The sequence below is a fragment of the Pseudomonas sp. WS 5410 genome (assembly GCF_012985645.1).
In the GTDB taxonomy this organism is placed as follows: Bacteria; Pseudomonadota; Gammaproteobacteria; order Pseudomonadales; family Pseudomonadaceae; genus Aquipseudomonas; species Aquipseudomonas shahriarae.
The window spans coordinates 57,672-112,150 of record NZ_JAAQWS010000011.1 but is presented as its reverse complement, the minus strand read 5'-3'; the positions used below and the strand labels follow the sequence as shown (position 1 = coordinate 112,150).

The following is a 54,479-nucleotide window of genomic DNA, read 5'->3' as shown; positions in this document are numbered from 1 at the left end:
CGGCACCGGCAACAGATCATCGAGGTAGCTGGTGCCATGTGAAGACCATGCCAGGTGTTCGGAAAGCAGGCCGGGTTCGTACCGCTCGTTCAGCGCCTTGAGACGCAGCAAATGCGCTTGGTCGAGTGGCCTGTCGGCACCGATGGACAGGCCCACGCCGTGCAACGACAGGGGATAGTGTTCTCGGATGGCCGTCAGGTAGCGATGGGGCGGGCCGCCAGCGCCCATGTAGTTTTCCGCATGAACTTCAAAGAAGCCCATATCCGGCCGCGTTTCGATGATGGTTCGGTAGTGGTCGGCCTTAAGGCCTACGCCGGCTCGCGCAGGGATTCCCCGCCCGGCGGCGTGCGCAGTTTGGTGAATGCCCATGTTGATCCTCGTTGTCACAAGCTGGCGGGCGGGGCGACAGGCCACCGCCCACCAAGGTGAATGCTCGCGTCAGGACTTGGCGCTGAGACTGCCGTGCCCGTTGGGCGTCGAGATCGTGGTGCAGGTGCCCTTGGCGACCAGCTTCCAGGCGTTCCCCTGGTAGTCGGCGGTGCTGGTACCCGCGCAACTTGTGCCGGCGCCGGCGAAGCAGTCGTTCTGCCCCTTCAGGGCAACGCCATAGCACTTGTCGAACTTGCCGGTCTTCATCATCTCCATGCTCTTGGCTTGGTTCTCCTGCATCTTCTTCTGCATGTCGGCCTGGCTCATGCCCTGCGAAAAGGCGGGGGCGGCGAAGGCTGCGACAAACGCCGTGGCGACGGCGGCGGACAACATACGGTTTGACATTGTGATCTCCTGATAGGAAAGAAGCAGCCGAGTGAGCTGCGGGTAATCGGCCAGCAATCGCCAGCCTCATTTCCTAAGAGGCGACCGCCGTGCAAAACGGTTCGGTAGAAAGCAAAAAAACCTCAATCACTGGCCTGGGCCTAGCAATTGAGGGTTATCCATGACAATGCGCAAGAAATTGCCGCCTCGCTTGGCGAGGCGGCCCGGACGAGGACTCAGCTTGGCTATTTCGTCGGTGTGCGGTGTCCGTGCCCCGAGGATGGTTCTGAACTGAGCATGTATTCGCGCACTAGCTCGCGGGCACGATGGAGCCGACTCTTGATCGCGCCGGGCTGCTCACCCAACTGAGCAGCGATCTCGGCAATGGTCAATTCCTCGAAGTCGCGCAGAAGTACCACTTCGAGGTAATGGGCAGGCAACGACTCCAGGGCATTGGCAAGATCGATTCTCAATTCATCGTCGGGACGATGAAGCAGCAGCTCCTCGGCTACTTCATCAGGCAGTGGCTCGTGCTTGAACATCATCCGCGCGAGCTTGCGGCATTCGTGCTTGATGACCGTGAACAGCCACGATGAAAAGGCCGCAGCCGCTTTTAGCCCGCTGACCTTGCGAGAAATGATGAGTAGTGATTCTTGAACCGCATCATCAACGTCGCTCGCATGGCAGTGCTTGTACGCATAGCGGCGTGCATCGGCTTGGCACACTGCCAGCAGACGGGAAAGGGCGGCCGCGTCTCCAGTCTGTGCCGCCATGATTAAATTGTTGCGGTCGCCAACAGGGGTGCCCATGCTGATCTCCTGTGCTGACTCGATGATTGGTTAATTCAGCGAGCCTTTATTTGTATTTCGCTCCGATTCTCGGGTCTTCGGCTACGATTCCTAATTTTCTGATAAACACCTGTCGCAAGCAAAGCGGGAGCTGCTACAACGCAAACCGGGCAGACAAAGCCTGCTAAAACGCTGGTGGCTGTCACATAGCTACCCAGTCCAAGGCCCAACCCGACGTAGAGCGTACTGTTATCCGGCGGAATCTCGCGTTCCGCCGTAGCCTCTGTGTCCTTCATCATTTTCGTATCCTCAATATGGCAATTTCTGCTCATTAAGAAGTTGCAGTCCGAACAGCGCACGAATTGGCATTGAGCCGACCATAGGTGTAGCCCAGCACTGCGCCCCAAATGAGGTGCATCATCAGGGTCATCATCGGCGCCATCATCCCCAGGTTCATCCCGAACAGGCCTGCGTCGGCCATTGGCATCGGACCGATCATCATCATGAGCCAAGCTAGCAAGGAAAACGACATTCCCTTGAGCAGCGCACTGCGCCCTGGCAGCCTGCCATACAGCAGTTGGAACAGGATGCCCCACACGACGGTGCCAATCATGAAGTGCGCCACCCATCCGACCATGGGCGAAGCCGGCATACCCATTTTTGCGTGCGCCATCTCCGTGAGCATGGCGATTGGATTCAATTCGGGCATCAAGCCCATGGCGCCCTTCATCAGCATCAGCAGCGACAGCGCTACAGTGGCGACAAATCCAGCCACCATCGAACGAACGTAACAAGACATGGTTACAAGCTCCTCAAGGTTGGGGATCGTTGATCCCGGATTGGATGGAGGCACCGACTGCTCCCATTTTTCCTATAAGAGGCGCCGAACTGGAAAAACGATTCGGTTGATCCGCTAAATTGTTGGGCCGAGTTGCCGTCCCCACCTCCAGGACACCTGCCCGCCGCGCACCGTTGCGGCGATTTGCTGCCCCAAGCGCTGCTCGATCACCGGCCGCCACGGCACGAGGCTAAATCCCATGCCGTCATCCAGCATCGCGTAGCGCCCGCTGGCAAGCATGACGCTGCGCCGGTAGATGCCGGCCACGCGCTGCCCGTCGGCCACGGGTCGATGCTCCAGGCCGGTGTCGGCGGCAATGTCCTTGGCGGACTGCGCCAGTTCCCGGTTGCGCAGCGTGCCCAGCAGGTTGCGCGCCAGGATCACGCGCTGCCCGCGCCGCTCGGCCAGCCCCTGTTCGGCCAGGAAGTCGGCGCGCTGCTGCATCGCCTGCTTGGCCTCACCGCCAAAGCCCAGGTCGCCCAGGCCGGAGCCGCCGCCGATCAACTGCTGGTCGAGCCAGGTGGCCCCGATCACGCGGGCCTGCCGCTCGATGGGCAGGTGCGATTTCAGCTCCACGGCTACGCCGCCCAGGCGTTGCGCGTCGTAGCGGCGGCCCTGCTCGGGCAGGTCGCCCGGCACCTTCCATAGCCCCTCGGCCACCCGCTCCACGATGCCCGCCCGGCGCAGGGCTTCCAGCCTGCGGACGTGGGCCGCCACGACCTCCTGCGGGTCGCGGCCGGGCACGGCCTGGCCCTGCGCGATGGCGAGGTGATGGTCGGTGCGGTACAGGCCATCGCTCGCCAGCGCGGCGATGTTCTTGTCGGCCGCGCGCACGTCGGCCGATCCCTTGACCTCCACCACGGCGCCGGTCGGGTAATTCGCCAGCTCGTCGTGGGCGTTGAGCGCGACGTAGTGCGCCTTGCCGTCCACGCCGTCGATGACCAGATAGCCCCGATCACGCAGTTCGTCGGCCAGTCCTTTCGCGGCCACGCGCCCGAGGATGCTGCGGCCACTTCCATCCGCGTCCTGCCCTGGCTCGAACACCGCCAGCTCGCGCGGCTCGCCGCGCATGGCCCGCTGCATGGTGCGGATGATGTCGCCGCGCTCGCCCAGGGCGCGCAGGGTCTTTTCCGCATCGGCATGCACGGCCCAGGTGCCGGGCTGCGTCTCGTCGGCCAGGCCCAGGCGCTGCAAGCGTTGCAGGCGGCCGATCAGCAGCAGGCGCTGGCGTTGCAGGCGGGGTTCGTTGAGCCGTTCGACATGCACCAGGCCATCGTCGCCGGCCTCGCGCTTCAAGGTGCGATCCAGGCTCGTCCACCGCTCTTGCTCTACCTCGTGCTGCAAGGTCTGCTGGATCTCCAGCTCGGTGCGCGGCCCCAGCCATTCGGTCGCCAGTTCGGCGGCGCGATGGCGGAAGCCATCGGCAATGTAGTCGCCCGCGATGATGAGGTCTTTGCCCGTGTCGTCGCGCCCGCGCACGACGATGTGCGTGTGCGGGTTGTCGGTGTTCCAGTGGTTGACCGCCACCCAATCGAGGTCCGTGCCCAGGTCGGCCTCCATGCGGCCCATGAGATGCCGCGTGTAGGTACGCAGGTCTTCCAGCTCCGCGCCATCCTCGGGCGAGAGGATGAAGCGGAAATGGTGCCGGTCGTCGGCGCAGCGTTCCTTGAAGGCGTCGAGGTCGGCCACGTCGGTCTGCGGCCCGTAGGCTTGGCCCGGCTCGCCGTCGCGGCCCACGCCGTCGCGCTCGATGTAGTGCAGGTGCTTGGCGAGCGACTGCGGGCTGGCCCGCTGGTGATTCACCAACAGCGTCTTGATGGTCACGCGCCGAGACATGGGCGTCAGCTTCGCCCCGGCGAAGCGCGCCGCTGTGTAGCCGCGCCCCAGTCGCGAGCCGGGCCGCTGGCCCGTGCCACCCGTCGCGCCAGGACGGCGCATCGTGGACTTGCCGCTGCTGGCCTTGCCTGCCTGCTTGAGCACCTTGGAAACGAAGCTCTGGCCTTGGCCCTTGCCCCGGTTCTTCGGGGCGCTGGGGCGCACGCGGAAATCGTCATCGCGGCGGTCAGTCATGGTCGTTCTCCCTGCAAGCTCTGGCGTGTCTGATCGTGCGAAGCACGCGGACATGCCCGTATTGGCGCGGGCCTCGCGCCACAAGCGGCACGGCGGCAAAGCCGCGCCGTGCTGCGCCAACCCCACGTGCAGACTGGCTTTCGACGCGGCCCGGTGCCGCGTCCTTTTGTCTTGCCTTCCGCCTTTGCCCCTCGCTGGCGCTCCGGGCAGCGGCGGCCCGGCGGCGCTGCTGCGCGAGCAGCCAGCACGCCGGCGAACGCGGCGACGGCCACAGGCCGGGCGCGTTCGAGGCAAGACGCCTGCACACGGGAAGGCAGCGCGAAGTGCGGCGCCCGATACGCAGGATCGGCGCTCGCACGACATGCGCGACGGCACGAAGAAAGCCACCGGATCGACATGCCCGATGGCACGATGAGATGCACGGCGACGTGCATCTCATCGGCAGCCATCATGGACGCTTCTCCAGCCAGACCGGGTGCGCGATGCCGATCACGGCGGACGTGCGCACCGGCCCGAAATACCGGCCATCGAACGATGCCGGATTGGTCACGCTCAACAGGAGCAACTCGCCCGGTTCGAGGCGGCGGCACTGCTGCCAGGATGGCAGCGGCCGGCCCCAGCGGTCGGCGCGCAGCACGGCGGCCGAAGGCACGCCGTCGATGCGGACGATGCCGCCAGCGATGCACACCTCCTGCGGCGCGATCGCGCCCACGCGCTTGAGCAGCGGCACGCCCGCCGGCAGGTAGCGGCGTTGCGCGGCCAGCGCTGCGGCATCTGGCGGCAGCGAGGCCAAGACGATGCTGCCCACGGACAAGGGACGTGGCAGCGAGCCGGGCCGATGGTTCAGCGGATCGACGCGATACCAACCCATGGGAACGCTGTCGGACGGGTTGTAGATCAGGCGCGGCAGCGGATGCACGAAGGACGCCCAGGCCAGCGCAGCGAGGCCGCAGGCGGACAAGCCCGCCAGGACGAGGCGCGCGCGAGAACGCGGCGCAGTGCCGATGGTGGAAGCGGCGGTCATGGCAGCGCCCTCCCGGCTAGCCAGGCGGCGTGCCGCTCGGCGCTGTAGTCCGGCAGCGGCAAGCGCGCAGCGAGCCGATTGCCCAGCGTGCGCCAGTACGCGGGGGAGGCGTCTGCGGGCGCGATGCCCAGCGCCTCGACGCCGTCGATGCGTTCCAGCACGGCGCGCACGTTGGCGTCGCCTTCGGCGTGTAGCAGCAGGCGCGCGCCCGGCTGCACGCCGGGGATGCGCTGCGCGCCGGCCAGCGGCGTGCAAGTCTGCATCACCATGAGTTGCCAGCGGATCGTGCCGTAGGCGTTGGCCTGCCAGCGGATGCGGCAAAGCATCGCGCCGGGCAGGAACAACGCGCATCGCCGCCAGTGGTCGAGGCGAAGGATGCGCGACGGCTCGCCGAAGCGCAGATAGAGGTCGAAACGCTGGTCGATGTAGGCGAGCGCCACGCGCGTCATCGGCGCACTGGCAGGCTGGCCGATAGGCGCAGCCAGTGCAGCCGTGGCCGCGACAGCGGCAGGCGAAACGGATGCGGTCATGGTGTGTTCTCCCTGCGGTTCTCGGGAAACTCTCGCTCTAGCAGGCCGCGCAGCAGGTCGGCCACGGTCACGCCTTGCGTGAAGGCCGATACCTTGATGCGCGCCCGCATGGCGGGCGTGATGTCGAGAGTGAGGCGAGCCGTGTAGAGGTCGCCCTTGCCCAACGCATCGGCGTCGCCCTGGCGAATCCACGCTTCAGCGTGCGGATTCGCAGGCGGACGCGCGCCGATGCCGACGCGCTTTGCCGTGCGTTTGCTGTTGGGTGGCGGCTTCGCTGTCATGTCGTCCACCGCAGCAATTCGTCCACTAGGGCGGTGATTTCGCGGGCGGCGGCGCTGCCCGGCGCCGTCTCGCGTGAAAGGCGGCCAGCGGCCACGCTGTCGGCGAACACGATGCGCTGATGCACTTCCGCGCGCAGCGCAGGAAGCGGCTGGTCGGCGAGCGCCTGGCGCGCTTCGCGCCCGATCACGGTGGTGCTGACGCGCCGGTTGATGACGAAGGCCGCGCGCAGCGCAGGCCGGAACACTTGGGCCTCACGGATCAGTGCGACCATCTCGGCACTGGCCCACAGGTCGTAGGGGCTGGGCTGCACCGGGATCAGCACGCGCTCGGCCGCGAGTAGCGCGGAGCGCGCGAGGGCGGCGATGCGCGGCGGGCCGTCGATGACGACGTGATCGGCCCGCCTGGCGAGTTCTGGCGCTTCCTGATGCAGCGTTTCGCGTGCGAGGCCCACGGCGCTGAACAGCCGAGGCAAGCCTTGCTGGCTGCGTCGTTGCGTCCAGTCCAGTGAAGAACCCTGCGGGTCGGCGTCCAGCAGCACGACATGCTGGCCGCGCATCGCCAGCTCGCCGGCGATATGGGTGGCGAGCGTGGTCTTGCCCACGCCGCCTTTCTGGTTGAGCAGCGCGACGATCATGGCCTGGCCCTCCATGCTGGAAGAGCAGGCTTTGTCTGCTGCGTTTGTGGCCGCGCAGCGGTTGTCCACCGCGACGGCGTTTCCCTACTACAAGTTAGAGAATTTAAGTTAGGTAAGTTAAGGGAGGTCGAAACCCGCGCCGTTATTGGCTTTGCGGACGATCCGTACTCCTGATAGCACGATAGTCGTACTCCCGATAGCACGATACCCCGTACTCCTGATAGCACGAGCCCGTCCACCGCTTTTCCCGAAGTTATCCCCGTGCCGTGAACGGCACGGGCCGAAACATCAGCAACTCGACTCCATCGCCCGGCATCCGCTCGATGCTCAGGACATAGCCGGGCAGCGACTGCCGCGCGACGAGCGCGCGCAGGTCGTAGGCAAAGTCCGAGAAGCGCGTGACGCTGCCCGATTTCCGGTACAGGTGCCGGAAATCGAATTGCCAGCCGCCTTCCTGCCGCCCGCCGTGCTTGCGCACCAGGCGGTACAGCCACCGTTCGATGCCGCCCGTCAGCCGGAAATACGCCGGGTCGATGGTCAGCACCAGAGCGGCATCCATCACCCCACCAAAGAACCAATCCGGCAGGATCAGCTCCAGCCCCAAGGGCGTGCCCTTGGCATCGGCCAGTTCCTTCCACTCGTTGATCCACGAAAACCGATGCAGGCGTCGCCCGGTTGTCTCGCGGATCGACGTGGCCACGGTCGTGGATTGCAGCCGATCCAACGCGGCTTTGAGGCGCTGGTAGTCGCGCAGCGACGTACCGCGCCCGATGAAGCGCAGGATCTCGTAGGGCGTGGCCTGCATCAGCCGCGACGGGCGTAAGCCTGCGTCGCGCGCCTCCACGATCTGCGAAGCAGCCCAGATCAGCACGTCCGCGTCCCAGATCGTGGCGATGCCGTGCTCCTGTGTGCCTTCCACGCGGATCGTGACGTTGCCCGCCCGGAAGTCGATGGGCGCCGTGCGCCGCGACTTCGCCAGCGAGAAGAACGGAAAGGCCATCAAGTCCTGGCTGTCGCGCGGCGCCATGTCGCCCGGCAAGGCACGGAACAGGTCGAGCTGTTCGCGTTCTTGCGAGGGCCGCTGCCGGGACGGCAGCGCGGGGCTGGGCATGGCGGTGGCCTGGCGCGTGCCAGCGATCAGCGCGCACGGCTGTCCGCCGAGTGCTGTTCGGCGTACTCAGGATCGGAAGTCGTCTCGAAGCTGCGGTCGGCGGCCCAGGCGTCGAGGTCGGCCACGGCGTACATGACGCGCCGGCCGAACTTGCGAAAGCGCGGGCCACCGCCGATCACGCGCTGCTTCTCCAGCGTGCGCGGCGACAGGCGCAGGTACTCGGCGGCTTCGTCGTTGGTGAGGTAACGCTGCGGTTGTGCGGCAGCGGTCGGGACAGTGGCGGCAGGCCGCAAGGGAGCGGGACGCATGGTGTGAACCTCCATAGCTTTCAAAGCTCCGGCCACACAGCGCAACCGGATGGAGGCAGTCTCAGAAAACGAAGCTCCGCTGCTCAGGGACGTTTTGCGTCCCCATCAAAACGTCCCTTCTCAAGCGGCGGCAGTTGTGCTAGCCGGCGATAACCGCCGCGCATCAGTGCATCGCCGCGCCGCACCAGGCGGCGCACGCGGGCGCGCAGGTCGCCGTCGGCGTGCCAGTCCGCCGCCACGGCATCGGCACCGAACAGCCCTTCGGCCACGTCGCGCAAGGACGCACCCGCCAGGGTCGCGTCGAGCGCCTGCAGGGTGTGCAACTCCAGCATCGCGGCCGGTGTAGGCCGGGGCCTGGCCGCGGCCAGCGTCGCGCTGCGCGTAGGCGCAGGTGCGGCAGCGCCGCCGCCACCTCCGCGATTGGCATAGGCGACCGCCATGCCATCTTCCAGGCCGGGCGCCAGCGCGAAGCGCGCGCAATGGCCGGGGTTGTGCGCGATCAGCGCCAGCCCTTTACCGTCGTGCAGCAGTTGCTTGTGACCGGGGATGTGCCAGAACGCGAAGGCCGCCGCATCGGGCGGCGGATCGGCATCGGGATGGAGTTGCACCACGGCATCGTGGCCGGGCAGCCAGGCCGGATGCGCGTCGCGCGCATCCAGGGCCGGGTCTTCCAGCAGACGCAAGCCCCAGCGAAGCGCCGCCTGTTGCGCCGCTTGCGGTCGGCGCTGGTGGCGCTGCCAGTCGAGCCGGTAATCGGGGTGGCGGCGCAGGTACTCCCAGGCCAGTGCGAGCGTGTCCAGGCACAAGATGTAGAGGTACGCGGCGGTCGGATACCAATGCGCGATATGGTGAGGATTGACCATGACTCAAGCTCCCGTCGAACAGCAGGAACGTCGTCACGGGCGTTCAAGAACGGAGCCACCGCATCCACATCAAAACATCATCCGAACCTGTTTAAGCTGTACATCAAGTGTCAAGACCGATTGGCTCCGGGGTATTGCGCAATGCGTCCGAATACGACGGCCGCGCAGTCCAAAAAAGTCACGCGGCACAAATCAAGGTGCCGTAACTCGCGCCAAAGATCGTGGCCGTTTCCGTCTCAAAGGCCCTGTTTTGGTGCAAGAGTGCGAATTGAGACCGGACAAATCCGAATTCCGACGGAAATAGTCTCAATACGTCCGGCTGCGCCGGAACGCGATTGGCTTAATCGACAATGCCGCCGTTCTCCTGGGCCAGCCGGACATATTCCGACAGGGGCCGCGCCGCCTGGAAATACCGATCCCGCATCACAGGCTGCTTGCGCGGCCCGACGATGGATGCCAGATCGGACAGCTTCACGGTGCCCAGCTCAGGCATCCCCAGGCCCAGGTCGATCAGGCCGTAGGCCGTATCGCCGTCGGCCGGGTCGAGCGAAGCGAGCAGCCAGGTGAGGTGTGCGTCCGGTGTGAACAGGCGCACCACGGGCAGCGGGTCGCCGGCCTGACCGTCAGCACGTGCCTGGCCGTGGGTCAGCAGGCGTTGGCGCTCGTCCTCGGTGATGAGTGAGTTCATGGCGATCTATTCCCAATTCACAAATCCGCCCAAGCGTGAAAACGCAAAGCCGCATCGGCGGATTTGGGAAAAAGCACGATTGTGATTCCGTGGCTATGCGCCTTTGTGGAAATCCGCAGAGGCACAAATGCGGATTCCCGTAAAAACGCAAAACAGTGAGGTTTCACTGAAAGAGTTAAAGATAACGTGGTTTTAATTGTGCTGCGACTTGACGCTTCTGTCTATGCAGAAGCGACCCATTCAGCGCGGCCGACCGGCCGGCGCCACCACCTACGATGCCGAGTTGGCGCAAGCCTTCGGCGCGGCGGTGCGCGCGTTGCGGACGGAGCGCGGCATTGCGCAGGAATCGCTGGCGCACCTGGCTGGCGTCGAGCGCTCGCACATGGGCAAGGTCGAGCGCGGCGAGCACATGCCCACGCTGGCGATCATCTTCAAGATCGCCGGCGCGCTCGAATGCAGCACGGCAGTGCTGATGAGCGAGGCTGAAAGCCAGCTCGCAGCGGCGGCCCATCCGTAGGCTCCGGCTGCATCGAGGGGCGCCAAGCTGTGCGCGGCGGGGATAGCTCGTAGGGCTTTCCCTCGGAGGCAAGCGAAGTGCGCAGCGCCGCAGGCGCGAAGGCGTGAGGGATTGGAGCCGGATGGCCGTGACGGCAAAGACGGCACGGGGCGTAGCCCGTAAAAGTCCGGCGGCGGGTCGCGCCGACACGCCATGCCCTGATTGCAACGGCAAGCACCGCGTCCCCGCATAGAAGTGCAGCCCACACTATGGGCCACCGCCTGCCACCAGGTTCGGTACGAACCAACACAACAGCGCAGCGCCCCGCCATGTGGCGGGGCGCTGCGGGCGGCGGTCACGCCGCCTGGGGCTTGCTGCGCGACCAGATCAAGTCGTGCGTGCCGTCTTCGCCTTCGATCAGGCGGGCGTAGACCGTGGCCGGGAACGATGGATCGTCGAGGGTCACGGAGATGTACTCCCGCCCGGCCTCGCTGGTCTTCTTCCACGCTGCGCCGATGTCGTGGCTGGCGGCCTGCAGGCGGAAGTCGGGGGCCTTCTCGTTGTCGCCCTTGTCGTTGGGCACCAGCTTGACCTTGACGTTGAGCGTCAGGGTGCGAAGCGTGCCGGTGAAGCCGTCTTTGTCTGCGGTGAAGGTGCCGATGTTGGCCATAGTGAAATCTCCGTTCGGTGGAACAAGGTTCGCGCCCATCGCGTCCTTGTTGTGATCCGGCCGGCGGGGGACGGGCTGGCTGCACCGCTTGCGGTCGAAACGCAGTGGAGAGCCGGGAGGCGAAAAGAATTTGTCCCGCGAGGAATGCACCGAACGCAGTGACAAAGCAGGGGAAATTGTTTTCGCCGGACGGTTGCAGCCATGAAGCCCGAGGCGCAGCCGCGCCACCGCCAGGATTCACAACAACACAAGGACGCCTTGGGCCGAACCGCACCGCAAGGAGATGTGGCCGGCTCGGCATCCCCGCATGAAGACTGCTCCGGCTCGCCCACTGACGCAGGCCAGGTCAACCACCCGATGACAGGCAAGAACGCCTCCGCCGCAACTTGCGGCGCCGGTCTAGTGGCGTGGCATAGAAACTCCATAGCGATGCTGGGCGGGTTGTCCGTGAACAGTCCTTCATGGACGTGATGGGCAAGAACCGCCAGCGTTGAGGACGGCACGCATTTGCACAACCCGCCGCAGCAAACGCCAGCGTGTTCGCCAGCGCCCCGTCCATCGTGGCGGAGCGCTGGCCGGGCCGATCCGGCGAAGCCGGTTCGGCGGCATCGAGGGGCGCCAAGCTGTGCGCGGCGGGGATAGCCCGCAGGGCTTTCCCCTGGAGGCAAGCGGAGCGCGCAGGTGTGGGCCGGGCGGATGCTCGGCTGCTTTAACGCCGCCACCTGAGCCACCGCGAGGGCGGCGGCGTTCTGATTCGGCAGTTGGCCTTGAACACCGGGCGCGGCCACTGCCGCGCCCGGATTTTGCTTTCACCGCGCCCAGGACGGAACGGCATGGGCGCGGTGCTGATCGGGTTATTCCTTCGTCTCGATGAGCCACCATACGGCACGCGGCAAGGCGCGGCCCGTGATGGGGTGAATGTCGGTCAGGTCGGCGCGGGCTGACCAGCCCGAGGGCGGGCGGTAGCCGCGCACGTCGCCATCGCCGTGCCAGCGGCGGGCGCGTACCGTGCCGGGGGCGTAGATCGCCGCCATGCGTGGGCGGCTGGTGGTGGTACGTGTCATGGGGTGTTCTCCTTCCAGCAAGCGCCCCGGTCGAGACCGGGGCGCTTGCTGTCGGCGCGGGTCAAGCGGCTAGCGCCACGGCGGTTTCATTCGCCATTGCCTCGGCATCCTCCGGGGCGTTGTCCTGGGCCTGCGGCGCCGCCGGCGTGGTTTCCTGCGTGCCTTCGGCCTTGAAGATGGCAGGCATCCAGCCAGTGCCATCGGCCAGCCGCTCCGCTTCGCTGGCAATGTCGGCCTTCTTCAGCTTCGCCAGCCGGGTGACGTGCGACGGGGCGAACTGCTCCACGGCTTCCAGAATCGCGGCCTTCGGCACATGCCGGAAATAACCCTCATTGGTGGGCTTCCACCATGCGGCCATGTCCAGCCCCACGGCCTGCGCCAGTTCCTCGCCCGGCTGCTGCCGCATGGTGCGGGGTGTCACCACGTCCACCGTGACGGCCACGCATACCGCCAGCAGTCGCACCAGTTCGTCTTGCGAATTCGCCAGCAACGCGGCGAACAGTTCGGCGCTGTCCTGCGGCAAGGCTTCGCCCGCCACCTGTTGCAGTTCGCGCAGCGCCACGGCAGCGGGCGATTCCGGCCAGTCCGGTGCCATGCCTTCCAGCCGGTCTTGCACTTTCAGGCTCACGCCCAGCGGCAGGTCGTGGCCGTAGTGGCTGCCGTGCAAAACGGTCTGCACCATGCCATGCACCAGCGCGGCCAGCGCCACTTGCGGATGCTGCGCCACTTCGATTTGTAGCGCGGCGGTGCGGTGGGCACTCAACCGCTGCGCCAGTCGGTCGGACATGGCGGCGGTCTTGGGCTGGTCGTCGTCCTCGCCTTCGTCGCCGTTCTCGGCATCCTCACCGCTGAAACCTTGGCGCAGGCGTTCCAGCGTGCGCAGGGCCTTGGCCTCGGCTTCGCGCATCAGGCCGTGATGGATCACGGCCTGCCCGTTGCGGTCGATGGTGACGATGGCACCGGCTGCGGCCTTCACGGTCGGGCTGTAGTCCTGCAAACCATCTTCCAACGCCTGCAACTGCTCGCCCACGGCTTCGCCTTCCTCTTGCAGCGCGTCGGCCTTGTCCTCGTCCTCGGCTTCCAGCGCACCATCGAGGGCTTCGCCAATGGCCTGCACCTTGGCTTGCAGCTTTTCGATGCGCTGCGCTTCGCGCTTGGTCGGTTCGCGCCGCTCCCTCGGCGCACGCTGGAAAGCGTGCAGGTCGGCATGGGTCACGCCCGGCGTGGCATCCACCCATGCCCAGCCTTCGGCCTTCACCTCGGCGGCGATGCCCGCCAGCCGGTCTTGCGCCAGCCTGTCCAGCAGCGCGGCATCGGTCAGATACACGCCCGCGTCACCTTCCGCGAACAGGTCACGGCGCACGCCACCGCCTGCGGCCTCGTAGGTTTCCAGCCCGACGAACCGCACCAGCGGATGCCGGTAGGCGTCGATTTCCCTTTCGGTGAGGCGGTCGCGCAGCGCGGACGGCTGGCGCTGCCACGTTGGCGCATCGTAGAAGGCGGCTTCCTGCGCGGTGTGGTCATCGGTGATGGCAAGGGCCATCAACTGGTCAAGGCTCACGGCATCGGCGCGGTAGTCGGCCATGAGGCGCGGCGAGACGTTCGCAAGCTTCAAGCGGCGCTGCACCACCAGCGGCGTGACGGAAAAATCCGCTGCGATGTCCTCGATGGGTCGGCCTTCGGCCACCAGCGCGGCGAAGGCTTCAAACTGGTCTGCCGGGTGCATGGCTTCACGCTGCACGTTCTCGGTGAGACTGGCAGTGCGGGCCGTGCCATCGGCCACTTGCAAGCAAGGCACCTCCCAATCCTTGGCGATGCGGTGCTTTTTCGCCAGCAGCTTCAGCGCAGCAAGGCGACGACCACCGGCGACCACCTCGTAATGCTCGCCATCGGCGGATGCGATCACGATCAGGTTTTGCAGCAGGCCCACGCGCTGGATGCTTGCAGCCAGTTCGGGGATGGACATGCGCGGGGTCTTGCGCACGTTGCGGCCCGTGGGGCGCAGCACCAGCCGCGACAGCGGAACCAGAATCAGGTTCTTGGTCGGGTCGGCGGCTTCCAGCGGGATAGCGGCGGCGGCATTGACGGCGCGGGCTTCGGTGGTGGTGATGGCGTTCATGGTGGTTCTCCAATCGAGTGAAACAAGGAATGGAGGGGAAACCGCCCCTCCTGCGGGGGACGGGTCAGGCTTTCAACTGGCGCAGGCCATCGGCCAGCATCCACAAGGCGCGATTGAGGCGCACATCGGAATCAATGCCCTGTATCGGACGGGTCTGCTGGCGGCGTCCGTTGGCGCTGCGACCATGCAATCCGCCTTTGGTCAGGTTCTCTTGGGTGCGGTTGAACACGCTCCACAAGTCGGGGCGGCGGTCTTCAAACCGGCGCGGCATCAGAATCTGGCTTTCGGTGATGGGCGCGGGCTTGTTCGGGTCGTCGTACTTGAGGGTCAGCGCGGCGCGGGCGAACACTTCGGCTTCGCCTTCATCGAGCGTGATAGCGCGCATGGCGTCGCGGGAATCGCGCACAAGGTCGAAACCGCGCAGCACCTCGAAAGCGCCTTCGATGACTTGGCCCGCCACGTCGCCTTTATGGGGGACGCGCACATCGGCCACGGTGTCGCCGCACACAAGGCCATTGCTGCAAACAAATCGGAACTGGCCCGCCAGCATCTGATAGCTGCTGGTGCCATCGTGCGAGTTCAGCAGGATGATTTCATTGGCTTCCGCGCCGTTGATCTGGCTGGCGTGGCGCAGGCGCAGCATGTGTTTCGTGTGCTCGCGCTTGCCTTCATCGCGCACGCGGGTTTGCGTCACCATGAAAGGCTGAAACCCTTCTTTGCGAAGCTCGGTCAAAACCGCCGCCGTAGGGATATAGGCGTATCGCTGCGAACGACTTTCATGCGGGGCATCCGCAAAGATGGACGGCGCTACACGGTGAATCTGGTCATCGGACAGCGGGTAGTCGCTGCGCAGTGCGGGGGAATGGGAAGCGAAACGGGTTGCAAGCATGTCGTTCTCCTGACTTGGCTGTTGAAGAAAGCGCACACCGGATTCCTAGATTCGGAGCCCAGCCTTTCGGCTGTTCGGTGCGGTCGGCACGAGGAACCCGGTTGGCCCTGTTGCCACCGTCTTTCCTGAGTTCATCGCCCGCGACGGTCAGGAGCGCGCGGACGGGGGCCGTCAAGGAAAAAAGCGCAGGGTTGGTGCGGCCCGCAGGCGAAGCCGAGGACACGGCCCTGCGCGCCTTGATGGCACACGGGAGCGGGCTACAGTCGCGGACAAGGTGATGGAGTCAGGGAAGACGGCTGGACATGGCAACGGGCACCTTCCACGCCGACCGCACGGCAAGCGCAAGCGCGCAGGCCCGAAGCTGGAAGCTGGGCCGGAGGCGTCAGCCGAGCGGAGCGAGGGAACGATGGAAGCCCGACAGGGGCGAGACGCCGCAGGCGGCTCGATGCGCAGCACGACAGCGCGACCGGCCATCTCCCAGGTGGCCGGGGACGCCCAGACTTCAAAACCGAATGGACAACAGGGTCAGGACGAGCACGCGCAGGGCATCGTGGATCTGCTGTGGATGCTGTCTGGCCGATCCGGCGCAGCCGGGTCGGCGATGTTCAGGGGCGCCAAGTCTGCGCGGCGGGGATAGCCCGCAGGGCTTTCCCCTGGAGGCAAGCGAAGCGCGTAGCGCGCCGCAAGGGGCGCGAAGGCATCAGGCCGAGTCGTCAGGACGCAGGCTGGATTGCGCAACCGGCACCCACGGCGAAGTCGAGTTCAGCAGATAGCGCGCTCCGCGCGCATAGTGACCACAAAGCCCGCTGGGCTGGTAGAAACCGGTGACGCGGCGACGGAACTGCACGCCGAACTGGTTGGTGTAGATCACCGCGTCGCCGATCTTGAAGCGCAGCGGCTGGCCGTTCTCCGGCGCGAAGGGCTTGAGCGCATCGTGCTGCGCCGTGATTTCGATGATGTAGTCGTGATGGCTGCTCATGGCATTGATCTCCTGAAATGATCGAGAAAGCGCAAGGAGCGCCTTGAGGCGCTCCAAGGGCGAGGTCAGACGACGATCCGCCCCGCCAGCCGCGCATCGCGCACGTAGGCGCTCAACCGCTTTTCGCCACGGAAAGACAGGTCGCGCTCGATCGGCAGGCCCAGCCCGCCGCGCACGCTCGCCAGCTCGTTCAAGCTGACCCAGCCGAGTTCCGGCATCCCCAGCCCCAGGTCACAAAGACCGAAAGCGTGGTCATGGTCGTCGGGGTCAATCTCGGTCAGCAGCCAGGTCGCGCCGCCGTCCGGCGTGAACAGCTTGACCACCGGGGCTGGGTCGAAGTCCGGGTTCTCCAGCGATGTGCTGCCGTTGGCCAGCAGCACGACGCGCTGCTCGGCAGTGATAAGTACGTTGTTCATGGTGAACTCCTGAAAGGTTGCCGGGCGGAATTGCCCGACCCTTCCGGGGCACGGCGCAGCGCAAGCAGTCAGGGGTCGTAGACGGCCGCCAGGACGCAAGCGCCATTGGCGCGCAGCCCTTGACGGCGAGAACGCCGTGGCACGATGAGGGGAACAGCAAGACCGCCTCCCTCACAACCTCCACGCACCTCCGGCTTTGGGGCAAGTGCGTAGCACGCGCAGGCCCGCGAGGGCCGGAGTTGCGCCAGCAGGCGCAGCAAAAAGGGGGCCGAAGCCCCCTCGGTCAGATCAAGCCACGTTCGGCGAAGGACGTAGTGAGGCTGCCCGCCACGATGATGTGATCCAACGTGCGAACGTCCACCAGCGCCAGCGCGCTCTTGAGTTGCAACGTCAATGCCCTGTCGGCCGCACTTGGCTCTGGATTGCCGCTCGGGTGGTTGTGCGAAACGATGACCGCTGCCGCGTTGAGCCGCAGCGCTTCCTTCACCACTTCGCGCGGATACACCGATGCGCTGTCGATGGTGCCGTGGAACATCTCGGCATACTCGATAAGGCGATGCTGCGAATCGAGGAACAGCACCGCGAACACCTCATGCTCGAAGCCGGCCAGTTTGGCGCGCAGGTACTCCTTGACTTCCGACGGTGAACTGAATGAGGCACCGCGCTGCATCTTGTGCTCGATGGCCTGGCGCGCGGCCTCCAGAATCTGGTCGGCCGTCGCCGGCAGGTAATGACCTTGGGAGTCGCGCACCATCAGCGCGGCATCGAACGAGGAAAAGGACAGTTGCGACATGATCGTGCTCCGGTTGCTCGGGCGGAATTGCCCGGAACCGTGTCCAGCACGGCGCAGCGCAAGCAGTCAGGGGTCGCAGACGGCCGCCAGGACGCAAGCGCGCAACAGCGCGCGCCGCCCTTGACGGCGAGAACGCCGTGATACGGTGAAGGGAACAGCAAGACCGCCTACACCCCGCCCACTGCACACCCTCGGCTTTTGGGGCAAGCGGAGCGCGCAGGCCCGTCAGGGCCGAAGGCGTCAGCCGAGCAAAGCGAGGGAACGATGGAAGCCCGCAAGGGGCGAGACTCGCGCAGCGAGGCTCGATGCGCAGCACGACAGCGCGACGGCGGAACGCCGGGATGCCCGACTGCTTGGGACAGGACTACTCGGTGTCCGTCTTGCGCTGCTCGATCTGCAACTGCGCCCGCTCTGCTGCCTGTTGCAGCCGTTCCACCAGCACGCCCCTCGGCGGCAAGGCAGTCAGGTACTCGGCGACGTGGATGCCTGACTTGTCCAGCTCCAGCAATTCGATCTGCTCGCGCTTCTTGCCGGTGCAAAGGATGATGCCCAGCGGCGAGGCTTCCTCCGGCTCGCGTTCGTGCTTGTCCAGCCAGCGAAGGTAAAGCTCCATCTGCCCCTTGTAGGCCGCCTTGAACTCGCCGACCTTCAACTCCACCGCCACCAGCCGCCGCAACTTGCGGTTGTAGAACAGCAGGTCGAGGTGGAAATCCTCGTCGTCAATCGGGATGCGCTTTTGCCGGGCGACGAAGGAGAAACCGGCCCCCAGCTCCAGCAGGAAGGATTCCATTTCGCGGATGATGGCCGCTTCCAAGTCGCTTTCCTGCCAGGTGTCACGCAGCCCGAGAAAGTCGAGAATGTAGGGATCGCGCATGACCAGCGCCGGCGTCATGCGCTGCGCATCGCGCATCGTCGCCAGCTCCTGCGCGATCGTCTCGCCCGGCTTCTGCGACAGCGCCGTGCGCTCGTACAGCATCGAGTCGATGCGCTCGCGCAGCGTCCGCACGCTCCAGCGTTCGGCGCTCGCCATCTGCACGTAGTATTGCCGTTGGAGCGGGTCTTTCAGCGGCAGCAGCGCCAGGAAATGCGACCAGCTCAATTGTCGTGACAGCGTCACGACAATTGGCTCGTCCGGGTAGGTGGCGGCGAACTGCACCATGCGGCGCAGGTTCTTGTCCGCGAAGCTGCGCCCGTAGTCGCGCACAAGCTGCGCCGCCAGGGTCGGCAGGATTTCCTCGCCGTACCCGGCCCGCTGGCCGGCCAGCACCTCCGTATGGATGCGCTGGCCGATACGCCAGAACAGCAGGGTCAGTTCGGCATTGACCGCCAAGACGGCGCGCTGCCGCGCCGCCTCAATCAATGCCCGAATGTCGCCCAGCAGCGCCGAAGGCGCTGCGGAGGACGCCACGGATACTTTGCGCCGGTTCATGCTGCTACTCCCTCGGCCTGCCGCGCACCCGTGATCGCCTGACGACGGCTCGCCACCAGCTCGGCCGCCTCGCGTACCGGCTTGTCCTCGGTGTGGACGTAGTGCATGAACATCGCCACGGTCTTGTGCCCGGTCAGCTTCATGCCTACCTTGGTCGGCACGCCCGAATTGGCAATGTCGGTCGTCGAACGATGGCGGATGCCGTGCGTGCCGACGTGCGGCACGCCGGCGGCCTTAAGCGCCCGGCACCATCCGCCATAGTGCTCGCCAAAGGTCAGGTGCTTGTCCGGGTCGTTGGGCGATGGCAGGACATACGGGCAGCCTTCCCGACGTGGCGCCGTCGAGAGCAGCCGATAGGCTTCCGCGCTCATGGGCTTGGACATGCCGCCCGTCTTGCTGTCGGGCCACACCACTCGCCGGTTCTCGAAGTCCAGCCAGCTCCATTCGAGCGGACAGATTTCGGAGCGACGCGCGGCGAACTCGAATTGCAGGCGGATTGCCAAGGGGATGACGTAGTTCTCCAGACCTTCCGCTTCCAGCTTGTCCAGGTGGCGGAAGATCAACGCCAGTTCGTCATCAATGATGAGCCGGGTTTCCTTCCCAGGTGGGTACATCGGGACGTGACGGCACGGGTTCGTGCCGTCGGGACGGTAGCCCCACACTTCGGCCAGGTTGAACATCTTGCGCAACACGCCGAAAGCCTTGTTCGCTTCGGTCGGCTTGTAGGCCAGCTTTTGCATCAGGCCGGCAATGTCGGGCCGCTTCACGTCCTGCACCTTCTTGCGGCCCAACAGTGGAATGATGCAGCGGTCGATGACGCCCTGATAGCCCTCCTGCGTGCTGGGCTTGTTGCGCTTCTTGGAGTATTCCTCCATGAACTTTTTGCACAGCTCCGTGACGGTGGGCGCCTTGCGCGCATCGGCCTTGGCGCCGCCAGGATCGCCGCCCCGGCGAACCTCGGCCAACCAGTCCTGAGCCATGACGCGGGCCTGTTCAACGGTCAGTTCCCCGAACAGGCCCAGGGCGGGCTTGCGTCGCTCGCCCGCGTTCGTGCGGTACTGGAGCATGAACACGCGGCGGCCCGCCGGGGTAATCTTGCACAGGAAGCCAGGCACCACGGTATCCCGTAGTTCGACGGCCTGCGGCTGGGGTTGCGCCGCCTCCACGGCGGTCTTGGTGAGCTTGATCTTGGCCATGATGACTCCTCGGAAAGACCCGTTTCCAAGAGCCACATGGGAGCCATGAGAGCGGAAGCCGGGTCAGGTTTCAGAAAGCACCGGCATATGATGGACGCGCGTAAGTTATTGATAAACCTTCTGTATCGGGTTCTAGCGCAGTCCAGCAAAGTTCGGTGCTGGAGTCATCGTGAAATAAAAAAAGGGGCGATTGAATCGCCCCTTTTTTGTGGGCGCGTGATTTACAGCGGCGCCAACCGGTAAACCCGCTCCTCCAGCCGCGTGACACCGCCCTGGGCGAACTTCGGGCTCTCGGCCAGGATATCCCGCTGCTCCAGGACGCTCAGGCGCCAGTGCACTCCCAGCAGCCCACGGACTTCATCGTCGCTCACGGCAAACGGCGGGCCTCCCTTCAGGGCCTGCTCATAGTCCAGGCTGATCAGCAGGCCACTGTCCACCTGCGGCGCAATCGCCTGCAAATGCGCGGCATAACGCTCGCGCATCAACGGCGGCAAGGCGATCAGCGCCGCCCGGTCGTAGAGGGCCGTGCAGCCCGCCACATCTTCGCGGCTCAACTCGAAGAAGTCACCGCACCACAGCTCGATAGCGCCTGCCTGATACACCTTGAAGCTACCCCGTTGGCTGACTTGCGCAACCAGGCGCTGCTCCTGGAAAAACTCTTCAATGGCCTTTTCCGCCAGCTCCACCCCCAGGACTCGATGTCCCTGGTTCGCCAGCCAGACCAGATCCAGGCTCTTGCCACATAGCGGCACCAGCACCCCGCCGGCCAACCCCAGGCCCGGCCAGTGTCGCTGCAAATAGGGATTGACCTCGGGCAGGTGAAAGCCGATCTGATTACGTGCCCAGCGGTCATGCCAAAAGGTGGAGTCCATGAATAATCCTGAAAATTCGATCAAATAGCGCTAAAACTTATATTAGATTTAGATCAATGATCTGATTGAAGATGGTCCCATCTTAACCTTGAGGACCCCACTCATGCTGCCCAGCCTGTTTATTTCCCACGGCTCGCCCATGCTTGCCCTGCAACCCGGCGCCAGCGGGCCGGCCCTTGCACGCCTGGCGGCGGACTTGCCACGCCCCACGGCAATCGTGGTGATGTCCGCACACTGGGAAAGCCGTGAACTGCTGGTCAGCGCCAGCCCCGCCCCAGAGACCTGGCACGACTTCGGCGGCTTCCCCCGCGAACTGTTTGCCGTGCAGTATCCGGCCCCGGGTGATCCGGCACTGGCCCAGCAGATCGTCGAGTTGCTCATCGCCGATGGCTTGCAAGCCCGCCTCGATCACCAGCGCCCGTTCGACCATGGCACCTGGGTGCCGCTGTCGCTGATGTACCCGGCGGCCGACATCCCTGTAGTGCAGGTCTCCCTGCCCAGCCATATGGGCCCAGCCCTGCAAACCCGCATCGGCCAGGCACTGCGCGGCTTGCGCGAACAGGGCGTGCTGTTGATCGGCTCGGGCAGCATCACCCATAACCTCGGCGAACTGGACTGGCAGGCCGGGCCGCAAAGCATCGAGCCCTGGGCACGGGAGTTCCGCGACTGGGTCGTCGACCAACTCGGCGCCGAGGATGAAGCTGCCTTGCACGACTACCGCCGCCAGGCACCCCATGCAGTGCGCAGCCATCCCAGCGATGAGCACTTGTTGCCACTGTATTTCGCGCGCGGTGCGGGCGGGCAGTTCAGTGTGGTCCACCAGGGGTTCACCCTGGGAGCCTTGGGGATGGATATCTATCGTTTTGCTTAACCACGGTTTTTTGTAGGGCCCCGGGGAAACCCAGGCAAAAAAAATCCCCGAACCAGTCGGGGATTTTTTATGTTCGATCAATCAACCCAAGGGCTGATCAATCTTCGCGATAGCGACGCAGCTTGAGCTGCTTGCCGGCAACGCGGGTGTCTTTCAGCTTGGCCAGCAACTTCTCGAGGCCATCTTCCGGCAGCTCTACCAGAGAGAAGCTGTCACGCACCTGGATGCGACCGATCGCTTCACGTGCCAGGCCACCCTCATTGAGGATAGCGCCCAGCAGGTTCTTGGCAGCGATGCCATCACGCGCACCCAGCGCGGTACGGCAGCGAGCACGGCCTTCGGCCAATGGAACCGGCGCACGACGCTCACGATCACCACGGTCCGGACGGTCGCCAGTACGCTCTGGACGATCACCGCGCGGGGCGTTGTTCGGCACCAGTGGACGTTCTTTCTCGATCGCCGCCAGGGTCAGGGCCTGACCGTTGGTAGCCTTGCGCAGCAGGGCTGCAGCCAGGGCACGTGGGGTGCAACCGATATCGGCGGTCAGGCGGTCCAGCAGGTCGCCGTGGGTCGATTCAGCGTCAGCCACCAGCGGCGACAGGCTGTTGGTCAGTTTCTTGATGCGGGCATCGAGAACGGCCTGGGCATCCGGCAGGCGGACTTCGGCAACTTTCTGACCGGTTACACGCTCGATCACTTGCAGCATGCGGCGCTCACGCGGAGTCACCAGCAGCAGTGCACGACCTTCGCGACCGGCACGGCCGGTACGGCCGATACGGTGAACGTAGGACTCTGGGTCGTACGGCATGTCAACGTTGAACACGTGGGTGATACGTGGAACGTCGAGACCACGGGCAGCTACGTCGGTCGCCACAACGATGTCCAGACGGCCATCCTTGAGGGAGTCGATGACGCGCTCACGTTGGTTCTGGGCAATGTCACCGTTCAGCGCAGCGGCTTTGTAGCCTTTGGCTTCCAGGGCACTGGCCAGGTCCAGGGTCGCTTGCTTGGTGCGCACGAACATGATCAGGGCGTCGAAATCTTCGACTTCCAGCAGGCTCAATACAGCCGAGGTCTTCTGGTCAGCGTGAACCAACAGGTGAGCCTGTTCGATCGCGGTAACGGTCTGGGTCTTGGTCTGGATCTTCACGTGTTGCGGATCGCGCAGATGGCGTTCGGCAATGGCACGGATCGACTGTGGCAGGGTAGCCGAGAACAGTACGGTCTGACGGGTCGGTGGCAGCGCCTTGAAGATGACTTCCAGGTCATCCATAAAGCCCAGCTTCAACATTTCGTCAGCTTCGTCGAGAACCAGGTGGTTCACGGTCGACAGGACTTTTTCGTCACGACGCAGGTGGTCGCACAGACGGCCCGGCGTGGCGACAACAATCTGTGCGCCATTACGGATTGCTTTCAGTTGTGGGCCCATAGGCGCGCCGCCGTAAACGGCCACAACGGTAACGCCCGGCATTTGCTTGGCGTAGGTTTCGAAAGCGGTTGCTACTTGCAGCGCCAACTCACGGGTTGGCGCCAGGATCAGGGCTTGCGGCTCGCGCTTGGCAGGATCGATGCAGTGCAGGATTGGCAGGGCGAACGCGGCGGTTTTACCGGTACCGGTTTGCGCCTGGCCAATCATGTCTTGGCCGGCCATGATGATCGGGATCGATTGCTGCTGAATAGCCGAAGGTTCTTCGTAGCCGGTCGCAATGACGGCAGCAAGAATGTTCGGGTTAAGATTAAAAGCGGCGAAGCCGCCGGTTTCCTGGGTCATGGGTCTGCCTCTAAGTGCATCCGCAAAGACCCATGCTCCAAAGCTGCGCATGCCGTGTTGAGACTCAAGAGTCGCCCTGGCTGCTTTGTCGGCGGGGATTTGCGAAAACGAATGAATGAAAAAGATTCGTCAAGGGAGAGTCCGCTGTGCGGACGTGCAGCCGAAGCTGACTTCGGGGAATTGCGCTACCTAAACGCGGCCCGGTTAAAGGCCGGCGCGCACTATACCGGAAATCCCTGAAAAAGGGAGCTTTTTTTATCGGAAAAGGCCATTCCACTGCTCTGTGTCACTGGCTTTGCGCATCTTCGCAGGAACGTCTATTTTTCAAAGGCCCGGCCCCGTTGGTCATTGCGCTTAAACGCTTCACCTTTTGCAGTGGGCCCTTCGGTCCGAAACTGCCTTTCGCGCCCGAGGATGCCCCCATGAGTCAAGCCAGTAGCAGCCGCGTCAGCCGTGAACTACAAGGGCATGTCCTGCTGCTGGGGCTCGATCGGGTAGCCAAGCGCAACGCCTTTGACCTCGATCTGCTCAACGAACTGAGCCTGGCCTATGGCGAATTCGATCGTAATGAAGAAGCGCGGGTGGCCGTGGTGTTCGGGCATGGCGAGCATTTCACCGCCGGACTGGACCTGATCAACGTCGCCCACACCATGGCCCAAGGCTGGCAGCCGCCGCTGGGCGGTTGCGACCCGTGGGGCGTGTTCGCCGGGCCCAGGGTCAGCAAGCCGGTGATCGTTGCCGCCCAGGGCTATTGCCTGACCATCGGTATCGAATTGATGCTCGCGGCAGATATCAACCTGTGTGCCAGCAATACGCGCTTTGCGCAGATGGAAGTGCAGCGCGGGATCTTTCCTTTTGGTGGTGCCACCCTGCGCCTGCACCAGATCGCCGGCTGGGGCAACGCCATGCGCTGGCTGCTGACGGGCGATGAGTTCGATGCCCATGAAGCTTTAAGACTGGGACTGGTGCAAGAGGTCATGGCCAGCGAGGACCTGCTGCCTCGAGCACTGACCCTGGCCAACCGGATTGCCAGCCAGGCACCGCTGGGCGTGCAGGCGACGTTAACATCGGCGCGCCAGGCGCGGGATGAAGGCGAGACCGCTGCGGCGGCCGGGTTGCCGGTGCTGGTCGAAAAACTGCTTAACAGCGAGGATGCCAAGGAAGGGGTGCGGGCGATGCTGGAGAAGCGGCCGGGGGTATTCAAGGGGTTGTGAGCAGGCAGTGATGGCCTCATCGTGAGTAAGTCGAATCGGCGCACCGTCCCATTTGACCGCGTACACCTGTGGGCTTGCCCGCGATGAGCATAGGTCTCTACACAACTCTTTTCTCGGTATGTGTACATAGCCATTGCTGCGGTAACGGCGGCTCACTTTCGAAAAGCGCGAAAATAACCAAAGCGCTTTTGCCACCACTCGGTGCCTCGCCTAGGCTCGGCATGAGCGCAGCAACAGATATGTACACAAACCTGAGAATCACTAAAGAGATGTGCAGAGACCTGGGCCGCAATGCGGCCAGTCCAGGCAACTAAGTCGCCGGACGAACCGCCTTGATCAAGGCCTGCAACGAATACCCCAGGCGCGGCGCCAGCGCCTCGGCCCGCGCAGACACCGCCGCCAGGTCCAGCGTCTGGTCCAGGTCCGCCGGCACGATCAGGATCACATTGCCCTCCTTCACCGGCAGCTCCCAGTAATGCCGATGATAAAGCCCACGCAACAACGCAGCGCCCAGGGGCTTGCCATCATCGGTGGCCCATTGATTGATCACCAGCCAACCACCAGGGTTGAGCTTCTTCTGGCAGTTCTCCAGGAAGGTCCAGGCCAGGTGGCCAACCCCCGGCCCCACATCGGTATACAAGTCGACGAAAATCAGGTCCGCCGGCTCCGCCGTCTCCAGCAACTCCAGCGCATCGCCCACGCGGATGTACAGCCGCGGATCATCATCCAGCCCCAGGTATTCGATGGCCAGGCGCGGTACATCCGGGCGCAGTTCAATGGCTTCGACATCTTCCAGGGGCAGGAACTTGAGGCAGGCCTGGGTCAGCGTCCCCGCCCCCAGGCCAAGGAACAGCGCACTTTCGGGATGCTCGTGGCACAAGGCGCCAATCAACATGGCACGGGTGTAGTCATACTCCAGCCAGCTTGGATCGGCAGTGAACACACAGCTCTGCTCGATGGCATCGCCAAACTCGAGAAAGCGGTAATCGGCCACTTCCAGCACACGGATCATGCCGAAGTCATCATGGACCTCAGCCAACAGGCGCTCGACGCGCTCCTCAGTCATTTCATCTCCTAATAGGCCCGGGCACGGGTTCAAGCCGCCTGGTAGCAAGCGGGAAAGGCGCGATTGTCGGCCAAGCGGCGCCAGCAGGTCACGCACTAATTGCTGATAACATGCACGTTCCCGACATTCATTCGAGTTCACGATGAGCCAACCCTGGAGCCCCGACAGCTGGCGCGCCCTGCCGATCCAGCAACAACCCCACTACCCTGACGCCGCGCACTTGCTGCAGGTCGAGCAGAGCCTGGCCAGTTACCCGCCGCTGGTGTTCGCCGGTGAAGCCCGGGAGTTGCGCCGCCAGTTTGCCGAAGTGACCCAGGGTCGCGCATTCCTGCTGCAAGGTGGCGACTGCGCCGAGAGCTTTGCCGAGTTCTCCGCTGCAAAAATCCGCGACACCTTCAAAGTGCTGCTGCAGATGGCCATTGTCATGACCTTCGCCGCCGGCTGCCCGGTGGTCAAGGTCGGGCGCATGGCCGGCCAGTTCGCCAAGCCGCGCTCGGCCAACGATGAAACCATCGACGGCATCACCCTGCCCGCCTACCGTGGCGATATCGTCAACGGTATTGGCTTCGACGAGAAAAGCCGCGTCCCGGATCCGGACCGCCTGTTGCAGTCCTACCACCAGTCCACCGCGACCCTGAACCTGCTGCGAGCCTTCGCCCAGGGCGGTTTTGCCGACCTGCACCAGGTGCACAAGTGGAACCTGGACTTTATCGCCAACTCTGCGCTGGCCGACAAGTACAGCCAACTGGCAAACCGCATCGACGAAACCCTGGCCTTCATGCGCGCCTGCGGCATGGACAGCTCGCCACAACTGCGCGAGACCAGTTTCTTCACCGCCCACGAAGCGCTGCTGCTCAACTACGAGCAAGCCTTTGTGCGTCGTGACAGCCTGACCAACGACTACTACGACTGTTCGGCCCATATGCTGTGGATCGGCGACCGTACACGCCAGCTCGATGGTGCCCACGTCGAGTTCCTGCGCGGGGTGAACAACCCGATCGGGGTCAAGGTCGGCCCGAGCATGAACCCCGAGGATCTGCTTCGCCTGATCGACATTCTCAACCCGGACAACGACCCCGGCCGCCTGAACCTGATCGCACGCATGGGCGCCAACAAGGTCGGCGACCACCTGCCCAACCTGATCCGCGCCGTGCAGCGCGAAGGCAAGCAGGTGTTGTGGAGCAGCGACCCGATGCATGGCAACACCATCAAGGCCAGCAGCGGCTACAAGACCCGGGACTTCGCGCAGATCCTCAGTGAAGTGAAGGAATTCTTCCAGGTCCATGAAGCCGAAGGCACTTATGCTGGCGGGATTCATATTGAAATGACCGGGCAGAATGTCACCGAGTGCATCGGCGGTGCGCGGCCGATTACCGAGGATGGCTTGTCGGACCGGTACCACACCCATTGCGACCCGCGGATGAATGCCGATCAGTCGCTGGAGCTGGCGTTCCTGATTGCCGAGACGTTGAAGCAGGTCAAACGCTAGGCAGGTGTGGCCTGAACCAACGCTATCGCGAGCACGCCGGGCTCCCACCACGGTCAATGTGGGAGCCGGGCTCGCCCGCGATAGCGTCCTATCTGCCAGCCTCCATTGCCAGCATTGCCACCCGCAACCGGGCTGCGCTGTGTCGCTGACAATTGATCTGCACCTGCTCCAACCCCAGCCAATCCGCCATCTGCCGCAGGCTCAACGCCAGCGCCAACATCCCCGTCTCATCCAACCCTGGCTCTTCCTCATGCACGGCATGCACTGCCAACCGCGCATTGGCACGCTCGGCGCGCAGGTCCACCCGTGCGGCGATGCGTTCGTTGTGCAGGAACGGCAGCACGTAATAGCCGTACACCCGCTTGTCCTGCGGGGTGTAGATCTCCAGCCGATAGCGAAAGTCGAACAGGCGCTCGGTACGGCTACGCTCCCAGATCAATGAATCGAAGGGCGACAGCAAGGCACTGGCTGTCACCTTGCGCGGGACCGTTGGCTCGGGCAGGCAATACGCCGGCTGTTTCCAACCCTGGACCTGGCAGACCTGCAATTGCCCATCCTCGACCAACTCGGCGAGGCGCCCACGACTCTCTGCCGGGGTCAGGCGAAAATAATCGCGCAGGTCCTTTTCCGTGGCGATACCCAGCGCCGTCGCGGCATGCAGCAACAGGCCACGCTGGGCACTGTGCTCGCTCAAGGGTGCCTGTTGCAGGATAGCTGCCGGGATAACCCGCTCCGGCAGGTCGTACAGCCGCTCGAAACCACGGCGCCCGGCCACCGTCACCAGCCCTGCGGCAAACAGCCATTCCAGGGCCTGCTTTTCATCACTCCAGTCCCACCACGGCCCGGCGCGCTCTTCACGGGTCGACAGGCTGCCCGCCCCCAACGCACCCTGCTGTTCGACGATGGCCAGCACGCGGCGGATGGTTGCCTGTTGCTCGCGCCCAAAACGCGCCATCTGCTGATAGATCCCCTGCCCCTCGGACGCCCGCTGCATGCGCCAGCGCATCAGCGGATACAGCGCCATCGGCAGCAGCGAGGCCTCATGCCCCCAATACTCGAACAGCGTACGCTTGCGCCCCTGGCTCCAGGCCGCCTGTTCCAGCAGCAACGGCGAGTAATGACCCAGGCGGGAAAACAGCGGCAGGTAGTGGGAGCGCACCACGGCATTGACCGAATCGATCTGCAACACACCCAGGCGCTCGATCAGACGATTGACCTGGGCTGCCTTGATCTGTGCGGGCGGCTGGCGCCCGGAAAAGCCTTGGGCCGCCAGTGCCAGGCGGCGTGCTTGCTTGAGGGAAAAGCGCAGTTCTGCGGGCATGTGCATCTCCTGATTACGCCCGCAGACTGTAGCGCGGTGGCCGTCATTTACCCAACGGGTCATTCCACACAGACCGGTGGCGTTCATGCTCGACATCCGCCCGGGTCAAGCCAATATCCTTGAGTGAGTCATCACTCATTTCTGCCAGGACCTGACGCTCGCGCTGCACGGCGTACCAACGGCAAACCCTTTGAAACACCCCGGCCAACGGGCGTTTCACCAACAACACATAACCTCTTTGACCCTTCATCATCTCGCCCTCCAGTGGGGATGACTAAAGTCTGGGCCTGGGGCTATGATCAATCCAACGAATGTTTTTTATGCAATACATCTCAGAGATTGATCAATTGAACAACTACCCGAGCATTGATACCGACGTGCTACGCACCTTCGTCGCCATCGCCGACCAGGGTGGTTTCACCCGCGCGGGCGAGAAGGTCAACCGCACCCAATCGGCGGTCAGTATGCAAATGAAGCGGCTGGAGGAGGACGTGTTGCAGCGCAAGTTGTTCGAGCGTGATGGCCGGCAGGTCAGGCTTACGCCCGAGGGGCAGGTGTTGCTGGGGTATGCGCGGCGCATCCTGAAGCTGCACAGCGAGGTGTTCAATACCTTGCGCGAGCCGCATATGGTCGGGCTGGTGCGCATCGGCACCCCGGACGACTACGTGATGCGCTACCTGCCCGGTATCCTCAAGCGCTTTTCCAAGGCCTACCCGCTGATCCAGATTGAGATGCACTGCGAAGGCACGCCAGTGTTGATGCAGCGACGCGACCTGGCGTTGACCGTGGTCAGCCGTGAACCGGGGAATGAAATCGGCGAACAGCTGCGCAACGAGCGCATGGTCTGGGTGGCGTCACCGTGCTTCTGCGTGGATGAACACGAGACCCTGCCCCTGGCGATCGCCGGCCTGGACAGCTTTTGCACGCAATGGGCGCGCGCCTCGCTGGAGGCCGTGGGGCGCGAGTATCGCCTGGCCTACCACAGCTCCAACGGTGCGGCGATCCAGGCCGTGGTGGGTGCGGGGCTGGCGGTGACGGTGATGATGGAAAGCCTGGTCCCCGACGATCTGCGGATACTCGGCAGTGACGAAGGTTTCGGCCCACTGCACACGGTCAACTTGCGCCTGCTGCGCAACCCGAACATGACCTCGCCCATCACCGAGTGCCTGGCCGAATACATCCTCGAAGGCTTCAGACTTTAAAGGTCAACATCACCGCGCATACCACCAGGAAGCCGCAGAACAAACCGCGCAGCAGACGCTCCGGCAACGCGTGGGCGATTTTCACCCCCCAACTGATACTCAGCAGCCCGCCGACCGCCAAGGGCACGCCGATCAGCCAATCCACTTCCTGGTGCCAGGCATAAGTCACCAGGGTGACGCCGGTGCTGGGCAAGGCCAGTGCCAGGGACAGGCCCTGTGCAACCACCTGGGTGGTGCCGAACACGCTGGTCAACACCGGTGTGGCAACCACCGCGCCGCCAACACCAAACAGGCCCCCCATGGATCCCGACGCCGCGCCCAATACCCCCAGCCACGGCCAGGAATAGCGCATCTGCGCCGAAGGTGGCGCATTGCTGGTGACCATGCGCACCAGGTTGTACGCCGACAGGGCCACCAAAAATGCGATAAAACCAATGCGCATCACGCCCGCATCAATGCCTACCGCCCAGATCGAACCCAGCCAGGCAAAGCAAAACCCCGTGATGCCAAGCGGCAAGGCATGGCGCAGCTCAATGCGGTTGCGCTGGTGATAACGCCACAGCGCCAACATCACATTGGGCACGACCATCACCAGCGCAGTGCCTTGGGCGATTTGCTGATCCAGGCCAAACAAGACGCCCAGCACCGGAATCGCGATCAGCCCGCCACCAATGCCAAACAGCCCGCCGACGGTACCCAGGGCTATGCCCAGCACCACATACATCGCCATATCCACCACAACCGTACCCCTGCACCGTCTCAAGCCCTGCATGCTACGCAGTCCACTCTGGCATGGAAACGCACAGCAACGCACAATGGCTATGCCAAATCCGCACAAGCGAATCCCCCCATGAACCCTACGACCTTGACCGATCAACTGGGCCTGTTCCTCGACGTGCTGGAGACCGGAAGCTTTTCCGCAGCGGCGCGGCGCCATCCGCTGACGCCCTCGGCCGTGGCCCGGCGGATCGACAGCCTGGAAAGCGCCCTGGGCAGCCAGCTGTTCCTGCGCAGTACCCATGCGGTGCTGCCTACCCCTGCCGGCCTGGCATTTGCCGAGCGGGCGCGGCGGATTGTCCGGGAGTTGCAACTGGCGCGAGCCGAGGCGGTATCACTCAGCCATGCGCCCGAGGGCCTGATCCGCGTGGACGCGCCCGCCGCCTTTGGCCGGCGACACCTGGCACCGGCAATCGCGGACTTTCTGACGGTCTATCCGGGCCTAGACGTGCACCTGCATCTGATCGACAGTTTTGTCGACATGCAGGGCGAGCACCTGGGCAAGGTCGACCTGGTGCTGCGGGCCGGACATATCGTCGACACACGGCTGATCGCCACGCCTTTGGCCAGCATCGTGCGAATCGCCTGCGCCAGCCCGGCCTACCTGAAAAACCGTGGCATGCCGACCCATCCCAGCCAACTCAACGAACACGACGGCCTGGACTGGGAAGGTCTGGCGCCGATGTTCGCCTGGCGTTTTGAACTGGATGGTCGCAAGAACACCTACCGCCCACAGCGCATCCGCATGAGCGCCAACAATGCCGAAGCCCTGCTATCGGGCGCTCTGGCCGGACTGGGCATCGCTCACCTGCCCACCTGGCTGACCAGTGAGTACCTGGTGCGCGGCGAACTGGTGCCGTTATTCTGCGAAAACGGCCTGCCGACCGCAGAAACCGCCGGCATCTACGCCCTGCGCCTGGAACAGCAAGCCAATGCTCGCAGCCGTCTGCTGCTGGAGTACCTCAAGAGCCGTTTCAGCCCCGTCCCGCCGTGGGATCTGGCGTTGCAGAGCGGCTGGGGCTGACTGCGCCTGCAGAATTGTCTGGCGCGTTAAAGGTTTGGCCGCTAGATTCCAGATCAAATACGCTTTAAGGCACTGCCATGACCCACGCTTGCGACGCCCTGCTCCTCGACAACCAACTGTGCTTCGCCCTGCACTCCACCTCGTTGTTGATGACCAAGGTCTACAAACCCCTGCTGCAGGCCCTTGGCCTGACCTACCCGCAGTACTTGGCCATGATGGTGTTGTGGGAACAAGATGGTTTGACCGTGGGTGAAATCAGCAATCGCCTGCTCACCGATCCGGGCTCACTGACCCCACTGCTCAAGCGCCTGGAAGCCGAAGGCCTGTTAAGCCGCACCCGCAGCCGCGCCGATGAGCGTGTGGTTGTGGTGGAGTTGACCGAGGCTGGCCGAGCACTGCGGGACAAGGCCATGGATGTTCCCCCCTGCATCCTTGGCGCCAGCGGCCTGCAGATGGAGCAACTGCAGAAGCTGCAAGCCGACTTGCTGGAGCTGCGCAGGAATCTACAGGCCAGCGTCTAGCCGCCCCCCCCAAAGGTGATGACGATCACTTCAAAATTTATATTGCGCGCTAAACATTTGCGCGATACATTCATCTCGCCACTTACTTTGCGCGCAAACCTTTAGCGCAAACACCAGCGAGGAATCCCTGATGCAAACCCTCTATACCGCAGTAGCCACCGCCACCGGCGGCCGAGATGGTCGTGCCGTTTCCAGCGACAGCATCCTCGATGTCAAGCTCTCTACCCCTAAAGAGCTGGGCGGCGCGGGCGGCCAGGCCACCAACCCGGAACAACTGTTCGCTGCTGGCTACTCGGCCTGCTTTATCGGCGCCCTGAAATTCGTCGCCAGCCAGAGCAAACGCAAAATCCCCGATGATGCTTCGATCACCGCCCACGTCGGCATCGGCCAGATTCCCGGTGGTTTTGGCCTGGACATCGACCTTCACATATCCCTGCCCGGCCTGGCGCAAGATGAAGCACAGAGCCTGGTAGACGCTGCACATCAAGTCTGCCCGTACTCCAACGCTACCCGTGGCAATGTGGATGTGCGCTTGCATGTCACGGTGTGACAGGTAAACAGGCATAAAAAAACCCGACTCTTGGTCGGGTTTTTTATTGGTAACACCAGAATTACTTCTTGGCGCGACCTTTGTACGAACCACCTTCACGGGTGTCGATTTCGATCAGGTCGTCGATTTCGATGAAATCAGCAACTTGCAGTTCGGTACCGTTAGACAGCTTGGCAGGCTTCATCACTTTGCCCGAAGTGTCGCCGCGAGCGGAACCTTCGGTGTAGGCAACCTTACGCACGATGGTGGTCGGCAGCTCTACGGAAACCAGGCGCTCTTCGAAGAAAATGGCTTCGCAGACGTCTTCCATGCCTTCTTCGATGAACGGCAGAACAGCTTCGATATCTTCAGCGTTCAGCTCGTACATGGTGTAGTCGGTAGTGTCCATGAACGTGTAGGTGTCGCCGCTGATGAACGACAGGGTCGCTTCTTTGCGGTCGAGGATCACATCATCCAGTTTGTCATCGGCGCTGTAGACGATCTCGGTCTTGTAACCGGTCAGCAGGTTCTTCAGCTTGGTCTTCATGATTGCGCTGTTACGACCAGACTTGGTGAACTCAGCTTTCTGAACCAGCCAAGGGTCGTTTTCGAGACGGATCACTGTACCGGGTTTCAGTTCTTTACCAGTTTTCATTACGAATATCCGAAATTTGGATGGGATTTACAAAAATCAAGGTCGCGTATCATATCCAATTTTCATAAAAGTGTACCAGCGCCGTCGCAAGATCGGCCTGCAAGGCCTGTTCCAGACACCATTTTTCGGCATGTGCGGTCACCTCAGGCCAATGCTCAAGGAGCATTTTCCAGTTGGCGGCCATGTCAGCGTCCGTGTTCCAGGCTTGCCAAAGGGCAATCAGTGCACCTTTGGCTGCGGGTGACAGGCCCTCGGTGTAGCGTTCAAGGAATGCATCGAGCTTGTCCAGGTGAATGTCTTCATCCTGACGGTAGATATGCCACAACAGCGGGCGCCCGGCCCATTGCGCACGGACGAAGGAATCCTCGCCGCGCACCGCATTGAAGTCGCAGCACCACAAAAGGCGGTCGTACTGCTCCTGGCGCACGAACGGCAGCACCTGCACCGTCAGCGCGCCACGCAGGTGTACCTGCCCCACGCCCAGCGCCTCGACGCCCAGCCAGCGCTGCACATCACCAAGGATGCGCCCTTCCGGCACCAGCAGATGGGTGGGCTGCCCGTCGGCCGCCAACACCTCCAGCCAACTGGCCAGGCCGGCATTTTCGTAGGCAAACAGCGAGATCAATCGTGCGCCCGCCACAGGAACAACGCCCAAGTCCTGTAGGAATTGTTGCTGAGCCTGGGAATCACGCTGAAACGCCTGACGCTGCTCGATCAACCCGGCCTCACGCAGCAAGCCCCCGGTGCCGGGACGGAATCCCGGAAAGAAGAAGTACTTTTGCACGCCCTTGAACTTGACCGACGGCAAGCCATGGCAGCCGACCACCCACTCCTCGGCGCTCAGGTAATCCAGGTTCATCCACAGCGGCGTGCGCTCGCGAGCGGCCATGGCTTCCATATAGTCCGGGGGCAACTGGCAGGCAAAGGCGGCGATCACCACGTCCGCCGCCGGTGTGGTGGGCCAGTGCGCCGGCCAGTGGCGCACGTCCACGCCCTCCTGCCACTGCTGCGCCGCCTGCACATCAACCTCAGGGCACATGCGCTCGAACGCCCGCAGGTCATCGACCCACAACCGCACCGCACAGCCCTGTTCCGCCACCAATTGCCGGGCCAGGCGCCAGGTCACGCCGATGTCGCCGTAGTTATCGACGACGCTGCAAAAAATATCCCAGCGGGCTTTCATTCCGGGCTCCATCAGTCAAAGGCTCGATTGTCCGCATAATTGCCGCCATGCAGAAGGGTTGATCGCGATTATTCTGCACGCCGGCTATGCGACAATCCCCAGCTCGCCGCAAACGCCCGCCAGGAGGCCACCATGTCCGATCGCCCGTTGTCGATGTTCAAACTCAGTATTGCCGTGGCCCTGGGCCTGTGGCTGGGCTTTGTCGCCATCGCCCTGACCGGCTGGCTGGCCTCGCGCTACCTGCTTGAACAACCCGTGGCCGCCGTCACCCAGGCCGTGCAGCAACTGGGCAAACCGCCTGCCGTGACGCCCGAGCCACCGAACCGTATGTTTGAGCAATACCAACAAAACCTGCACAAGCAGGAACAGCAGCAGGCGCTGGATCAGGCCCGGGACAACCCGCGCAACCTGTCCAACCCCAAATGCCAGTTCTGGCTCCAGCAGGACCAGAACGCCCCCAGCGACAAGAGCCGGGCCAACGTCCTGCAATTTTGTGATTGAGCCGAAAACCGCCCATGAATAAACACGCCGTCCTCCAGTTGATCCTGGAAAAACTCGTCGCCGATCTGGATGTGGCACAACGCGCCGCGCAAACTGCCTACGAAACCGCAACCCACGAAGAAAACATCGCCGAGAACAAGTACGACACCCTGGGCCTGGAAGCGTCTTACCTGGCTGCCGGGCAAGCCAAACGCGTCGAGGAGATCAAGCAATCACTGGCGCTGTGCCAGAACCTCAACCTGCGCCCCTACGATGAACAACGGGGTATCGAGGTGGGCGCCCTGCTCGGCCTGGAAGATGATGACGGCCGCCAGCAATGGCTGTTCCTGGCGCCGGACGCGGCAGGCCTGAAAGTCTATGTGGTGGGGCAGTTGGTGACCGTCATCACCCCCCGCTCGCCGCTGGGCAAAAGCCTGCTGGGCAAGTTCGAGGGAGATGAGGTGGAGATTACGGTGGCGGGCGCCCGGCAACAATTCGTGGTGACCGAGGCCCGCTAGGCCGATCAGTGAACCGGCAGTTCAACGCCGTCGAACAGCTCTTCCAGTTCCTGCTTGTTGTGGCACTGGATCGCCTTGGCCATGATTTCACGGGTCAGGTGCGGGGCGAACTTCTCGATGAAATCGCACATGAAGCCACGCAGGAACGTGCCACGACGGAAGCCGATCTTGGTCACGCTGGACTCGAACAACTCGCTGGCATCCAGTACCACCAGATCGCTGTCGAGCTTGGCATCGACGGCCATCTTGGCCACGATACCGACGCCCAGGCCCAGGCGCACGTAAGTCTTGATCACGTCGGCGTCAGCTGCGGTAAACACCACTTTGGGCGTGAGGCCGCGATGGCTGAAGGCTTCGTCGAGCTTGGAGCGGCCGGTGAACCCGAACACGTAAGTGACAATCGGGTATTCCGCCAGCGCTTCCAGGGTCAGCTTCGGCAGTTTGGCCAGCGGGTGGCCCTGGGGTACCACGACGCAGCGGTTCCAGCGATAGCACGGCATCATCACCAGGTCGCCGAACAGCTCCAGGGCTTCGGTGGCGATGGCGAAGTCGACGGTGCCGTCAGCCGCCATTTCAGCGATCTGCATCGGCGAACCCTGGTGCATGTGCAAGGCCACGTCCGGGTACTGCTTGATGAACGAGCTGATCACCGGCGGCAGCGCATAACGGGCCTGGGTGTGGGTGGTGGCGATCGACAGGGTGCCTTTTTTCTCGTTGGAGAATTCCTGGGCGATCTGCTTGATGCTTTCTACCTTGCGCAGGATTTCGCCGGCAGTGGTAATGATGCGCTCACCGGCAGGCGTGACGCGAGTCAGGTGCTTGCCGCTGCGGGCGAACACTTCGACGCCCAATTCGTCTTCAAGCAGGCGGATTTGCTTACTGATACCCGGTTGTGAGGTGTAGAGGCTTTGAGCCGTGGCGGAAACGTTGAGGTCGTGGTGCGCCACTTCCCAGATGTAGCGCAGTTGTTGAAGCTTCATATGTGTCCCTCAAAGCAGATAGACGCCACGGATATCAGCGACGGTATATAACTATATTAAAGGTTGGATTGATAAATCTAGAACTTTTTTATCGTATAAGCCCCATCACACATCATCACTGCGTCGACGTTGCAGCAAAGGCACCAGATAGACCGGCACCTGGGACAACTGCAACACCCGCGCCGCCGTACGCCCCAACGGGGTCGAGGCTCCTTCGCCCTGGCTATGACTCCCTACGATCAACAAATCCACCGAGAGTTTCTGCGCCTGGTCGAGAATCACTTGGGCGGGATCCCCCTGGATCACCCGCACCGAACGAATCGCCTGCAAGTCCTGCTCACCGTCCTGCAACTCTTCACGAAAACTGTCCAGCACCCGCTGTTCGATGTTTGCCATCACTGTATTGAGGCCCTGGCTCTGCCATTCGCTCAGGGCCTGTTCATCAAGATAGGTTTGCAGCACCGATTCTGCGAACAGCCCGATCGGCTCCACCACATGAATCACATACAGCTCCGCCTTGAATGTGCGCGCCATCGCCAGCGCATGTTGCATCACGTAAGGCGCATATACACCCAGGTCTGAGGCATACAACATCGACCGAATCATAGAACCTCCTGGACTGCCAGGATGGCGGGGATTGTTTCAGCTTAGCAGCGCCTCCGCGACTGCGATGAACTTAGCTCTCGACCTGGACTTTCGGCTCATTGCTCACGCCATGGGGCACATGCCCGGTGGCCACCACCTCCCTGGCTTTCTCGCAATGGCCGGCCTGGTCGTCAAAAAACACGTCGGCGGCAAACGCTTCAAGGAACGCCGATTTTTCCAGGCCGCCGAGAAACAGCGACTCGTCCAGGCGGATATCCCACTCACGCAAGGTGCGGATCACTCGCTCATGGGACGGTGCCGAACGCGCCGTCACCAGCGCGGTGCGGATCGGGCAAGACTCATCGGGGAACTCGCGCTGCAGCAGATTGAGGGCCGCCAGGAAGCCCTTGAATGGCCCACCGCGCAACGGCTCGCGGGCCGCTTGCCGCTCGCTGGCCTGGAACGCTTCCAGGCCGCCGCTTTGGTAGACGCGCTCTGACTCGTCGGAAAACAGCACCGCGTCACCGTCGAAGGCAATCCGCAACTCAGCGCTGGAAGCCCGACGGGCGCCGCCGGACAAAATGGTCGCCGCCGCAAAACCGGCATCCAGCGCGCTGCGCACATCTTCGGCGTGGGTCGAGAGGAACAGGTGGCTGCCAAACGCCGCCAGATAAGGGTGGGGGTTACGCCCACCGACAAAGGCGGCGCGGGAAATATCCAGGCCGTAATGCTGGATCGAATTGAACACACGCAACCCGGTGTCGGCGCTGTTGCGCGACACCAGCACCACCTCGACCCGTGCGCGGCCGAGGCTGGCATTCAGGGTCAGGAGTTTCTTGACCAAGGGGAAGGCATCCCCCGGCTCGAGGATTTCTTCCTCGTGGTCGATCTGATATTTGCGGTAGGCCTCGACGCCCTGGGCCAGATAAACCTTATGGCTTTCACCCAGGTCGAACAGGGCGCGCGAGGAAATCGCCAGCACCAGTTTGTCGCTCATCCCTTTGGCCATGTGTGTTCCTCAGTCGTTGCGTCGATCAATAAAACTCAAGGCCTGGTACAACGCCTGCATCCGCGGCAACTCGCAGCCCGCGGCCCTGGCAGCAGCCAGCGGGCGAGCGTAGATCGCGGCCAGTTCCAGGGGGCGCCGGTGCAGATGATCGTGATACATGCTGGGCCAGTAATCCGTCAAACGCTCGGTCATGCTGAACATCTGCTCGGGGTAGCCGGGCGCGATCTCATGGCCGCACGCCTGGGCGCCCTGCACTACTTCGGCCATCAGGCCCTGGATCAATTCCCGGCTGGATTCGTCGGCCATCAACTGCGAGGTATTGGCACCGAGCAGCACCGACAGGCCGTTGTACGGCACATTCCACACCAACTTATGCCAGCGTGCCTGATCCAGGTCGGGCATGGCCTGGGCGTCGATCCCGGCGTGGCGGAACAGCCCGGCGCCCTCTTCGACAATCGCCTGGCGGCGTGCAGCATCAGCGATGGCAGTGCCGCTGTGATAGCCAAGACTGACCCGGCCCATGGCCTGGTGCTCGACGATCCCCGGCCCGGAACGGTGCACGCAGATATAACAAAGCCCGCCAAGCAGGTGCAGGGACTCGGGCAGATGCTCGCGCAGGCCGTCCTCGACGGCGAGGCCGTTTTGCAGCAATACAACCTTGGCATCGGGCGCCGCGACCTGGGCAATGGTGGGCGCCAGTTCAACGTTACCAGTGGTCTTGGTGCCCACCAGCAGCCAATCGCAAGGCGGCATGTCGGCCGCGCTGGCATAGGCCTTGACCGGGTGCAGGCGCAAGGCGCCATGCACCGCACTGTTGAGCTGCAAGCCACGCTCACTGACCGCCGCAAATTCACTGCGCAGCAGGAAATGCACATCGAAACCGGCGCGCGCCAGCATCAACCCGTAAAAACCACCAATGGCACCGGTACCGATAATCCCAATGCGTGGCCCTGGCTCAACTGCACTCGTCATGGCAACTCCTCTGGTTCTCGTTTGAGCGCTTCTTCTATAGCCTCACGTAGGTCGCCGGCATTCAGACCCGTCTGCAATGCGCCGTGGAACTGACCCTCGCACACTACAAACAGCGCCGGCAAATGAAAGATCCCGTAGCGCTGCACCGCGCCGCCATTGTGCCCGGCGTCGATCCAGCAGATGCGCGCAACCGGCAGCTCCCAGCCGGGCAACTGCTGGCGCGCCCAGCGGCAACTGGAACAGCCGACACTGGTAAACACCAGCAGCGAAGCACCCGGCAACGCCAGCAACTGCTGGTCGATATCCAAATCCGTCAATTCAAACGCTTTCACTCGATCTGCACCACACCCTTTAACCAGGCAACACACTATCAGGCCGCACGACACCGCGCGCAATTGCCCATTGTCGAGCCGGCTTGTACGCGCTAAGGTTCGGCTCCCCGCTGCATTTAAATCATGCTGTGCTCCGCCGCACGGGGTTCGCTGGCGGCCGGCACCCGTGACCCTGACGAGTAACACGATGGCTGATTTACCGATCAACGACCTAAACGTCGAATCCAACGAGACCCTGATCACGCCCGATCAGCTCAAGCGCGAAATCCCTCTGAGCGACGCTGCATTGCAGACCGTCACCAAGGGCCGCGAAGTCATTCGTGACATCCTCGACGGCACTGACCACCGCCTGTTCGTGGTGATCGGGCCCTGCTCGATCCACGACCTCAAGGCTGCCCACGAGTACGCCGAACGCCTCAAAGTGCTGGCTGCGGAAGTATCCGACACCCTGTACCTGGTGATGCGCGTGTACTTCGAGAAGCCGCGCACTACCGTGGGCTGGAAAGGTCTGATCAACGATCCGTACCTGGACGACTCGTTCAAGATCCAGGATGGTTTGCATATCGGCCGCAAGCTGCTGCTGGACCTGGCTGAAATGGGCCTGCCAACGGCCACCGAAGCCCTGGACCCGATTTCCCCGCAATACCTGCAGGACCTGATCAGTTGGTCGGCGATCGGCGCGCGCACTACCGAATCGCAAACCCACCGCGAAATGGCCTCCGGCCTGTCCTCGGCCGTGGGTTTCAAGAACGGTACCGATGGCGGCCTGACCGTGGCGATCAACGCCCTGCAGTCGGTTTCCAGCCCACACCGTTTCCTGGGGATCAACCAGGAAGGTGGCGTGTCCATCGTCACCACCAAGGGCAACGCCTATGGCCACGTGGTCCTGCGTGGCGGCAATGGCAAGCCCAACTATGATTCGGTCAGCGTGGCCCTGTGCGAACAGGCACTGACCAAGGCGAAGATCAAGCCGAACATCATGGTCGATTGCAGTCACGCCAACTCCAACAAGGATCCGGCCCTGCAACCGCTGGTGATGGAGAACGTGGCCAACCAGATCCTGGAAGGCAACCAGTCGATTATCGGCCTGATGGTCGAAAGCCACCTGAACTGGGGCTGCCAGGCGATTCCAAAGGATCTGGCCGACCTGCAATACGGTGTGTCGATCACCGACGCCTGCATCGACTGGTCCGCCACCGAGACCACCCTGCGCAGCATGCACGCCAAGCTCAAGGACGTATTGCCCAAGCGCAAACGTACCTGACGCACACAAAAACGCCGGGCTAAGCCCGGCGTTTTTTTATGCCTGCCTGTTTGCTTTCACAGCTTCGCGGCATGGCGCTGGTGGCGCTCCATGTAGCGCTCGACGTAGGAGCAGGACGGAATCACCGTGTAGCCCATGCTCTCGGCGTATTGCAGCGCTTCTTCGGTCAGCGCAGCGGCAATGCCGCGCCCACGCAGGGCATTGGGCACGAACGTGCGGTAAATATCCAGGGTCTGCTTCCCCAGGTCCATGTAGGTCAGATAGGCACGATGACCGTCCACATTGGTCTCGAACTGATGACCAGCCTGGTCATGGTGGATGGACAACGCCTCGCTCATCACTACTCCTCGCGGGTCTTGGTTTCTGACCCCTACCTTACCGATGTTTTTCCGGCGAAGGAACATCTACGCCACCCCGTGCCGGTTTCGACAACGAGAAAAGCCCTACAGCACTCACGCCCCGCACGCAGGAATAGTAGGCACCAATCCTGTCATTGCTCAAGGGACACTCGTCATCCATTTGGCTCGCGAACATAGAAAGGGCTGATCGAACATCCTGTGGTCGATAGCCTGAACATTGCCGGCAGTTGAAGCGTGAGACGAACCCGCGCTTTTAAAGTCACCTCTACATGCGCGAAAGATGCCCGGCAACCCCGGGACAATCTGAACAATAGTATGGGGGCAGATATATAAATTGACATCGGCTTACAACGTTTAACACTTGCCAGGCGGCGCTTTCAGCCTGGATCCAATCTTTGACCAAGCGTCAAAAACTGGATATTTTTTATACAGACCCTCTAAAGATTAGCCAAAACAGATTCAGCACAAGAATTTTTTTTGCTTCTTGCGCTACGTCAGTTTACTTACTACAAGTAATGGGTAGTATGTACGCCGGCTATTAGCTCACTCTGAGAAATTAGCCATTAATTAGAAAGTCCTTGAAGGGGAACACGATGAACAACGTTCTGAAATTCTCTGCTCTGGCTCTGGCCGCAGTTCTGGCTACCGGTTGCAGCAGCGTCTCCAAAGAAACCGAAGCTCGTCTGACTGCAACTGAAGACGCAGCAGCTCGCTCCCAGGCTCGTGCAGACGAAGCCTACCGTAAAGCTGATGAAGCTCTGGCTGCTGCTCAAAAAGCACAACAGACTGCTGACGAAGCTAACGAGCGCGCTCTGCGCATGCTTGAAAAAGCTAGCCGCAAGTAATAATCCTTCGGGGTTGTTATCTAGCCGATCCATTTTGGATCGGCTTTTTATTGCCTGGGATTCGGCTACGGATCCCAGGCAATAAAAAACCCGCCAGGGGCAATCCGTGGCGGGCTTCGATGGGAGACAGGCGTTACTGCTGCAGATCGACCGGCATGCTGCTGACCATCGGCGCCGCGCCCGGTTCGCCAATTTGCGCCGGCAAACCATCTTCGGCCGCCACCACATCACGCACTTGATCCCAATCGACCCGCAGGTTATTGGCCAGGTCTTCGCGCTTGAGCATCGCATTGATGACTGCCGTGTGCTTGTCGACCACCGACGGCGTGCCATCGTCGTTCAACGGCGCATGCGCCTCCAGATAGACCTTGCCGCCGCTGATGCCGAATTTGTAGGCGTCATTGATGATCCGCACCGACGTGCCCACCGGAACCATCTTGGCCATCTCCAGCACGTTGTTGTTGAACATGCGGAAGCAACCATGACTGGTACGGGTACCGATACCGAACTTCTTGTTGGAGCCATGAATCAGGTAGCCCGGCGTGCCCAGGGTAAACTTGAATGGCCCCAGGGGGTTGTCCGGACCTGCCGGCACCACGTTGGGCAGCGGGTCACCGTCTGCTGCGTGTTCGGCCTTGATCGACGCAGGAGGAGTCCAGGTCGGGTTGGGTGTCTTGGCAATGATGCTGGTGTGGGCAATCGGCGAACCCCAACCCTCGCGACCGATCCCCAGCGGGAAGGTGTACACCACGTCCTGGCCCTTGGGGTAGTAGTACAGACGGTACTCGGCGAGGTTGATCACGATGCCTTCGCGGGGCCCCGGCGGCAGGATGAAACGGGTCGGCAGCACAATCTCCGCGCCGGTGCCCGGTAGCCAGGCATCCACGCCGGGGTTGGCCGCGACCATCTCCGAATAGCCCAGGTCGTAAGTCACGCCCAGGTCGGCAAAGGTGTCTTCGTACTTGGCCTTGATCACCTGGACCTCGCCGACAATGTCTTCACCCGGCGGTGGCAGGGGCAGTTGCAGAGCCGCAACAGGACCGGCTGCACATAAGGCAGCGAGAGACAGGCAACGGGTGACGACAGGCAGACGCGACAACATCCGGAAAATCCTTCGCAGATCGACGGGGGTAAATGGCGATTGTAGCGTGTAGCAGCCCTTAAAGCTCGAAGCGCAGTTCAGGCCAGATAGGCGGTGTGCCACGCTTTTGCGATTCGAGAATCGCCCGGCACAGGGGGCACAGGCGCTGGTCCTGGAAGATCGAGCGATCCACCGAAGACCAGCGTGGCTGGGCCGGCAGCAATGTGCCGCAGAGCGTACGGTCGATCGTGCCGCCCAGCTCCAGCTGACGTGTTACCAGGTGCACCTTCACTTCCTGGCAGGCGAACAGATCCAGCTGCTCGTCAGGCTCGATCAGTTGGTAGGCAAATAGGGACCAGGCAGGACGCGACGACATCGGGGGCTCCAAATCGGGGGCGCCACCTTAGCCGAAAGACCGCTGCTAGAAAAGCGTCATAACAGCGGTTTTAGCGTCGGCCAGACATTTTCCAGCAACTTCGCCTGGGCGCCGACTGCCGGGTGCAGTTGATCCGCCTGCATCATCTCCGGATGCCCCCCCACCCCTTCAAGAAAAAACGGTACCAGGGGAACGTTTTTTTCCTTGGCCAGCACGCCATAGACTTCGGCAAATGCCGTGGTGTAGCGCGGGCCATAATTGGGTGGCAACTGCATCCCCAGCAGCAACACCTTGGCGCCACCGGCCTTGGACTGGTCGATCATCGACGCAAGATTTTGTTGCAATTGTGCCGGGGGCTGTCCACGCAAGCCGTCGTTGCCGCCCAACTCGATCACCACCACGTCCGGCTTATGCTCTGCAAGCGCCGCCGGCAGCCGCGCCAAGCCTCCGGCACTGGTGTCGCCGCTGATGGAGGCGTTGACCACTTTATCGTCGAAACCCTCCTGCTTGAGCCGTTGCTCCAGCAGTGCCACCCACCCTTTGCTGGTATCCAGGCCGAAACCGGCACTGATACTATCGCCAACGATCAGGACAGTACCCGCCGCTGCGTTCTGGGCCATGCACATCAGGGCCAGGCCAGCACTCAAAAACCATATTCGCATCGGATTCTCCATGGGCGCATGCATTCTCACCGCGCAGAACCTTAGCAAAGTGGTTCCCAGCGCGGAAGGTGAACTGACCATCCTGCACGAACTGAGCCTGGAACTGAACAAGGGCGATAGCCTGGCTATCGTCGGCAGCTCCGGCTCGGGAAAATCCACGCTCCTTGGCCTGCTGGCCGGGCTCGACCTGCCCAGCAGCGGTGAAGTCACCCTCGCCGGCCAGGCCCTGAGTGTCCTGGACGAAGATCAACGGGCACGCATCCGCGCCGAACACGTCGGCTTTGTGTTCCAGTCTTTCCAATTGCTCGACAGCCTCAATGCCCTGGAAAACGTCATGCTGCCCCTGGAGCTGGACGGTCGCAAAGACGCCCGCGAACGCGCCCGGCACTTGCTCGAACGGGTCGGCCTGGGCCAGCGCCTGACTCACTCGCCCCGCCAGCTCTCCGGTGGCGAGCAACAACGAGTGGCCATTGCCCGTGCATTCGCCGCCGAGCCGGACGTACTGTTTGCCGATGAACCCACCGGCAACCTCGACAGCCACACCGGCGAGCGCATCAGCGACCTGCTGTTCGAGCTCAACAAAGAGAACGGCACCACCCTGGTGCTGGTGACCCACGACGAGCGGCTAGCCCATCGCTGCCGACGCCTGATCCGCCTTGAAGCCGGCCAGATGGTCGAGCCCCTGGAGCCTTGATGGCACGTTTGCCGCTGTTGCGCCTGTTCAGCCTTGCCCTGCGCCAATTGCTGCGCGATGCCCGCGCCGGTGAATTGCGCGTCCTATTCTTCGCCCTGCTGGTGGCCGTAGCCGCCAGCACGGCCATCGGCTACTTCGGCGCACGACTCAACGGCGCGATGCTGTTGCGCGCCACCGAGTTCCTTGGCGCCGACCTGGTGCTGGAGGGCAGTTCCCCGGCCCGGCCCGAGCAGATAACCAGTGGCACGCAACTGGGCTTGGCACATGCCAGGGTGGTGGAGTTTTCCAGCGTCATCGCCACCGACAACGGTATTCAGTTATCGAGCATCAAGGCGGTCAACGAGCAGTACCCGCTGCGCGGCCAGTTGAAAAGCGCGGCCGAACCGTTCGCCGAAGACACCCCGGGCGGCGGGCCGAAATCCGGCGAAGCCTGGGTCGAGGCCCGCCTGCTGACCGCACTGGACCTGAAAGTCGGCGACAGTATCGACGTCGGCATGAAGACCCTGCGCCTGGCCCGCGTACTCACCTATGAGCCGGATCGGGCCGGCAACCTCTACAGCCTCACCCCGCGAGTGATGATCAACCTGGCCGACCTTGAGGCCACCGGCGTGGTGCAGCCGGGAAGCCGGGTCAGCTACCGCGAGTTGTGGCGTGCGCCGCCAGCCAGTGTCGCGCTGCAAACCTACCGCGACCAGATCACCCCGGGACTGGCCGCCAACCAGCGCCTGCAGGATGCGCGGGACGGCAACCAGCAGATCGGTGGTGCCCTGGGCAAGGCCGAGCGCTACCTGAACATGGCCAGTCTGGTCGCCGTGTTGCTCTCCGGCGTGGCCGTGGCCCTGTCGGCCAACCGCTTTGCCAGCCGCCGCTTCGACGCCAGTGCGCTGCTGCGCTGCCTGGGTCTGTCGCGACGGGAAACCATGCTGCTGTTCAGCCTGCAACTGACCGTCCTGGGCTTGCTGGCCAGCCTCGCCGGCGCAGCTCTGGGCTGGTTCGCCCAACTGGGCCTGTTTTACCTGTTGAACGACCTGTTGCCGGCAGACGTGCCACCCGGCGGATTGCTGCCGGCCGTCGCCGGCATCGGTACCGGCCTGGTGGCCCTGGCCGGCTTTGCCCTGCCCCCTCTTGCAGCCCTGGGCCGAGTGCCGCCGTTGCGGGTGCTGCGACGCGACTTGCTGCCGATCCCCTCCAGCACCTGGATGGTGTATGGCGCGGCGCTGTTTGCCCTGGGCCTGATCATGTGGCGCCTGAGCCTGGATCTGGTGCTGACCTTCGCCCTGCTGGGCGGCGGGGTGATCGCCGCGCTGCTCCTCGGTGGCCTGCTGCTGTTGCTCTTGCAAAGCCTGCGCCGCCTGCTGGCGCGTGCTGCCCTGCCCTGGCGCCTGGGGTTGGGCCAACTGTTGCGCCACCCGCTGGCGGCGGCGGGCCAGTCCCTGGCGTTCGGCCTGATCCTGCTGTCGATGGGTTTGATCGCCCTGCTGCGTGGCGAGTTGCTGGACACCTGGCAGAACCAACTGCCCAAGGATGCCCCCAACTATTTCGCGCTTAACATCCTGCCGGCCGACAAGGACGCCTTCGGTGCCCGCCTGCTTGCACTGCAGGCACAGGCCGCGCCCTTGTATCCGGTGGTGCCGGGACGCCTGATCAGCATCAACGGCGAACCGGTGCAGGAAATTGTCAGCAAGGACTCCAGTGGCGATCGGGCGATACAGCGAGACCTGAGCCTGACCTGGGCGGCCAACCTGCCCCCTGGCAATACCCTGACATCGGGCACCTGGTGGGCGGATCAGCCGAGCGATGAAATACCGGGGGTCTCGGTCGAAGCCAAGGTCGCCGAAAGCCTCAAGCTCAAGCTCAACGACCACCTGATCTTTACCGTTGGCGGGGAAAACCGTGAAGCCCGGGTCACCAGCCTGCGGGAGATCAACTGGGACAATTTCCAACCCAACTTCTTCATGATCTTCCAGCCTGGCACCCTGAAGGACCTGCCGGCCACGTACCTGACCAGCTTCTATCTGGCCGCCGGCCATGACCAGCAGATCGTCGACCTGTCCCGGGCCTTCCCGGCCGTGACCATCCTGCAGGTCGAGGCGCTGCTGGCCCAACTGCGCAGCATCCTGGCCCAGGTCACGCTGGCCGTGGAATACGTGCTGCTGTTTGTCCTCGCGGCAGGCATGGCGGTGCTGTTCTCCGGCCTGCAGGCCACCCTGGACGAACGCATCCGCCAGGGCGCCTTGTTGCGCGCCCTGGGCGCGGAGCGCAAGTTGCTGGTCAAGGCCCGTCGTATCGAGTTCGGGCTGCTGGGCGCGGTCAGCGGGTTGCTGGCGGCACTGGGTACCGAGCTGGTGACCCTGGTGCTGTATCGCTACGCATTCGACCTGGTCTGGCACCCTCACCCATGGCTGCTGGTGCTGCCAGTGATCGGTGCAGTGCTGATCGGTGGTGCCGGGGTGTTCGGTACACGCCGCGCGCTGAACGCCAGCCCACTGGCGGTACTGCGCGAAGGCTGAAACAAAAATGGCCCGCTTCCTCCTTGAGGAGCGGGCCACTCACAGTTACTTGATGTATTCGATACCTGTGATCCACCAGCACATTTCGCCATTTGGCGTCTGCACAATGGCCTCATCGTCCACTTCTTTGCGCAGCAAGGCCCTGGCCATGGGGGAGTCGATGGAGATGTAGTCCATGCGCTCATAAATCTCGTCATAACCCACGATGCGAAAACGCTTGGTCTCGCCCTGCTCGTTCTCGATATCCACCCAGGCGCCGAAAAATACCTTGCCCTCCTGCTCGGGCATGTACTCCACCACCCGCATATCTTCCAGGCGCTTGCGCAGGTAACGCACCCGGCGATCAATTTCACGCAGCAGCTTCTTGTTGTACTGGTAGTCGGCGTTCTCGCTGCGGTCTCCCAGCGAAGCAGCCCACGTCACCTTGCGCGTTGTATCAGGACGTTTTTCTCGCCACAGGTAATCGAGCTCTTTTTTCAGTGCCTCATGACCTTCTTTGGTAATCAGCTTGGTACTCAAAAGCGTCACATCCCCAGGAAATATCCATTGGTTCAAACCCCCTCTGCATCAGCCAAGGATGCATTGGCTGCCTGACGGCAATCGGCCGGGTCTGATGATAAATGAACGCCAGAAAGTAGCCAGGCCTGATTCCCCGGTCAATCGGCACCAAGCAATTTACTGGATTGCTGCTCAACATTTTCCACAGGAAACAGGGTGCCATCCAGGCGATAAAGCAGTGCCTTCAAGTCGCCCCTGAAGCCCGACAACTGCCCCAGCCCGGTCGCCAGTTGCTCAGCCTGTTGCTGGGATGCCCGGTCCTGCGCCTGTAGCCTGAACGACTCGTCTTCCATCTGTTGAGCCCAGCCCTCCAGGCGGCGTTGTTCTGCCTGCTGCAACTGCGCATCCCGGGCCAGGTGCTCCTCACGGCTATTCAACGCTTCGGCTCGCTGCTGCAAAGCAAGCTCCTGCGCGGCCAACTGTTGATTGGCCTGCTCCAATGTGGCCTTTTCCCGTAGTAGCTGGTCCCTTTGCAGTTCAAGCGCCTCCTGCTGCTGGAGCACTGCGCGTTTCTGTTGCGTCAACTCATGCGCCACACGGGCAAGATTGGTCAGCGTGGTGTCTACTTCATGCAGGGACGACTGATCCGCCGCCACGACTGGCGGGACGACTGCGGGCGGTGCAACAGGCTGCGGCTCCGGGGCCTGCGGTGCAGGTACCTCCTGTGCCTCCGGTTCCTTCGGCGGCGGAGGCAATGGCTCAGGCAAGACGACCACTGGCTCCTCATGGAGCTCCTGCGTCACATCCTCGCGATTTGCCGTACCGGGTGGCGATACCATTTTTGACGAGAAGCGAATAGACGGCACAATCAACTCGGTGCTCTCTATCGCGGGCAGACCAATGACTGAAGTGCCCAGGGTGATCACCTTCATCACCAATGCCTTCTTGATCATCAGCGAGTGGTGATCCTCCGGTCGGGCCGTCGGTAGCTTGCTGCCCTTCAGGTCAATGAAATGATAAGGCACCTGGGGCCCGGCGGCATTGCCCCCAGATGCCGTGGCAAGGGTGATGATCTGCTTGAGGACGCTCATTGCCAGTTGCAGGCTCTCCTTGGACTCGATGCTTCCAAGAAAATACCGCTCGGACTTTTTGCGCAACGCGGCGATGTAGACCCGAGAGCTTCCGGGCTCAACCTCCTCGTCCAGACTGTAGACAAGAAAGTTCGAAGCAATTTGCGGTATCGCAAAACAACAGAGCAACGCACCGTTAACGGGGGAATCATGACCAGAGTGTTCAAGAACAAGAGTACGTAGAAGCATCATGAGTGTCGGACTCCATTACCGTAGTACTTCATATACACGCCATTTTTCAAATCAAAATCAACAATCCTGCAAAAACAACGCAATTGTTTCAGCGAGTGATTGAGGCACATGTAGGACTTACCTTATTCAAGCGCTTTAGCGTTTCCAAGCGCCCCTATTGAACGTACCATTTTTTAACAAAGCCGCACCTGAAACACTTGATCAATACTTTTCATTTTCCACCCTCGGCAATTCTCAACCTGAACACACAGGCTTATTGAGCCCCCTGCATATTCAGCATGCCCCGGCAAACAACCAAGCAGAAAAGCCTAATGATCGAAATAACCAATCTAACAAAAAAAACGGGACGAGCGATTGCCATCGACAATATGACATTCAGTGTCCGCCCAGGGGAATGCCTGGGGTTGTTCGGACACGATGGCGCTGGCAAAAGCACACTACTGAAATTGCTCTCAGGCGCAACTCCCGCAACTTCCGGCAATATAAAAATACATGACATAGATATCGCGACCCATCCGATAAGGGCAAAAAAAATAATAGGCTACCAGCCTGAATTCGCCCTCAGCCACGGCAATATGAAGGTAAAAAGCTTTCTGGGTTTCATGGCCGAAGTTCGCGGACTTCGTGGCCTGGAAAAGCGCAAGATGGTTGACCGCGCCATCACCCGCCTGGAACTTTGGCGAGTACTTGACTCACCTGTCGCAGCCCTTCCCCCAGGGCACCGGCGCAAAGTCGCGCTGGCCCAGGCCATCCTGCATGACCCCAAGCTGCTGCTGCTCGATGAACCCACAGAGGGCCTGGACACCCTGCAAAAACAGAAGGTCGGCACCCTCATCCAGTCGTTGACCGAAGACATGACGGTCATTGTCGCCTCGCGCAACCCCGAGGAATTCTCCTGCATCTGCCAACGGGCGCTGGTCCTGGCCGAGGGCCGGTTGCTCGCCGACGCCCCTGTCACCGAGCTGCAGCGTAGCTCGCGCCATTACCAGGCAATCACCCTGGCCGCCGATACCCCCCTGGACCTATTGGCGCTGGCCGTGCTTCCGGGGGTGGCTGGCATCGAAGAAGACCGGCACGCCTACGGCAGCGTGACGGTACTCGCGATGCCAGGGCAGGTCATCTATCCCCACATCAATGCCCTGGTCGCCAACCGTCGCTGGAAGATCAATACCTTGAGCCTTGAGCCGGGACGCCTGAGCGACGTCATCCACCACTTGAGCCAGGAGGCACCCAATTGAAACGTCTACCCGTGATATTCAAACGGCAACTCAACAACTACTTGTCGAGCCCGGCCACCTATTTTGGCGTCGCTATGTTTCTGATTACTAACACCACACTAGGCTTTTATGTAGGAAACTTCTTAAACGGAAATCCGACAGACCTTCACGCCTTCTTCCAGTTTCACCCCTGGCTTTATCTTTTTTTCATTCCATTTATTTCCACACTGCTCTGGTCGGATGAGCACAACGAAAATGCACGCTCCTTTACAAATACCTTGCCGGTCTCGGCCCTCGAACTGACATTGGGCAAGTTCCTGGCCGCTTGGACCGTTTGCGCACTCACACTCGCCTTGGACTTCCCACTGGTCATCATCATTAACTATCTGGCCATGGCGGACAACTCAACCATCCTCGGCCAATTCATAGGGAGTTGGTTACTGGCAGGCGCTTATCTCTCATTCTCCTGCCTTGTCTGTGTAGTGGCCTATAATCGCCTGATTATTTTCGGCATCACACTCGCGTTATTATTGCTCACCAGCACTTTATCGTCAGTGCTGGACATGCTGACCCATCAGGCCCCTATCTGGGTGATCGACAGCTTGATTTCACTCAACCCGCGGGTACGTTTCAGCGCGATAGACAGTGGCCTCCTGACCCTGCATGACACGTCGTACTTCATAAGCATGATCATCGCTTTCCTCACCGCAACCACCCTAACTTTAAACTTCAGAAAAGGCTGAGAAAGGAAATCCCCATGAGGAACCTTATAAACTTCGGCGTGACGTTGAGCGTCATCGCCCTGCTTTTTCTCGCCTTCAATCTGGTATGGGTACTGAAACTGCCCAACTATCGACTGGACCTTTCAGAGAAAAAAATCCACACCCTGTCACCTTCGACCGACGCCCTGCTCGCGGCACTTGAAACCCCCATGGATTTGTATTTTTTCAATGGGAGCCATCCCCGCAAAAGTGACGCCCTGAACAACCATGGCGAGTACATTGCCCTTCTGCTCAAAGCCTATGAAAGTGCGTCGAAAGGCAACGTTACGCTGCACCTGATTGATCCAGCCCCCTTTTCAGAGGACGAGTACAAGGCTGAGTTACTGGGCCTGGATAGCCAGCAAGGACTGTTTGGACTCATCGGCACCCGTGCCAACCATGAGCCGCAAAAAATCGAACGATTCGACCCCGCCCAGGCGAGTTTCCTGGAATATGAGATCAGTCGCCTGATCCACAACGTCGCCCGCGAGGAGCAACCCACCATCGGCCTGATCTACGGATTAGCCATGGACGGCAACCTGAATGGACGCACCCAGGAAGCCACGCCGCCGTGGCAGTTATTCAAGGAAATACGCAGCCAGTTCAATCTGATGACCCTGGGCAGCGACACCTCGCGCATCCCCGCTCACATCAAGACCCTAATGGTGGTCCAGCCCTCTCGGCTGCCGGAACAGACACTTTTTGCCATTGACCAATTTGTCCTGGCAGGGGGAAAGCTGATGATGTTTGTCGACCCCTTGAACGATCAGGACTCAACCGCCGACACCACCGGCCTGCAAACACTGCTCGCCGCCTGGGGCGTGCAGATGCCGGCGAATAAGGTATTGGCGGACAACCTCTATGCAACCCCGGTGGTCGTGACCAGCGACCAGCCGCCCGTACGTCATCCCGGGGCGCTCACCCTGCCCCGAGAAGCGATGGCACAACCGGACGTCAGCACCTGGGGCGTTGACAGCGTGACACTGTTGAATCCAGGTACTCTCGTGCCGCTGAAAAAAAGCCGCACCACATTCACCCCGCTGCTCCAGAGTTCCGGGCAGGCCAGTACGTTCGATGGGGTACGCTTCACTCAACCGGACGAATTCGCCTCCATGATTGGCGAGGCCGTGAGTCGTGGCCGGCCGAATGTGATCGCAGCCCGTATCGAAGGGCCCGCCTACTCCGCATTCCCTGACGGCAGCAACGGCCAGAAGGCCACACTGCAAAAGGCGACCAATATCCATGTGGTGGTGGTCGCCGACATTGACATGCTCAGCGACCGCGTCTGGCTGGCCGCACGCAATGCCAACGGACAGAAAGCGCGGCGCCCGGGCAATGCCCGGTTTGTCTTGAATACATTGGATAACCTGTCAGCACCCGACACCCTGAGTGCTATCAGCCCTCGTGCAAGCGACCGGCAACAGCCCGGGTTGCTGGACAGGCTGCGCCACGAGGCTGCGCAATCCTACCGAAAAAAGGCTGCCCTGATGGAACAACGGCTGGCCCAGACGGAAAAGGAATGGCGGTTGCTGAACACGCCGTCCTCCATGCTGGAGACTCAGGCCATCTCTTCAAATACGCTGTTGCAAGCGCTAAACAAAGAACGCCTGCGATTACGCATGGAGCTTCACACCCTGGAAAAAGAAGCCTACAAGAGCGTCCGCCGGTTGGAACTCGCTGTGGTGGTGCTCACGACGATCACCGTGCCACTGATAGTGAGCCTGCTGGGCCTGGGGATGTTTATCTCGCGTCGCCGTCGCCAACATCCACCTGCTGCAGCGTTCTACTGAACGTGGTTCTCTCAGCCTCGATTAACGCCGGGTAATCAAACCCTGACGCGCCACGCGGGTCAGGTGGTGAATAAACTCGTTGGCATCCTCAGCGTTCGGCGCCTGGATTACCGCCAGGTCAAAGCTGTTTGTGGCAAAGCGCGCCAGGGACTCGCCATCTTCGACAAACTGGATCAGGAACGCCGAAGGTCGGCCAGTCCGCCGGGGCCAGCCATCCAGGTAACGCAGCAACGTCGGCTGGTGCTTGCCGCCAAGGAGAATTTTCGGATTGCGTTGAGTCAGGCCCGCAGTGATCGGGGCCAGGCGTACAAGAGGTCGTAGTGCATTCATCGTGTCGTGTCTCTGCCTCAAAAGTCTGCGGGCAGGTGAGAGGCAACACCGAACCAGCGCTTTAGCGGTATTTCGAAACCTGGAGCAGGCTTCTGTCGGGACTGCAGCGAGTCCCTGTGGCGCCCCGCAATTAGCTGTTTAAATCGGCGCATGCAGCATCCTAGAGAAGCCGGTGGGGCAGTGTCAAGAATCCCGTACAACGAAAAAGGCCCGCGCGGGGCGGGCCTTTAACAGGTGAGCTGCGCGATCAGTTGGCGATGGCACGGTCGGCAGACAGCTTGCCAGCACCTTCAAACAGCACCGCCACTGTGCCGCCCAGCAGTGCCAGGGCGAACTCATAGCCGTTGTTGGCCATGAACAAACCGTTGCTGATATGCACCGAGAAAATCGCCACCAGCGAAACGATGGTCAACCCCAGCGCCGCCGGGCGTGCCAGCAGGCCAATGATCAGCGCCAGGCCGGCGAAGAACTCAGTACCGCCCGACAACAATGCCATCAGGGTACCCGGGGCCAGGCCGATGCTCTCCATCCACTGCGCCGTGCCCGCCAGGCCGCCGCCGCCAAACCAGCCAAAGAGTTTTTGCGAACCGTGGGCGGCAAAAATGATACCGACAAAAATCCGCAGGACGGTCAGGCCATAGCCGGCACGGGTGGACAGGAGGTTTTTGATCATTGGGCTCATATTGCTAATCCTTTTCGATGAAGGGGGTTGGTTGGCCGCTATATTAATCAGTTTAGATAATGATAAAAGCCGAAAAAAGCGCTAATCAATATCTAATAATTAGATTATTTGCGTGAGACGATCTTGGACGTCACCGGCTCCAGGGAGTCCCGTTCCCGATCAAAGGCCAAGTAGTACTTGTTCACGCTATTAACATAGCTGACGCCGCCCATTCCGACCTGCTCCATGGCGATGCGCTCGACCTGGAAGAACCATTGGTTAGGGTTCAAACCCCGGCGGCGCGCCTCGGCACGCATGCCCTGCACCCGCTCCGGCCCCATGTTGTAGGCCGCCAGGACGAACGCCATACGCTCGCGCTCGTTCAGCTTGGGGCTGGCGAAGAACTTGCGGCGAATCAATGCCAGGTAACGCGCCCCTGCCTGCACATTGCTGTCCAGGGTCTGGATGTTGTTGACCCCCACCCGCTGGGCCGCCGAAGGGGTGATCTGCATCAAGCCCGTCGGCCCGCTGCCGCTTTTCGCGGCGGGGTTGAGGGACGATTCCTTGAAGGCCAGGGCCGCCAGGTTCAGCCAGTCCATGCCTTGTTCCCGGGCGTGTTTCTGCAGGACCGGGCGCAGTTTCTCCAGGCGCTGGCGATCAGCCCGCGCCAAGGGGTAGCGCACCTGATAGAGACGACGATAGATGCGCTGGAAGGCCACGTCCTGATCCGACGGAGTCTTGTAGGTTTTCAGGAAGCGGTCGATGCTCGCCCGCAGCATCGAGGCATCCTGGCGCACG

Annotated in this window: 61 protein-coding genes (2 of these 61 cut by a window edge); 17 read left to right on the top strand and 44 right to left on the bottom strand. The window is 62.4% G+C overall.

Translation table 11 applies throughout. The annotated features are described in order from the left end of the window. From HBO24_RS17260 to HBO24_RS17200, 13 genes are all read right to left on the bottom strand, one after another. Positions 1-369, bottom strand: the 5' portion of a protein-coding gene (locus HBO24_RS17260; protein WP_052229529.1) for a DUF692 domain-containing protein. 525 nt of this gene lie to the left of the window's left edge; the window shows 369 of its 894 coding nt (coding positions 1-369); it begins with the start codon at positions 367-369; its stop codon lies off the left edge, out of view. Positions 370-438: 69 nt separating this feature from the next. After that, on the bottom strand, positions 439-669 hold the full coding sequence (locus HBO24_RS17255) for a DUF2282 domain-containing protein (protein WP_226097804.1): 231 nt from the start codon (positions 667-669) through the stop codon (positions 439-441). A gap of 329 nt (positions 670-998) precedes the next feature. Beyond that, positions 999-1,562 (bottom strand): sigma-70 family RNA polymerase sigma factor, encoded by a 564-nt coding sequence (locus HBO24_RS17250; protein ID WP_034112311.1) that lies wholly within the window; start codon positions 1,560-1,562, stop codon positions 999-1,001. 310 nt (positions 1,563-1,872) lie between these two features. Next, positions 1,873-2,340: a DUF6789 family protein gene (locus HBO24_RS17245; RefSeq protein ID WP_034112313.1), complete on the bottom strand. Its 468-nt coding sequence runs from the start codon at positions 2,338-2,340 to the stop codon at positions 1,873-1,875. A 114-nt stretch (positions 2,341-2,454) separates the two neighbouring features. Continuing rightward, complete coding sequence (locus tag HBO24_RS17240) at positions 2,455-4,449, bottom strand: relaxase/mobilization nuclease and DUF3363 domain-containing protein (protein WP_034112315.1); 1,995 nt, start codon at positions 4,447-4,449, stop codon at positions 2,455-2,457. A gap of 448 nt (positions 4,450-4,897) precedes the next feature. Further along, entirely contained in the window at positions 4,898-5,473 is a 576-nt protein-coding gene (locus HBO24_RS17235; RefSeq protein ID WP_019726289.1) for a S26 family signal peptidase, read from the bottom strand. After that, on the bottom strand, positions 5,470-6,003 hold the full coding sequence (locus HBO24_RS17230; protein ID WP_025981541.1) for a DUF2840 domain-containing protein: 534 nt from the start codon (positions 6,001-6,003) through the stop codon (positions 5,470-5,472). The genes HBO24_RS17235 and HBO24_RS17230 overlap by 4 nt, the downstream gene beginning before the upstream one ends. Next, positions 6,000-6,284: a hypothetical protein gene (locus HBO24_RS17225; protein ID WP_025981540.1), complete on the bottom strand. Its 285-nt coding sequence runs from the start codon at positions 6,282-6,284 to the stop codon at positions 6,000-6,002. The genes HBO24_RS17230 and HBO24_RS17225 overlap by 4 nt, the downstream gene beginning before the upstream one ends. Next, the gene (gene parA / locus HBO24_RS17220; RefSeq protein WP_019726286.1) at positions 6,281-6,919 is read right to left on the bottom strand and encodes a ParA family partition ATPase; all 639 of its coding nucleotides are present in this window, start codon (positions 6,917-6,919) and stop codon (positions 6,281-6,283) included. The genes HBO24_RS17225 and parA overlap by 4 nt, the downstream gene beginning before the upstream one ends. 253 nt (positions 6,920-7,172) lie before the next feature. Next, positions 7,173-8,030: a replication initiator protein A gene (locus tag HBO24_RS17215; protein WP_019726285.1), complete on the bottom strand. Its 858-nt coding sequence runs from the start codon at positions 8,028-8,030 to the stop codon at positions 7,173-7,175. A 26-nt stretch (positions 8,031-8,056) separates the two neighbouring features. Continuing rightward, the gene (locus tag HBO24_RS17210; RefSeq protein ID WP_019726284.1) at positions 8,057-8,338 is read right to left on the bottom strand and encodes a helix-turn-helix domain-containing protein; all 282 of its coding nucleotides are present in this window, start codon (positions 8,336-8,338) and stop codon (positions 8,057-8,059) included. A gap of 83 nt (positions 8,339-8,421) precedes the next feature. Next, positions 8,422-9,201, bottom strand: a complete 780-nt coding sequence (locus HBO24_RS17205) for a DUF2285 domain-containing protein (protein ID WP_019726283.1) — start codon at positions 9,199-9,201, stop codon at positions 8,422-8,424. 340 nt (positions 9,202-9,541) lie between these two features. After that, a complete protein-coding gene (locus HBO24_RS17200) occupies positions 9,542-9,889 on the bottom strand; it encodes a DUF2958 domain-containing protein (RefSeq protein WP_019726280.1) in 348 nt (115 codons plus the stop codon). 223 nt (positions 9,890-10,112) lie between these two features. On the opposite strand from HBO24_RS17200, the gene HBO24_RS17195 reads away from it, so the two are divergent. Then, positions 10,113-10,406: a helix-turn-helix transcriptional regulator gene (locus HBO24_RS17195; RefSeq protein ID WP_019726279.1), complete on the top strand. Its 294-nt coding sequence runs from the start codon at positions 10,113-10,115 to the stop codon at positions 10,404-10,406. 334 nt (positions 10,407-10,740) lie between these two features. On the opposite strand, the gene HBO24_RS17190 is transcribed toward HBO24_RS17195, so the two are convergent. The 10 genes from HBO24_RS17190 to HBO24_RS17145 all read right to left on the bottom strand — a co-directional run bounded on the left by HBO24_RS17190 (position 10,741) and on the right by HBO24_RS17145 (position 20,812). Then, the gene (locus HBO24_RS17190) at positions 10,741-11,055 is read right to left on the bottom strand and encodes a DUF736 domain-containing protein (RefSeq protein WP_019726278.1); all 315 of its coding nucleotides are present in this window, start codon (positions 11,053-11,055) and stop codon (positions 10,741-10,743) included. Between the two features lie 854 nt (positions 11,056-11,909). After that, a complete protein-coding gene (locus HBO24_RS17185) occupies positions 11,910-12,119 on the bottom strand; it encodes a hypothetical protein (RefSeq protein ID WP_019726277.1) in 210 nt (69 codons plus the stop codon). A 61-nt stretch (positions 12,120-12,180) separates the two neighbouring features. Next, entirely contained in the window at positions 12,181-14,238 is a 2,058-nt protein-coding gene (locus HBO24_RS17180; RefSeq protein ID WP_019726276.1) for a ParB/RepB/Spo0J family partition protein, read from the bottom strand. A gap of 64 nt (positions 14,239-14,302) precedes the next feature. After that, on the bottom strand, positions 14,303-15,127 hold the full coding sequence (locus HBO24_RS17175; protein ID WP_025981539.1) for a DUF932 domain-containing protein: 825 nt from the start codon (positions 15,125-15,127) through the stop codon (positions 14,303-14,305). A 700-nt stretch (positions 15,128-15,827) separates the two neighbouring features. After that, entirely contained in the window at positions 15,828-16,106 is a 279-nt protein-coding gene (locus HBO24_RS17170; RefSeq protein WP_019726273.1) for a hypothetical protein, read from the bottom strand. 65 nt (positions 16,107-16,171) lie between these two features. Next, a complete protein-coding gene (locus HBO24_RS17165; protein WP_019726272.1) occupies positions 16,172-16,522 on the bottom strand; it encodes a DUF2958 domain-containing protein in 351 nt (116 codons plus the stop codon). A 283-nt stretch (positions 16,523-16,805) separates the two neighbouring features. Beyond that, on the bottom strand, positions 16,806-17,315 hold the full coding sequence (radC, locus tag HBO24_RS17160) for a DNA repair protein RadC (protein WP_019726271.1): 510 nt from the start codon (positions 17,313-17,315) through the stop codon (positions 16,806-16,808). A 364-nt stretch (positions 17,316-17,679) separates the two neighbouring features. After that, on the bottom strand, positions 17,680-18,744 hold the full coding sequence (locus tag HBO24_RS17155) for a PDDEXK nuclease domain-containing protein (RefSeq protein WP_019726270.1): 1,065 nt from the start codon (positions 18,742-18,744) through the stop codon (positions 17,680-17,682). Next, the gene (locus HBO24_RS17150; protein ID WP_019726269.1) at positions 18,741-19,940 is read right to left on the bottom strand and encodes a site-specific integrase; all 1,200 of its coding nucleotides are present in this window, start codon (positions 19,938-19,940) and stop codon (positions 18,741-18,743) included. Before HBO24_RS17150 ends, HBO24_RS17155 begins: the two co-directional genes overlap by 4 nt. Positions 19,941-20,161: 221 nt before the next feature. Then, on the bottom strand, positions 20,162-20,812 hold the full coding sequence (locus tag HBO24_RS17145; protein ID WP_170060034.1) for a thiopurine S-methyltransferase: 651 nt from the start codon (positions 20,810-20,812) through the stop codon (positions 20,162-20,164). A gap of 103 nt (positions 20,813-20,915) precedes the next feature. Between HBO24_RS17145 and HBO24_RS17140 the strand changes: the two genes are divergently transcribed. Beyond that, positions 20,916-21,683, top strand: a complete 768-nt coding sequence (locus HBO24_RS17140; protein WP_170060033.1) for a class III extradiol ring-cleavage dioxygenase — start codon at positions 20,916-20,918, stop codon at positions 21,681-21,683. Between the two features lie 97 nt (positions 21,684-21,780). Here HBO24_RS17140 and HBO24_RS17135 read toward each other — a convergent pair whose 3' ends face one another. Continuing rightward, entirely contained in the window at positions 21,781-23,454 is a 1,674-nt protein-coding gene (locus HBO24_RS17135; RefSeq protein ID WP_017136163.1) for a DEAD/DEAH box helicase, read from the bottom strand. Positions 23,455-23,876: 422 nt separating this feature from the next. Here HBO24_RS17135 and HBO24_RS17130 point away from each other — a divergent pair, with 422 nt between their 5' ends. Next, a complete protein-coding gene (locus tag HBO24_RS17130; RefSeq protein ID WP_057439178.1) occupies positions 23,877-24,668 on the top strand; it encodes a crotonase/enoyl-CoA hydratase family protein in 792 nt (263 codons plus the stop codon). Between the two features lie 310 nt (positions 24,669-24,978). Here HBO24_RS17130 and HBO24_RS17125 read toward each other — a convergent pair whose 3' ends face one another. Then, on the bottom strand, positions 24,979-25,734 hold the full coding sequence (locus HBO24_RS17125; RefSeq protein ID WP_057439179.1) for a spermidine synthase: 756 nt from the start codon (positions 25,732-25,734) through the stop codon (positions 24,979-24,981). 142 nt (positions 25,735-25,876) lie between these two features. Between HBO24_RS17125 and HBO24_RS17120 the strand changes: the two genes are divergently transcribed. Then, positions 25,877-27,223 carry a 3-deoxy-7-phosphoheptulonate synthase class II gene (locus HBO24_RS17120; RefSeq protein ID WP_057958936.1) on the top strand — a complete coding sequence of 449 codons (1,347 nt, stop codon included), beginning with the start codon at positions 25,877-25,879 and terminating at the stop codon, positions 27,221-27,223. Between the two features lie 88 nt (positions 27,224-27,311). Here the strand turns inward: HBO24_RS17120 and HBO24_RS17115 are convergent, their stop codons facing one another. Together HBO24_RS17115 and HBO24_RS17110 are read right to left on the bottom strand one after the other, a co-directional pair. Next, positions 27,312-28,544 (bottom strand): winged helix-turn-helix domain-containing protein, encoded by a 1,233-nt coding sequence (locus HBO24_RS17115; protein ID WP_057444671.1) that lies wholly within the window; start codon positions 28,542-28,544, stop codon positions 27,312-27,314. 43 nt (positions 28,545-28,587) lie between these two features. Continuing rightward, the gene (locus HBO24_RS17110; RefSeq protein WP_057444696.1) at positions 28,588-28,794 is read right to left on the bottom strand and encodes a DUF1127 domain-containing protein; all 207 of its coding nucleotides are present in this window, start codon (positions 28,792-28,794) and stop codon (positions 28,588-28,590) included. Between the two features lie 70 nt (positions 28,795-28,864). Here HBO24_RS17110 and HBO24_RS17105 point away from each other — a divergent pair, with 70 nt between their 5' ends. Next, entirely contained in the window at positions 28,865-29,746 is an 882-nt protein-coding gene (locus HBO24_RS17105) for a LysR family transcriptional regulator (RefSeq protein ID WP_115129377.1), read from the top strand. Here HBO24_RS17105 and HBO24_RS17100 read toward each other — a convergent pair. Beyond that, positions 29,736-30,485 (bottom strand): sulfite exporter TauE/SafE family protein, encoded by a 750-nt coding sequence (locus HBO24_RS17100; RefSeq protein ID WP_057439181.1) that lies wholly within the window; start codon positions 30,483-30,485, stop codon positions 29,736-29,738. The genes HBO24_RS17105 and HBO24_RS17100 overlap by 11 nt on opposite strands. Positions 30,486-30,596: 111 nt before the next feature. On the opposite strand from HBO24_RS17100, the gene HBO24_RS17095 reads away from it, so the two are divergent. The 3 genes from HBO24_RS17095 to HBO24_RS17085 all read left to right on the top strand — a co-directional run bounded on the left by HBO24_RS17095 (position 30,597) and on the right by HBO24_RS17085 (position 32,618). Then, positions 30,597-31,547, top strand: coding sequence for a LysR family transcriptional regulator (locus HBO24_RS17095; protein ID WP_170060032.1), 951 nt, complete (start codon positions 30,597-30,599; stop codon positions 31,545-31,547). Between the two features lie 77 nt (positions 31,548-31,624). Beyond that, on the top strand, positions 31,625-32,068 hold the full coding sequence (locus HBO24_RS17090; protein ID WP_170060031.1) for a MarR family transcriptional regulator: 444 nt from the start codon (positions 31,625-31,627) through the stop codon (positions 32,066-32,068). Between the two features lie 130 nt (positions 32,069-32,198). Then, entirely contained in the window at positions 32,199-32,618 is a 420-nt protein-coding gene (locus HBO24_RS17085) for an organic hydroperoxide resistance protein (protein WP_057439183.1), read from the top strand. A 61-nt stretch (positions 32,619-32,679) separates the two neighbouring features. Here the strand turns inward: HBO24_RS17085 and HBO24_RS17080 are convergent, their stop codons facing one another. After that, on the bottom strand, positions 32,680-33,252 hold the full coding sequence (locus tag HBO24_RS17080) for an elongation factor P (RefSeq protein ID WP_003172723.1): 573 nt from the start codon (positions 33,250-33,252) through the stop codon (positions 32,680-32,682). Between the two features lie 49 nt (positions 33,253-33,301). After that, positions 33,302-34,435, bottom strand: coding sequence for an elongation factor P maturation arginine rhamnosyltransferase EarP (gene earP, locus HBO24_RS17075; RefSeq protein WP_057439184.1), 1,134 nt, complete (start codon positions 34,433-34,435; stop codon positions 33,302-33,304). Between the two features lie 132 nt (positions 34,436-34,567). Here earP and HBO24_RS17070 point away from each other — a divergent pair, with 132 nt between their 5' ends. Together HBO24_RS17070 and HBO24_RS17065 are read left to right on the top strand one after the other, a co-directional pair. After that, on the top strand, positions 34,568-34,936 hold the full coding sequence (locus HBO24_RS17070) for a hypothetical protein (RefSeq protein WP_057444674.1): 369 nt from the start codon (positions 34,568-34,570) through the stop codon (positions 34,934-34,936). A gap of 14 nt (positions 34,937-34,950) precedes the next feature. Further along, positions 34,951-35,433, top strand: a complete 483-nt coding sequence (locus HBO24_RS17065; protein WP_057444675.1) for a GreA/GreB family elongation factor — start codon at positions 34,951-34,953, stop codon at positions 35,431-35,433. Positions 35,434-35,438: 5 nt separating this feature from the next. Here HBO24_RS17065 and cysB read toward each other — a convergent pair whose 3' ends face one another. The 5 genes from cysB to HBO24_RS17040 all read right to left on the bottom strand — a co-directional run bounded on the left by cysB (position 35,439) and on the right by HBO24_RS17040 (position 39,311). Further along, positions 35,439-36,413, bottom strand: a complete 975-nt coding sequence (cysB, locus tag HBO24_RS17060) for an HTH-type transcriptional regulator CysB (protein ID WP_057439185.1) — start codon at positions 36,411-36,413, stop codon at positions 35,439-35,441. Positions 36,414-36,518: 105 nt separating this feature from the next. Continuing rightward, positions 36,519-37,019 (bottom strand): universal stress protein, encoded by a 501-nt coding sequence (locus tag HBO24_RS17055; protein WP_057439186.1) that lies wholly within the window; start codon positions 37,017-37,019, stop codon positions 36,519-36,521. A gap of 70 nt (positions 37,020-37,089) precedes the next feature. Further along, positions 37,090-38,007, bottom strand: a complete 918-nt coding sequence (locus tag HBO24_RS17050) for a 5'-nucleotidase (protein WP_038447487.1) — start codon at positions 38,005-38,007, stop codon at positions 37,090-37,092. A gap of 9 nt (positions 38,008-38,016) precedes the next feature. Beyond that, on the bottom strand, positions 38,017-38,979 hold the full coding sequence (locus HBO24_RS17045) for a putative 2-dehydropantoate 2-reductase (RefSeq protein WP_057439188.1): 963 nt from the start codon (positions 38,977-38,979) through the stop codon (positions 38,017-38,019). Continuing rightward, positions 38,976-39,311 (bottom strand): thioredoxin, encoded by a 336-nt coding sequence (locus HBO24_RS17040; RefSeq protein ID WP_115127847.1) that lies wholly within the window; start codon positions 39,309-39,311, stop codon positions 38,976-38,978. The genes HBO24_RS17045 and HBO24_RS17040 overlap by 4 nt, the downstream gene beginning before the upstream one ends. A 187-nt stretch (positions 39,312-39,498) precedes the next feature. On the opposite strand from HBO24_RS17040, the gene HBO24_RS17035 reads away from it, so the two are divergent. Then, positions 39,499-40,575, top strand: coding sequence for a 3-deoxy-7-phosphoheptulonate synthase (locus tag HBO24_RS17035; protein WP_029297994.1), 1,077 nt, complete (start codon positions 39,499-39,501; stop codon positions 40,573-40,575). Positions 40,576-40,631: 56 nt separating this feature from the next. On the opposite strand, the gene HBO24_RS17030 is transcribed toward HBO24_RS17035, so the two are convergent. Next, positions 40,632-40,913: a GNAT family N-acetyltransferase gene (locus HBO24_RS17030; protein WP_029297992.1), complete on the bottom strand. Its 282-nt coding sequence runs from the start codon at positions 40,911-40,913 to the stop codon at positions 40,632-40,634. A 614-nt stretch (positions 40,914-41,527) separates the two neighbouring features. On the opposite strand from HBO24_RS17030, the gene oprI reads away from it, so the two are divergent. Further along, a complete protein-coding gene (gene oprI / locus HBO24_RS17025; RefSeq protein ID WP_003172710.1) occupies positions 41,528-41,779 on the top strand; it encodes an outer membrane lipoprotei OprI in 252 nt (83 codons plus the stop codon). A 133-nt stretch (positions 41,780-41,912) separates the two neighbouring features. Here oprI and HBO24_RS17020 read toward each other — a convergent pair whose 3' ends face one another. Genes HBO24_RS17020 through HBO24_RS17010 form a run of 3 tightly spaced genes read right to left on the bottom strand, consistent with a single transcriptional unit; the run spans position 41,913 to position 43,898 of the window. Then, the gene (locus tag HBO24_RS17020; protein ID WP_057439189.1) at positions 41,913-42,881 is read right to left on the bottom strand and encodes a L,D-transpeptidase family protein; all 969 of its coding nucleotides are present in this window, start codon (positions 42,879-42,881) and stop codon (positions 41,913-41,915) included. Between the two features lie 58 nt (positions 42,882-42,939). Then, positions 42,940-43,236: a hypothetical protein gene (locus tag HBO24_RS17015; RefSeq protein WP_029297976.1), complete on the bottom strand. Its 297-nt coding sequence runs from the start codon at positions 43,234-43,236 to the stop codon at positions 42,940-42,942. Positions 43,237-43,292: 56 nt separating this feature from the next. Continuing rightward, positions 43,293-43,898 carry an arylesterase gene (locus tag HBO24_RS17010; protein ID WP_115127846.1) on the bottom strand — a complete coding sequence of 202 codons (606 nt, stop codon included), beginning with the start codon at positions 43,896-43,898 and terminating at the stop codon, positions 43,293-43,295. Positions 43,899-43,908: 10 nt separating this feature from the next. Between HBO24_RS17010 and HBO24_RS17005 the strand changes: the two genes are divergently transcribed. Together HBO24_RS17005 and HBO24_RS17000 are read left to right on the top strand one after the other, a co-directional pair. After that, positions 43,909-44,592: an ABC transporter ATP-binding protein gene (locus tag HBO24_RS17005; RefSeq protein WP_057439231.1), complete on the top strand. Its 684-nt coding sequence runs from the start codon at positions 43,909-43,911 to the stop codon at positions 44,590-44,592. Next, on the top strand, positions 44,592-47,102 hold the full coding sequence (locus HBO24_RS17000; protein WP_170060030.1) for an ABC transporter permease: 2,511 nt from the start codon (positions 44,592-44,594) through the stop codon (positions 47,100-47,102). Before HBO24_RS17005 ends, HBO24_RS17000 begins: the two co-directional genes overlap by 1 nt. Before the next feature lie 45 nt (positions 47,103-47,147). Here the strand turns inward: HBO24_RS17000 and greB are convergent, their stop codons facing one another. Continuing rightward, the gene (greB, locus tag HBO24_RS16995; RefSeq protein WP_057439191.1) at positions 47,148-47,621 is read right to left on the bottom strand and encodes a transcription elongation factor GreB; all 474 of its coding nucleotides are present in this window, start codon (positions 47,619-47,621) and stop codon (positions 47,148-47,150) included. Between the two features lie 137 nt (positions 47,622-47,758). After that, on the bottom strand, positions 47,759-48,922 hold the full coding sequence (locus HBO24_RS16990; protein WP_057444677.1) for a hypothetical protein: 1,164 nt from the start codon (positions 48,920-48,922) through the stop codon (positions 47,759-47,761). 311 nt (positions 48,923-49,233) lie between these two features. On the opposite strand from HBO24_RS16990, the gene HBO24_RS16985 reads away from it, so the two are divergent. The 3 genes from HBO24_RS16985 to HBO24_RS16975 are packed head-to-tail and all read left to right on the top strand — an operon-like array spanning position 49,234 to position 52,690. Further along, on the top strand, positions 49,234-50,160 hold the full coding sequence (locus HBO24_RS16985) for an ABC transporter ATP-binding protein (protein ID WP_115129376.1): 927 nt from the start codon (positions 49,234-49,236) through the stop codon (positions 50,158-50,160). Further along, complete coding sequence (locus HBO24_RS16980) at positions 50,157-50,882, top strand: ABC transporter permease (protein WP_057439193.1); 726 nt, start codon at positions 50,157-50,159, stop codon at positions 50,880-50,882. The genes HBO24_RS16985 and HBO24_RS16980 overlap by 4 nt, the downstream gene beginning before the upstream one ends. A gap of 14 nt (positions 50,883-50,896) precedes the next feature. Beyond that, a complete protein-coding gene (locus HBO24_RS16975) occupies positions 50,897-52,690 on the top strand; it encodes a Gldg family protein (RefSeq protein WP_057444678.1) in 1,794 nt (597 codons plus the stop codon). A 21-nt stretch (positions 52,691-52,711) separates the two neighbouring features. On the opposite strand, the gene HBO24_RS16970 is transcribed toward HBO24_RS16975, so the two are convergent. From HBO24_RS16970 to HBO24_RS16960, 3 genes are all read right to left on the bottom strand, one after another. Then, a complete protein-coding gene (locus HBO24_RS16970; RefSeq protein WP_057439194.1) occupies positions 52,712-53,020 on the bottom strand; it encodes a hypothetical protein in 309 nt (102 codons plus the stop codon). Between the two features lie 247 nt (positions 53,021-53,267). Beyond that, complete coding sequence (locus HBO24_RS16965; protein ID WP_057439195.1) at positions 53,268-53,702, bottom strand: DoxX family protein; 435 nt, start codon at positions 53,700-53,702, stop codon at positions 53,268-53,270. A 104-nt stretch (positions 53,703-53,806) separates the two neighbouring features. Beyond that, a protein-coding gene (locus HBO24_RS16960; protein ID WP_057439196.1) for a transglycosylase SLT domain-containing protein crosses the window boundary here: on the bottom strand, positions 53,807-54,479 show its final stretch. 749 nt of this gene lie beyond the right edge of the window; the window shows 673 of its 1,422 coding nt (coding positions 750-1,422); its start codon lies beyond the right edge, outside the window; it ends in the stop codon at positions 53,807-53,809.

Coding starts and splice junctions, on each gene's coding strand:
- HBO24_RS17255 (WP_226097804.1), bottom strand. CDS start 669: ATGCAGGAGAACCAAGCCAAGAGCATGGAGATGATGAAGACCGGCAAG.
- HBO24_RS17250 (WP_034112311.1), bottom strand. CDS start 1,562: ATGGGCACCCCTGTTGGCGACCGCAACAATTTAATCATGGCGGCACAG.
- HBO24_RS17245 (WP_034112313.1), bottom strand. CDS start 2,340: ATGTCTTGTTACGTTCGTTCGATGGTGGCTGGATTTGTCGCCACTGTA.
- HBO24_RS17240 (WP_034112315.1), bottom strand. CDS start 4,449: ATGACTGACCGCCGCGATGACGATTTCCGCGTGCGCCCCAGCGCCCCG.
- HBO24_RS17235 (WP_019726289.1), bottom strand. CDS start 5,473: ATGACCGCCGCTTCCACCATCGGCACTGCGCCGCGTTCTCGCGCGCGC.
- HBO24_RS17230 (WP_025981541.1), bottom strand. CDS start 6,003: ATGACCGCATCCGTTTCGCCTGCCGCTGTCGCGGCCACGGCTGCACTG.
- HBO24_RS17225 (WP_025981540.1), bottom strand. CDS start 6,284: ATGACAGCGAAGCCGCCACCCAACAGCAAACGCACGGCAAAGCGCGTC.
- parA (WP_019726286.1), bottom strand. CDS start 6,919: ATGATCGTCGCGCTGCTCAACCAGAAAGGCGGCGTGGGCAAGACCACG.
- HBO24_RS17215 (WP_019726285.1), bottom strand. CDS start 8,030: ATGCCCAGCCCCGCGCTGCCGTCCCGGCAGCGGCCCTCGCAAGAACGC.
- HBO24_RS17210 (WP_019726284.1), bottom strand. CDS start 8,338: ATGCGTCCCGCTCCCTTGCGGCCTGCCGCCACTGTCCCGACCGCTGCC.
- HBO24_RS17205 (WP_019726283.1), bottom strand. CDS start 9,201: ATGGTCAATCCTCACCATATCGCGCATTGGTATCCGACCGCCGCGTAC.
- HBO24_RS17200 (WP_019726280.1), bottom strand. CDS start 9,889: ATGAACTCACTCATCACCGAGGACGAGCGCCAACGCCTGCTGACCCAC.
- HBO24_RS17195 (WP_019726279.1), top strand. CDS start 10,113: ATGCAGAAGCGACCCATTCAGCGCGGCCGACCGGCCGGCGCCACCACC.
- HBO24_RS17190 (WP_019726278.1), bottom strand. CDS start 11,055: ATGGCCAACATCGGCACCTTCACCGCAGACAAAGACGGCTTCACCGGC.
- HBO24_RS17185 (WP_019726277.1), bottom strand. CDS start 12,119: ATGACACGTACCACCACCAGCCGCCCACGCATGGCGGCGATCTACGCC.
- HBO24_RS17180 (WP_019726276.1), bottom strand. CDS start 14,238: ATGAACGCCATCACCACCACCGAAGCCCGCGCCGTCAATGCCGCCGCC.
- HBO24_RS17175 (WP_025981539.1), bottom strand. CDS start 15,127: ATGCTTGCAACCCGTTTCGCTTCCCATTCCCCCGCACTGCGCAGCGAC.
- HBO24_RS17170 (WP_019726273.1), bottom strand. CDS start 16,106: ATGAGCAGCCATCACGACTACATCATCGAAATCACGGCGCAGCACGAT.
- HBO24_RS17165 (WP_019726272.1), bottom strand. CDS start 16,522: ATGAACAACGTACTTATCACTGCCGAGCAGCGCGTCGTGCTGCTGGCC.
- radC (WP_019726271.1), bottom strand. CDS start 17,315: ATGTCGCAACTGTCCTTTTCCTCGTTCGATGCCGCGCTGATGGTGCGC.
- HBO24_RS17155 (WP_019726270.1), bottom strand. CDS start 18,744: ATGAACCGGCGCAAAGTATCCGTGGCGTCCTCCGCAGCGCCTTCGGCG.
- HBO24_RS17150 (WP_019726269.1), bottom strand. CDS start 19,940: ATGGCCAAGATCAAGCTCACCAAGACCGCCGTGGAGGCGGCGCAACCC.
- HBO24_RS17145 (WP_170060034.1), bottom strand. CDS start 20,812: ATGGACTCCACCTTTTGGCATGACCGCTGGGCACGTAATCAGATCGGC.
- HBO24_RS17140 (WP_170060033.1), top strand. CDS start 20,916: ATGCTGCCCAGCCTGTTTATTTCCCACGGCTCGCCCATGCTTGCCCTG.
- HBO24_RS17135 (WP_017136163.1), bottom strand. CDS start 23,454: ATGACCCAGGAAACCGGCGGCTTCGCCGCTTTTAATCTTAACCCGAAC.
- HBO24_RS17130 (WP_057439178.1), top strand. CDS start 23,877: ATGAGTCAAGCCAGTAGCAGCCGCGTCAGCCGTGAACTACAAGGGCAT.
- HBO24_RS17125 (WP_057439179.1), bottom strand. CDS start 25,734: ATGACTGAGGAGCGCGTCGAGCGCCTGTTGGCTGAGGTCCATGATGAC.
- HBO24_RS17120 (WP_057958936.1), top strand. CDS start 25,877: ATGAGCCAACCCTGGAGCCCCGACAGCTGGCGCGCCCTGCCGATCCAG.
- HBO24_RS17115 (WP_057444671.1), bottom strand. CDS start 28,544: ATGCCCGCAGAACTGCGCTTTTCCCTCAAGCAAGCACGCCGCCTGGCA.
- HBO24_RS17110 (WP_057444696.1), bottom strand. CDS start 28,794: ATGAAGGGTCAAAGAGGTTATGTGTTGTTGGTGAAACGCCCGTTGGCC.
- HBO24_RS17105 (WP_115129377.1), top strand. CDS start 28,865: ATGCAATACATCTCAGAGATTGATCAATTGAACAACTACCCGAGCATT.
- HBO24_RS17095 (WP_170060032.1), top strand. CDS start 30,597: ATGAACCCTACGACCTTGACCGATCAACTGGGCCTGTTCCTCGACGTG.
- HBO24_RS17090 (WP_170060031.1), top strand. CDS start 31,625: ATGACCCACGCTTGCGACGCCCTGCTCCTCGACAACCAACTGTGCTTC.
- HBO24_RS17085 (WP_057439183.1), top strand. CDS start 32,199: ATGCAAACCCTCTATACCGCAGTAGCCACCGCCACCGGCGGCCGAGAT.
- HBO24_RS17080 (WP_003172723.1), bottom strand. CDS start 33,252: ATGAAAACTGGTAAAGAACTGAAACCCGGTACAGTGATCCGTCTCGAA.
- earP (WP_057439184.1), bottom strand. CDS start 34,435: ATGAAAGCCCGCTGGGATATTTTTTGCAGCGTCGTCGATAACTACGGC.
- HBO24_RS17070 (WP_057444674.1), top strand. CDS start 34,568: ATGTCCGATCGCCCGTTGTCGATGTTCAAACTCAGTATTGCCGTGGCC.
- HBO24_RS17065 (WP_057444675.1), top strand. CDS start 34,951: ATGAATAAACACGCCGTCCTCCAGTTGATCCTGGAAAAACTCGTCGCC.
- cysB (WP_057439185.1), bottom strand. CDS start 36,413: ATGAAGCTTCAACAACTGCGCTACATCTGGGAAGTGGCGCACCACGAC.
- HBO24_RS17055 (WP_057439186.1), bottom strand. CDS start 37,019: ATGATTCGGTCGATGTTGTATGCCTCAGACCTGGGTGTATATGCGCCT.
- HBO24_RS17050 (WP_038447487.1), bottom strand. CDS start 38,007: ATGGCCAAAGGGATGAGCGACAAACTGGTGCTGGCGATTTCCTCGCGC.
- HBO24_RS17045 (WP_057439188.1), bottom strand. CDS start 38,979: ATGACGAGTGCAGTTGAGCCAGGGCCACGCATTGGGATTATCGGTACC.
- HBO24_RS17035 (WP_029297994.1), top strand. CDS start 39,499: ATGGCTGATTTACCGATCAACGACCTAAACGTCGAATCCAACGAGACC.
- HBO24_RS17030 (WP_029297992.1), bottom strand. CDS start 40,913: ATGAGCGAGGCGTTGTCCATCCACCATGACCAGGCTGGTCATCAGTTC.
- oprI (WP_003172710.1), top strand. CDS start 41,528: ATGAACAACGTTCTGAAATTCTCTGCTCTGGCTCTGGCCGCAGTTCTG.
- HBO24_RS17020 (WP_057439189.1), bottom strand. CDS start 42,881: ATGTTGTCGCGTCTGCCTGTCGTCACCCGTTGCCTGTCTCTCGCTGCC.
- HBO24_RS17015 (WP_029297976.1), bottom strand. CDS start 43,236: ATGTCGTCGCGTCCTGCCTGGTCCCTATTTGCCTACCAACTGATCGAG.
- HBO24_RS17010 (WP_115127846.1), bottom strand. CDS start 43,898: ATGCGAATATGGTTTTTGAGTGCTGGCCTGGCCCTGATGTGCATGGCC.
- HBO24_RS17005 (WP_057439231.1), top strand. CDS start 43,909: ATGGGCGCATGCATTCTCACCGCGCAGAACCTTAGCAAAGTGGTTCCC.
- HBO24_RS17000 (WP_170060030.1), top strand. CDS start 44,592: ATGGCACGTTTGCCGCTGTTGCGCCTGTTCAGCCTTGCCCTGCGCCAA.
- HBO24_RS16990 (WP_057444677.1), bottom strand. CDS start 48,922: ATGATGCTTCTACGTACTCTTGTTCTTGAACACTCTGGTCATGATTCC.
- HBO24_RS16985 (WP_115129376.1), top strand. CDS start 49,234: ATGATCGAAATAACCAATCTAACAAAAAAAACGGGACGAGCGATTGCC.
- HBO24_RS16975 (WP_057444678.1), top strand. CDS start 50,897: ATGAGGAACCTTATAAACTTCGGCGTGACGTTGAGCGTCATCGCCCTG.
- HBO24_RS16970 (WP_057439194.1), bottom strand. CDS start 53,020: ATGAATGCACTACGACCTCTTGTACGCCTGGCCCCGATCACTGCGGGC.
- HBO24_RS16965 (WP_057439195.1), bottom strand. CDS start 53,702: ATGAGCCCAATGATCAAAAACCTCCTGTCCACCCGTGCCGGCTATGGC.